Origin of the sequence: Nocardia sp. NRRL S-836 (genome assembly GCF_001279525.1) — a bacterium.
Taxonomy (GTDB): Bacteria; Actinomycetota; Actinomycetes; order Mycobacteriales; family Pseudonocardiaceae; genus Lentzea.
Genome location: NZ_LGDY01000100.1, coordinates 56,867 through 114,537, shown reverse-complemented (window position 1 = coordinate 114,537; position 57,671 = coordinate 56,867). Strand labels below are relative to the sequence as shown.

Genomic DNA, 57,671 nt, shown 5'->3' with positions numbered 1-57,671 from the left:
GCAGCGGCCGAGATGACTTCGACCGCGAAGCCTGTGGCGAGTGGGCGGCGCTGATCGGCCAGTTCCGAGACGGATCACTTGCGTGGCAACGGGAAACGCACCGCAATCCAGCGGGTTCCATGTCTGCTGACGCCTACGGGAGGGGTGCGCGGGCACTCGCGCGGCACCTGGCGGTCGCGACGGACGCCATCGGCGTGGTGGATGACCGGTGCGGCGGCCGGGTGCTGGAATCCGCGCTGCTGCTGGCCTTGCTGCGCAGCCGCGGGTCTCATCCGGACGAGCAGGAGCGGCTCGTCCGGTACCTGGGGCGACGGCGGTTCGATGCGGACCCGGTGGACGCGCTGCTGATCGATGCCTGCCTGGACCCCGCGGGTACGGCCGGCCGGGCGCTGGACCGGGCTGCCGCGTTGCCGGTGGTGGTGAGCGGTGGCACCAAGCTCGTGAAGATCAAGTCCTAACCGGATCAACCTGCCCAGAAACGGTACCTCGCTGACTGTCGAGGTCGGCTGCAAGGGCGCGCTGAGCGGCATCTGGTAGCAGTTTCCAGGCAGCACCGCGTGCTTGTCACGACGCGGCCGCTGGTTCTTCAGTGATGTGGGGTGGTCTCTTCTGTTCATCCAGGAGAGACCACCCCACATCGCGCTGTACTAAGCCCTCTGTTCCCCGGACTGCTCGGACATGCGGCGGCATGCTCGGCGTAGTGAGCGAAACGATCAATCCCCCAATTGCGTGCGTCATCTTCGTTCCCCAGAAGCGGCTCGATTCCAAGATCAATACGAATCTTGGGATCAAGCCGATAGATGAATAACATAATGACTATTGGTCAAGCATTGTGGGCCAATTGGCGGCTACCGAAGAGGGGCGTTGCGATGGGCGAGTTCCCATGTCAAGATCGAGGCACGGGGCGATAAAGAAGAACGAGGGGGCGCATGATGGACCGCAGGGTCGATTGACCGGGTCGGCCAGACGAGCCGACTAGGTGGCTCCTCGCGCCTTTCGAGTAATCACCGGACAGTCAGCCACGCCACCGCTGATCGGCAACGGCTCAGGTTCCCGCTCTTCAGGGAACTGCTGTTCACTCGGCGACCGCAATTGCGGATTCATGGGCGCAACGCAACATCAAGGGGATTCATGCTGCGCGGAGTCAGCCCTGCGACACAGGAAGCGAATCTGTACACGTGGTTCGAAAAAACCATGGTGCGGCACAACGAGCGGGTCGCCGTATCAGATGAGCGTGGTGAGCTCGACTACGCGTCATTGGGCCGCAGGGTCAGCGAGATAGCGAGCGCCCTGTGCGCACTCGGGTGTGTGCCGGGCACCAGGGTGTGTCTCGCGATAGGACACGGCATCGACCTGGTCGCGTCAGTACTCGCTGTGCTGAAGCTGGGAGCAACTTACATTCCACTCGACACGAGGAATCCGATCGACCGGATCGGTCTCATCGTGTCGGACAGCGGCGCCACGATGATTGTCCACTCAAGAGAGAACGCGGAACTGGCGAGCCGGTTCGGACTGGCCGAACTAGCCGTGGACGGGCTGAGCAGGGCGGGCGACGCGGTACCGACGGCACCCGTTTCGCCGTCGGACCTGGCCTACGTCCTCTACACCTCCGGGACGACGGGAAAGCCCAAGGGCGTCGGCATCACCCACGCCAACCTGGCGAACTACGTCGCGTGGGCCCGGGACCGCTACATCGACTCGCCGGACGACAGGGTCGCGCTGTACACGACACTGGCGTTCGACTTCACCGTCACATGCCTGTTCCCGCCGTTGACCGCAGGTGCCTCGATCGGCGTGTACGACGGTGTCCGCGACCCCATGGTGATCCAGCGCATTCTGGCGGACCGGCGCATCACCATCGTCAAGATCACTCCGTCCTACCTGTACCTGTTGTCCCGCATGCACATCGGCGAGCGGCACATCCGGCGGCTGATCGTCGGTGGGGAGGACCTGTCCTCCGAACTCGCCGCACGTGTGCACAGCGGGCTGGGCGGCGTGGAGATCATCAACGAGTACGGCCCCACCGAGGCCACCGTCGGTTGCGTCACGCACACCTTCGACCCGGAGACAGACCGGTACGGGTCCGTTCCGATCGGTGTACCGATTCCTGGAATGCGCGTTCACCTGGTGGCGGACGACGGAACTCCCGCGCGTGACGAAGGCGAACTCTGCCTCGCCGGGAAAGGCATCGCCCCCGGATATCTCGACGGCGACTCGCCGGCGTTCACCGCCAATCCGTTCCAGGTGGGAACGGTGTTGTACCGGACCGGCGACATCGCCCGACGCACCCAGGCGGGAAATCTCGTCTTCGTCGGCCGCAAAGACGACCAGGTGAAGATCCGCGGCAACCGGGTCGAGCTCGGCGAGGTGTCTGCGGCGATCCTCAATCACCCCATGGTGGTCGCGGCGTACGTGACGACCGTCCGCGAGCACGGATCCCACGCGCTGGTGGCTGTGGCCACCAGCGGCCACGACCTCACAGAGGCGTTGCTGCGCAAGCACCTCGAACAACAGCTACCGGCCTACGCGGTGCCCAGCAGTCTCAAGATCATCGACGCCCTGCCGCTGACACCGAACCAGAAAGTCGACAGAGCCGCCGTGCTCACCGTCCTCGGGAAGGCTCAACGATGACCACATCGACCACGAACGCGCACCAGCGCGCCGCCGACGCCATCGCCCCGATGTGGGCCAAGCTGCTCAACACCGACGTCAGCCGGATCACTGGTTCCACCGACTTCTTCACCGAGGGCGGCCACTCGCTCTCGGCAATGCTGCTGGTCACCCAGGTGGCACAGGAGTTGGGCAAGTCCGTGCCGCTGTTCGCGCTGGTCGAGAACCCCACCCTGACCGCGTTCGTCGACTGCGTGCTGCGGGCCGAGGACGTCACCGAGGTCGTGGAGGAGCGGGCGCCGGACGGGTCGACGACCCAGACCGAGCGGCTGCTGGGCTACAACGAGCCCGAGCGCAGGAAGACCCGCAATCAACGCTTCGAGCACTACTACGCCAAAGCCATCGGCAGCGCCGCCCACGCGGAGTTCTGCGAACAGGTCTACGGCCGCAACCTCGGCCAGCACGGCATGGCTGACGTCGGTCAGATCGACCGGATGCTGGGCCTGCTCGACCCGAAGGAGGGCGACACGATCCTGGACATGGGCTGCGGGTACGGGCTGATCTCGAAGTACATCGCCGAGCAGACCGGCGCCAGGGTCATCGGCGTGGACCTGTCGGCCAGCGGCATCGCCTACGCACAGCGGCTGGCCGAATCCGACAGCAGGTTGAGCTTCGAGGTCCAGGACGCCAACGACCTCACCTTCCCACCCGGCACGTTCACCCACATCATCTCGATCGACACCGTGTACTACGCGGCATCGCTCAAGTCGCTGCTGCGCCGCTTCCAGGAGATCGGCACCGAGGACCTGCGGGTCGGCATCGTGCGGACGTTCCCGATCCGCACGTTCACGCCGGAGACGTGGAGCCCCGAGCGCACGGAACTCGCGACGCTACTTCGTGAGCTGTTCGGCAGTCACCAGTGCGTCGACCTCTCCCGCGAGGAGAACGCGCACTGGAAGAAGAAGGTCGAGGTGCTCGAGTCGTTGCGGGAGCGGTTCGCCGCCGAGGGCAGCCAGGACCTGTTCGAGTTCCGCTACGCCGAGGCGGCCTACGAGGCGGGCATCGAGCAGTACCGCTACCTGTTCGTGGCGAGGAAGGCGTGACCGCCGGCCAGGCCGGGGTGCGGCGGCGGATCTCCGACCACGAGCCTGCGCCCGGCGTGTCCTACAACCAGGAACAGATCTGCCTGCTGAGCGCGTTCTACCCGGGTAATCAGGCCTACAACGCCCAAGCGGAGATCCGCGTCCGCGGCAAGTGGGTCCCGGCCGTTCTGGAACGGGCTGTCTCGCACGTGATCGAGCGGCACGAGATGCTGCGTACGACGATCCACCTGGCCCACGACGGCTACCGGGCAACCGTCCACCCTCCGTTCGCGTTCACCATTCCGGTCCACGACTTGTCCGCCCTGCCGGAGCCCGAGCGGCAACGCGAGCTGGCGGCGCTGCGACTGCGACTGCAGGACACGGTCTTCGACACCGCCCGGCTGCCCCTGCTCAGCATTGACGCGGTCCGGCTCGGCGCCGACGAGTGGGTGCTGCTGCAGGTCGAGCATCACGTGGTGCACGACGGCTGGTCGTTCGGCAGGCTCTGGGACGAGGTCCAGCGCGCCTACAACGCCGTGCTGGACGGCACATGTCCCCATCTACCCCCGCTGCCGGGGCAGTACCAGCAGTTCGTCAGTTGGCAGCGCAGCCGGATGGAGGGTGAGTACGGCCGGCGGGCGGTCGACTTCTGGACCGGCTATCTCGCCGGCGCCGGGGAGGCGACGCCGGGCAGGGTGTCCACGGGGACGGGCCGCCTCGACGGCCACAACCTGGAGATCACGCTGCCGGAGGAGACCTTCGCCCGCATCCGGGACCGGGCTCGCGACCTGGCGGTGTCGCCGTTCGTGCTGATGTTCAGCACCTACGCCCGGCTGCTGGCCGACCTCAGCGGCGAGACCGACTTCTGTGTCGGCACCGCCGTCAACGCACGGACCGAAACCGAGCTGGAACCGCTCATCGGCATGGTGGTCAACACCATTCCGGTGCGGATCGCGGTCGGGCGAGCGGACCCGTTCCCCAGCGTGGTCCGCAGCGTCCAGTCCTCACTGTTCCGGGCGCTGCGCTACAACGACGTGCCGCTGTCGCTCGTCGTGCGCAGGCTCCGCCTGAGGCAGAAACGCGGTCGCAACCCGGTCTTCCAGCACTGTTTCAGTTTCCACGACTCGGAAGTGCCACGGCTGCGGTTCGGCGCGGCGACCGCTGAGATCCGAGAGGCCCAGAACCAGTCCGCGAAGTTCGACATGAACGTCGTGGTGATCCCGCCGAGCGCGACCCGTGATGCCGGGAGCGCGCGGATGTTCTGGCAGTTCTCCCAGAACGTGTTCACTCGCGATGAAGCCGTGGAGCTGGTGAGCGAGTACGAGCGCCTGCTGACAAGAGTTCTCCATGAGTCATAACCCCACCGCCATCGGAGCGCGGCCCCTCGGGGCGGCGAAGTACGTGCCTGCCGTGGTCATGGGTCTCGGTGGCTTCATCGCCACCTTCGACGTGACCGCGGTGTCGCTCGTGCTCGCCGACATCGGCACGCAGTTCACGGTGGACATCGCCGGTTCGGTCTGGGTCATGAACGGCTACAGCCTCGCGCTGACCGTCATGCTCATCGTCGCGGGCGGTCTCGCCGACCGGTACGGCCACCAGCTCTCCGTCATCGCCGGCGCCGCGCTGTTCGGGATCGCGTCGGTGGCGTGCGCGTTCGCCCCGCACTTCGGCGTGCTTGTCGGCGGCCGCGTGCTGCAGGGAATCGGCGGGGCGTTCATCGTCTGCGGCGGCCTCGCGCTGGTCGGTACGCACTACACCGAGAAGGCCGATCGCGTGCGTGCGTTCGCTCTCATCGGGACCATCCAGGGTTCCGCGCTGGTGCTCGGCCCCGGTCTCGGCGGAATCATCGCGGGCACCCTCGGCTGGGAGTGGATCTTCGTGATCAACGTCCCGGTCTGCGTGTTCATCATCGCGGGCTGTCTCGTGGCGCGAAAGCAGCGGGGGGCCCGCAAGGACAATCCGCTGGACGTGCTGGGCCTGGCCGTCTTCAGCGCCTTGCTCTTCCTGACGACGTGGCTGTTGCTCTACGGCCCGGTCGTCGGCTCGGCGAGGCTGAGCTGGCCGATCGTCGCGGCCGTCCTGCTGGCCCTCTTCGCCGGATTCGTGTTCGTCGAACGCAGGGTCCGCCACCCGGCCGTCGACCTCGGCCTGTTCCGGGTGCGCGGTTTCGTCGGATTGGCGCTGGTGCCGCTGTGCCTGGCGGTCAGCTACTGGTCGCTGATGGTGTACCTGCCGCTGTTCCTGGAGTCATCCCTGCGGTTGGGCATCAACACCATCTCGTACCTGATGCTCTTCTTCACCGTGCCCTTGTTCGCTGTGCCTTATCTGGTCACGCGGTTGGCCACACGGGCGAGGCAGAGCGTCTTCTACGGCAGCGGCTTGGCTGCGGTCGCTGCGGGGTGCCTGACCATCGCCCTGGGCGCCCAGTTCCGCTCGCTGGGCGCGGTGATCGCCGGGATGATCATCGCCGCGATCGGCGCGGCGTCGGTGCAGAACCAAGTGACCGGCGCGCTCATCGCGACCGCGCCACCGGACCGCGCGGGGTCCGTCGCGGCGATCATGACGATTCTGCGCCAGGGCGGGTTTGCCGTCGGCAGCGCCCTTCTGAGCAACGCCACCGGGGGATTTCCCCTGCTGTTCGGGGTCTGCGTGCTGGTGGCCGGGGTGGGTGCGGTCAGCGCGTTCCTCCTCATTCGTTCGGACGAGACGAGATCTGACCGAGAGGTGACCGGTGGACTGGAATCCGGGTGACAGCCGGCCCGCCGTCGCGCGGACGGTGGACGAGCTCTGGCGGGAGATCCTCGATCGGGAGGCAGTCGGTCCTACCGACGACTTCTTCGTCATCGGGGGCAACTCGCTTGGCGCGGTGAAGTTCCTCGCCGAGTTGGAGAACGCGTTCGGCGTCGACGTCCTGACGCCGGAGGAGCTGTACCGGGCGCCGACGTTCGCGGCGATCGTGGCGGCGATCGAGGCCAACGTGCGGCGGGACGGGGGCTTTCCGGACCGGCCGGTCGGCGAGCTGGTCGCACGGTGTGCGGCGGCGGTGCCGGAGGCGGTGGCGTTGCGGTTCCGCGGGCGTGCTGTGACATACCGGGAACTCGACCGTGCCGCCAACGCTTTCGCCTGGCGCCTGCAGGAGGAGCGGGTCAGGCCCGGCACGGTCATCGGCGTGGCGATGGCGCGCACACCCGAGTTCGTCGTGGCGCTGCTGGGAATTCTCAAAGCGGGTGGCGCTTACCTGCCGATCGACCCAGCGTGGCCCGCGGCTCGGCTGGCCAGGATGGTCGAGCTGGCTTCAGCACCGATCGTGGTGAAGGACGCGGTGACCCAGCCGGCGTTGCCCGGGCACGTCACCGACCTGCGCTTCGACGAGATCGACGCCGCGGGGCGCGACGACGCACCTCACGTTGACGTGGACCCGAGGGGGCCCGCGGTCGTGAACTTCACGTCCGGGTCGACCGGGGAACCGAAGGGCGTGCTTATCCCCCACCGCGGCATCACCAGCCTCCTCCATTCCGCTGACTTCCTGAGCCTGTCAGCCGACGTCGTGCTGCTGCAGCACATGTCGCCGAGCTTCGACGGGATGACTGTGGAGCTGTGGGGTCCGCTGCTGCACGGCGGCACCTGCGTGTTGTTCGACGGCACGTTCCCCAGCACGGGCAGGCTCCGCGCGGCCATCAACGACAACGGGGTCAACACGCTGACCCTGACCACCGCCCTGTTCAACGTGATCGTCGACAGCGCACCGGACCTGCTGGAGCCGTTGTCGGCGCTGGTCATCGCCGGTGAGCCGCAGTCGCCGCGGCATGTCCGCGCGGCGCGCGAGCGGCTGCCGCGACTGTCGATCACCAACGCTTACGGGCCCACGGAGACAACCGTCGTCGCAACCGCGTTCCCGATCGCCCACCTGGCTCCGGACGCGACCTCCGTGCCGATCGGCCGGGCGATCACGCACCGCGAGGTGGCCATCCTCGGCCCGGACCTCGCCTCGGTGGCACCGGGCGAGCCGGGCGAGATCTGCGTGTCCGGCCCAGGACTCGCGATCGGCTACGCCGGCCGCCCCGACCTGACCGCCGACCGGTTCGTCACGGTCGAGCTCGACGGAGAGCCCAGGCGGGTCTACCGCACCGGCGACCTCGGCAGGCTCACCCCGTCCGGCGACATCGAGTTCCTGGGCCGCGCCGACCGCCAGGTGAAGATCAACGGTCACCGTGTCGAACTCGCCGAGGTTGAACACGCCCTGCTCGCGCACCCCGGCATACACCAAGCCGTCGCCATCGTGCACGGTGAAAGCGTCGCCCGGTCGCTGAAGGCCGCGGTGATCGCACCCGGCGGTGTTCCCGACGACCTGCGTGACACCCTGGCCGCGACACTGCCCGACTACATGATCCCGGCCGACGTGCGCGCGGTGGACGCGTTTCCTCTCACCACGAACGGCAAAGTCGACCGGGTCACCTTGACCGAGCTGTTCGACCAGTCCTGACCGAACCGATCGTGAGAAGAGGATCAGGTGCCTGCCAAGTCCTTGCAAACGCTGGTCGACTACGCACGACGCAACTCCCCGTTCTACGCAGAGCTCTACCGCGACTTGCCTGAGACCGTCACCGATCTGCGGCAGCTCCCGGTCGTGGACCAGGAGGCGTTCTGGGCCGCGAACACGTTCCCGGACAACCGATTGCTCACCAGGCCGCTGACGAACGGGATTGTGTACAAGTCCGGCGGGACCACCGGCGCGCCGAAGTTCTCGCCCTGGGACGAGGAGGAGAACACCGACGCGGCCGTCGCGTTCGGCACCGGCTTGATCAAGGCCGGACTGCGCGCGGGCCACCGGGTGGCCAACCTGTTCGTCGCGGGTGAGCTCTACAGCGGCTTCTTGTTCACCAACGACGTGCTGGCCAAGGCATCGGTGGAGAACCTGCGACTGCCGATCGCGGGCACCGCCCCGGTCGACTTGATCGCCGCCACGATCAAGGAGTTCGACGTCAACGTCACCTGCGGCATGGCCACCACCCTGGTCAAGGTCGCCGACCTCCTCCTGGAACGCGGCGAGGCGGCCGACTCCATCGAGCTGCTCCTCTTCGCGGGCGAACCCCTCTTCGACGATGTCCGCACGGTGCTCGCCAAGGCCTTTCCGAACGCGCGCATCGGCTCCCTCGGCTACGCCGCCGTCGACGGTGGCCCTCTCGGTGCCCCGGTCGCCGGCGACGACGTGCGCGTGCACGAGTCGCTCGCCCCTTACAGCCTCATCGAACTGCTGGACGAGGACACCGGCGAGCCGATCACCACCGCGGGTGTGCCGGGCAGGCTGGTCGCCACCAACATGTCGCGCACCCTCATGCCCGTCATCCGCTATCCCGTCGGCGACCGAGCGGAATGGGTCGACCCCGAGCACCTGCGGTTCCGTCTGCTGGGCCGCTCCGAGGACTCCATCAAGGTCGGCCTCGACGTCCTGCGCCCCGGCGAGATCCGCACGGTCATCGCCCGCGCTGACCGGGATGGGGTCATCACCGGTACCCAGATGATCGCCCGCCGATGGGACGGCAAGGACGGCCTGATCCTCCGCTTGGCCGCGAACGGCGCCCCGGACGACCTGAACCAGACGATCATCGACGCGGTCTACGCCGCCAGCCCGGCCTATTCCACCGCGGTCCAGCGAGGCGTCATCCACCCCATCACGGCGGAATGGGTCCGCCCCGCCGACCTGACGACCAACCAGCGCACCGGAAAGCTGATCGACGTCGTCGACGAACGCCCCATCTCCTGACGGCAGGCGGACGACCCCTGACCGAGGTCTCGCCGCTTCGGTCAGGGGCACCGCCGCTTCGGGCTGCACAACACGTTCGGCTCTGGCTCGTAGTCGGTGGCGACGACCAGTAGCTGCTCGCGATCATGATCTTGCGAACGGTGTTCGGCTCCACGCTCTCGGCGGCGCTCGCCGGATGGGTGTAGGTCCGCCACGCCCACCGGGACAAGGTTGTCGAACCCGGCGCGACCTGGATTCCGTTGTGCATCTAGAGGATGCCGCGGCTGAAGCGCCGGTCATCCGGTTCGAGGCCTCGAACGAGTCGGTTCTGTGGGCTGGAGTCGCCCACAAGCCCGTAGTGCGGTGGAGTCCTCACACCGGCATGCCGGGGAGTACGGGTTCACCTGCCGCCGAGGATTTGAGCGGTGAACGTCCACGCGTCGCCGCCCGAACCGCATCCGATCAGGCCGTGCTGGCGTGGCGGCTGACACCGCGCGACAAGTGGATCGCCCGGATGCTCTGGGAACACAAGGTCCTCACCGCCCACCAGATCACCGCCCTGACCTTCCCCAGCTTCCGATCCGGCCGGATGCGGCTGCGCGAGCTCTACCCGTGGGGCGTCGTCGACCGCTTCCAGCCCTTCGTCACACTCGGCACCGCACCCATGCACTACGACGTCCTGGCACCCGCCGGCGCGGCCGTGCTCGCCGCCGAAGACGGCCTCGACATCAAGCAACTCGGCTACCGCCACGACCGGGTCTTCGACGTCGCCCACAGCCTGCGCCTCGCGCACACACCGTCGGCGTCAACGAGTGGCTCACCGTCCTGGTCGACCGCGCCTGCGCCCGCGACCCCAGGCCTATCGAAGATCAGGGGTCTCGCCAAGACGTCGCCCGGCACATCACCGCGACATGAGGTGGTGGCGGTCAGCGTCCACTCCGAGGGGCGGGCGGGACGGCCCGCCGGGGACCTGCGCGTTGGTGAGCGAGGTCGCTGTCCAGTTCGAGGGCTATCGGTCTTCGGGAGACCATCGACATCGTCGATCTGCTCCTGAACGTCAACGACCACACGCGACCAGATTGCGCTCGGACCGAGTTGGCCAGGTTGTGAAAGCAGCGGACCTTCAATCCTGCTCGATTGCGCGGCAGCGGAGGTCACCTCGGCCACACAGAAGGGCAGCTATTCCACGCAGCGCCTGCGCAAGCCCCTCTGACCGGCATGGCCGAACGCAGCGCGGGATGGTTCTCCATGGGGGATGAAGCGTGCTCCAGCGGAGTGCGCACTGACGGCCGGGAACATCCACTGAAGGACGTCAGGGTGGTGAAGGTTCGTGCGCAGAGTTGTTGCGTGACGCCGGGGACCGCAAGAGCATTCCTGGGGTCCCCGGCCACACTTGCACCGTTCACGCACCGATGTGAACGCGTCCATCACCACGCTCGGTGAGCGGTGCCATCCAGCGCGACGTCAGGCTCCATCTGACGGTACCGCGAAGAGTTCGATCACCCATTAATCCCAAGCCTCGCGGCGAGGAGGTCGAGGAGGCGGTCAAGATCGGAACTGCTCGAAGCAACGGTCCCGTCGACCATGATCATTATGACGTTGTTGTTGTTGTTGTCCTGGACCTGGACCTTGCAGTCGACGCTGGCGAGGCCGTTCAGGTTGACACTGGGGCAGTTGACTGTCTGGGCCGAGGCGGTGCCGGCCATGCCCAGCCCGATCAGCAGGGCGGCTGGCAGACAGGCTGCTGCGGTGAGGATACGGCGGGTACGGTTCATCACTAGCTCCATTTCCGCCCCCTGGGTGCGGTCCCGTGGCTGTCCTGCCAGGGAACTTCACCACGACCCCACAGGGGGCTTCCTTGTTGTCGTTCCAGCGGTTCCCGCCGATCCCGACCGCCCGCACGAAGCGCGTCATGGCCCGACCGGGCGACGGATCGAAGGAACCCCCTGCCGAGTGATGCGGATCACTTGCTGGAGTGATCGCGTGATCCCCACAGCAGCGTCATCGGCCATTCGGGTGAATCAGAAAGAACCATTCGCAGTATGTGAGGCCCCAGGGGTGGGGGCGCCTAGTGCGTTGGCCACTCAGGTTCGCCGGGTTGGCCAGGCCGCCTGGGATCGTGGTCGGCCCCGTCGTCGGTGGCGTTCGCTGCGGACGCGTGCTTGTTCGCGGCGTTGTGCGTCGAGGATGTCGGGGTGGCGTGCGTTGGCGTTGCGCCAGCGCAGGTGTTCCCGGAGCGTCCCGGCCAGAACGGTGTGGTCGGGGTGGTCCGAGTTGACGATGACGAAGGTGCGCAGTGGCCGAGCTGCGGCTCGATGGCATCCCCGACGGTTTGTGGAGCGCCATTAGCCATGGTCGGTGAAAATCACCCAAGCCGCGACACGTAGTCCTTGTGGTGGCAGCCGTTCCCGATCATGAGACTTGGTCGGCCCGGCCGCCACCACGCGCCCTCGGAGTCCTCACCGGTCTTGACGTCGTCGATGATGGTCTTCTCATTAGGCGCGCCCCCAAAGGTGCGCGCGGCTGAGGTTCGTGCCGACGAGGTTCGCGCCGGTTGCGCAGGATCCTGGCCCGCTAGACCCGCACGTGCACCCCGCGCCTACATCACCCGTGGTTCAACCCGACCACGCGCTGTGCCGGCCCCGGTCCGATACCAGGCGGGCCGCCTGCGTCCTGGGCGCCGCCGCGCTCTGCTCCACCAGTGGCAGCGGTCGGCGGTCTGGTGGTCGCCCGCACTCGCGCCGTGGACAATGCCCCCGACCTCTGCCGACAACGACGTCGTTGTCCGCTTCTCGCGACAAGCTGACCAACCGCCATGTTGTAGGGCGAGCGTCCCAGTCCAGGATCGTGTCGGGAACCACACCAGCGCGTACAGGGGGTGGTCCACTCCGGACGAGTGGCTGATCAGTTCTTGGCGCAGCCCATGGTTCGCTCCTGTGCTCCTCAGCCCCGCCTGACGTCGCACCACGCGTTCACGTACGCATACCTGATGGTGTCCTCCGCGTTATGGAAGGAAAGAACGACCTGCTGTTCACCCAAGCTTCGGGCACTGAGAGTGTTCAATTTGGCGATCCCTTCGTAGTTGTGCCTCTTTTCGTATGTGATCTTGTAGGATCCCCTGGCTTCCGAGTACCCGATCTGATGGATTTTCACACCGGCCGCGATGGCGGTTGGTGACAGTGTTTTGTCTTTCTGAAATGTTCCCTGCTGGCTTCCTTCTCCCGGGAAGGAGACAGTTCCGCTGATGTCTACGTTATCTATGAACTTCAGAACCTCGACGGTGAGCGCATTTTTTTCCCACACCGTACGGTTGTACTTGGCGGTCTCGCTCTGCTTGGCGATCTGGTCGGTGAAGGTCTTCAACTGGTACCCCACCACGCCGTACTTGGCCGGTTTGTTGTCCAAGCTGTCGAGGTAGCTCTTCAGGCCGTCGGCTCCCTTCAGGAGATCGCCGATGTTGCCCGGACAGCCCTTGCCGAGCGCGACGATGTCGGTCTTGGTGTGCTTGAGCAGCGCCTGGAGCTTCGTCTTCATCTCGCCGCTGATCTTCCAGCCGTCGAACGACGCCCTGATGGCCGCCTTGATGTCGGTGGTCGACCCCATCGCGGTGACCGCGAAGAAGAGGATGCGACCGTAGACGACCGCGGAAACGTAGAGTGGCGGATTGCAATCACCGACGACCTGGTCTGTCTGCAGTTGTTTCAGGTCACCTTCGGTGAACGTGTCGGCGAAGAAGTCGTTGAGGTCCGTGACGGAGGGCATGGCGGTGAAGGCGGTCTCACGGATGTACGCGACGACGGTGTTGCAGTACTTCTCCGTGGAGGCCCTGAAGTTGAGGCTTCCTTCGAACTTGAGATACTTCGCCGAAACGCCGAGCTCCAGGCAGAGCTGTTGGGCGGAGTGCCCTTCGGCGAAGTAGATGTAGAAGTCGCGGCCGCCCGGTTCCGCGTCCTTGACGGCGTCCTTGATCGCACCGAGCGTGTCGTCGTACGTAGGTTTGACCGAGGCCGTCGTCTTGTTCGTCGTCAGGCCCGACACGCCAATCTTGATCTTCTTGCGCTTGGTCTCCGATATGCCCACCGTGACGAGCTTCCCGGCGACCGCTTCCTTGCCCTGCACGATGGAACCAGGCCACAGCGTGTTGTTGGCCGCGGCGTCGAAGGTGACCAGCGCTCCCGGGGTCTTCGTCATGGTCATGGGGGTGATCGTTTTAACGTGATCACCGTCGATCTCCGTCTTGGGCGTTCCCGGTATGATCTCGTCGGGCTTCGCCGGGGCAATGGCGCCCCAACCTTTGTTATTCGCCTCCAGCGACCGGGCGAATCCCCGGAAGTCGGCTTTCTTCTGGGGGTCGCCGATGCTCAGCGCCGATGTCGCGAGAACTTCGTCGCCGCGCAGCGCCCTGACCTTGCAAAACACCCCCCAGTCGGCGGGGAAGGGCGCATAGGGCAACTCCGACGCCCGGCCGGCCTCTCCGATGACATGGGGAACGTCGGGCTCGTCCACGACGAGCAGCTGGTACCTGTCCGCCTCGGGCACCTTCCACTGGATCACGGGCACCTCATCCTCCCCTCGCGGCTGCACCCAAGCCATCCCGAGTCCGTCATGCCCGTTCCCCGAAGGCTCGGCACCCCGGTTCTCCCTGATCTGCCTCGCCGCACGCGTGTCTTGTGTGTCTGTCATCGTTTTCGCCTTTCGGAAGGTCCGTCATCGCCGTGACAACTGGGTAGCGGAATAGTGTCTGCGTTCTCAGCGTGGCGGTGCGGCGAACAGGCCGTCCTTGTTCGCCGTCCACCCGATGTTCGTGCGGTAGTCGGTGGGGTTCTTCGGGCAGGTCGACTTCCCGTCGGGGTCGGCAGGCCCGGAGAGCAACAAGCCAGCCAGGGCGAGTTCTTCCTGTTGGGTTCCCGGTTTGATGCGGCGCACCATCAAGGGGCCACCGGAGTCGCCGGCGCAGGCGTGCGCGTTGTTCGGATCGCCTTTGTGGACAGCGGCGAAGGTGTGCACGTTCACGGGATTCCACTCGTACGTCGTCACCGCCACACGAAGGATCTTCTTGGCGTAACCGCCGGGGACTTGACCCGTGCCATACATGTAGCCGCTTTTGCCGATGACGTCCTTCTTGCTGTTGGAGCGGATGGCCGGGACAGGGCTCGACCCGTCGAACGCCTTGGGCAGGTAGAGCCGTCCGAGGTCGGATGCCTGCGGGAGGGAGACGATCGTGGGGTCCGTGGCGACCTGGTTGACGCCCTTACCGGGGATGTCGCGATAGACGGTGTAGGTGGCCTTGGTGCCGTGACTCAGGCAGTGGGCAGCGGTCGCCACGGTTCGGGACGTGGTCAGCACGCCGCTGCAGATCGCCTTCGGCTGGGAAGGCCGGGTAATGAGGATGGAGACGTACCAGGGAGCCTTGTCCGGTGTTCCCGTCTTGTAGTCACCCGTGAAGGCTGCCGCTGATGGCGGCAGCCCGATCGTGGCGCACAGTGCTACCGCGTACAAGGCGACAGGCGCGCCTGCCCGGTGCCGACGTAGTCGGCCGGCTGTCTTGCCGAACGTTCGCATCGCTGGCCTTCCTGCAGTAAAGAAGGAAATGTGGAAGTGCGCGCTTCTTCACGAAGTGGAAGAGCGGCGTGCGGCTCAGGACTGAGGGGTGGCTGCCACGAAGAGGTCGTTGAACTTGGCAGTCCACGCCACGACGGTGGTTGTTCCCGTGGGCTGAAGCGGACACGTCCCGGCACCGGTGATGATTAGACCCGCCAGGACCAGTTCCCGGCCTCCGCCGGTCTTGTCCCTCCAGATCATCAACGGTCCGCCGGAATCGCCCGGGCACGCGTGTTGAGGCGGTGTGGTGTGATTGGCGGCAATTTTCGCGCGGACCGGTGTCTTCAACTCCGCGGTGGTGACCGGGAGCCGGTTGATCGACGTCGCAGGTCCGCTTGGGGTGAGACCCGTGCCATACAAGTATCCCGACTTGCCGGTAACCTTGGTCTTGATCGGAGAGCGTTCCGACGTGGCGGCCGTGGCGTTGTCGAATCCCTTGGGTAGGAACAGCCGGCCAAGGTCGCTTTCTGTGGAGGGCGAGATGATCGTCGGCTTGGTTGCAGCCTGGGACGGCGTGGTGCCGACCGTGCCGCGGTACACGGTGAACACCGTGCCCGAACCCACGCCCTCGCCGCCACCAGTCAGGCAATGGGCTGCGGTGGCTACGGTGGTTGCCGTGGTGAGTACACCGCTGCAACTCCAGGAAGCACCCTTTGTCGGCTTGCCGTGGACGGAGACGTACCAAGGTGCCTGCACGGCTGTTTGCGGCTCATAGCCGCCGGTGAACGCCGCTGCTGGGGCTGCACACCACATCATCGTCACACCTGTGACCATGGCCGCAGCCGTCAGCGATCGACGTCGGAGTCTCTTCGCCATGGGTTTCTTCCTCTGGTCGCCCCTTTAAGCGCTGTCCTGAATCGAACAGGATGATCGACTGCGCTACTGGCCACTACATCGTCACGCGGAAACTCTTCGCGTTCCAGTGGACGATTGCTGTTCGCGGCGTCGCCTCGGCGCTGCCGGTCGCGCTACCTCCCTCGTCGCGTCCGCTTCGAGCACGCGACGTTTCTCATACTGGTGCCGTGGGCGGCTGACGCAATACCGGCACCGCCGATCCGCACGAACGAGTGTCCCGGGCGACACGTTAGGCGCGCCGGTGGCAGCGTGGTAGAGCACCGGTTGTCACGGAGAACCCCGTTCGATGCACACGGCCACGTCGGACTTGCCGGTTGGGGAGAACGGCCCCCTGCACGGTACAGAATTGGCCGAATCCAACCACTGCTCAGTTGCGTGCCGCGGCAGGCGATCGTTCAACTCATCTCGGTGCCGTTGAGATAGTAGATTTTCACGATGACCTTCCCATGCTTGTATTCCTCGATCACTGCTTTCGTCCGGTTGTCTGGCATGACCTGGAAATGCTGACCGGCCGATCCAGGAACACGCTGCACGACGATCCTGCGGGCCGCCCTTGACCATGCAGCCGTATGCATCGTGCTGCGGGCGTGTGTGGCCACAACACCAGGCTGGGCGGCATCGTCCGCCGGTGGTCAGACTGTCGCGGTGTACTCCGCGTCCGACGCCAGGCTCGTCAGGCGATTCCCAAGGACGCCGCGAGCTGCCCGCGAACCGAGACTGTCGGTGCTGCGCGCCGCGATCCCGGCCGGTGTTCGGGAAGGCAGCCAGGGTGATGTCCGGATTCGGCGAAGTAGCGGCAGGTCTGGACAATGTTGAGAGCAAGGCCGAGCAGGTCAAGGCGATGCTGCACGAGGCCGAGGAACTGGCCGGCGACGCCGCCCCGGAGAAGTCATGGGCTGAGCAGCAGCGCGAGAAGCTGCCCTCGTACATCACCAGGGACATCTACGTGGACGAGGACGGCAACACCGAACTCGTCCAGAGCGGTCAGGAACCAGATGGCGAGCACATCGCCCTCGGAACACACCTTCGTGCGCAGGGATACCCCGAAGGCCGATACGGGCGGGTAACCGCGAGCGAGCACGTCGAGACCAAGGTCGCGTGGCGACAGCGCAATGCCCGCGTCGCACACGTCGAGGTGGTCGTCAACAGCGTGATGTGCAGGGACAATATTCGTGCCCGGAGGTCATTCCCGACGTCCTGCTACCAGGGCAAACGCTGACCATGCACGATCCCGTAGGGTCGGAGACATTCACCGGGAGGAGCCAGCCGTGAACGCGGTTGACATGTATTACTCCACCGTCAGCAACCCTTGCGGCCGGACGCCCGTCACGGTGCAGACGGAGTCCGAGATGCTGCGCGCACTGCACGAAATCCTGACCAACCGGCAGCCGCAGCCGACGGTGATGTACGCGAAAGACCGCCCGACCATAGGGCGGCGCAACCGACCTGATCATCAGATCAAATTCGACGTCGACGCCGAGTCGGGGATCGGGGCACTCCACGCGGCCGGAATGCCGAACTTCATCCCGCCGCGTGCACGGCACGGCAAACGCGAAGATGCAGAAGAGCAGGCTTCGGACGAGATGCGCGACTGGGCGTCGAAGGCCGACATCATCGCGGTAGACGACGACGGCACCCTCATGGTCTGCGAGGTGAAGAGGCCGCTCTACATCGACTTCGACACGCGGACGGAGTTCCCCGCGGACGCGGTGCTCCCGCTGGACAAGGTACGCGAGGCGCTGCTGGAGTTCATGGCGACGGAGCAGCGTCCAACCTGCGTGGCCTGGCAAGACTCCGAAATCATCGTTTGACTGCATCGACATACTGCGTCTTACGGTGTCGCGGTTCTGGCGGCACGGCTTCACGTTCCATTTCTTCCTTGCCCAGGTGATTGGACTGCGTCGACCGTCCGCCAGCCGAACTACTGGTTCGGTGAGGCGCGCGGAGCGCCGGTCGAAGTCGCATCGCAGACGACGGCAGTCGGCAGCAATCCGCTGGCCCTGTCATCGCGGCCGGTGAAGAAGTACACGTGAACGCGATTGAAGCGAGTGAGTACAGGCGATCCAGGTCTTCCACTGCTTCGCGTAAGTGACGTGCAGCCCGCCGTCGCCGGGCGCGAGCGCGCCCGGCGGTTGTCTCGCTGTGCGAGTCTCGAACAAAACTGCGAGCACAGAAGACTGCGGTGCCAAAAGGAAACTTCTGCGCCAGGCGCGGAAGTGATCGGGGAGAGTGCATCTAGCTGCGCTGCGCAAAGCTGCTGTGATGTCAGTATCCATCGGCAGAACACGGACTGCAGCGGCCGGTAGCGGCATCGGTAAGTCCCGCCGCCTCTGTGTTGTTGCACCGGAACGCCATACGATCTTGCTAAAGTCATCACTAAGTCATCACTCGAACCCGAAACCGCATAGCAAACGGAGCAACTCGTGGCACAGAAGGTTTTTGTTCAGCTCATCGACGACCTCGACGGCACCGCATCCGCAGATGTCGAAGCCGTCAGCTTCGGTCTCGACGGCGTCGCCTACGACATCGATCTCAATCCGGACAACGCGTCGCGACTGCGGGACTGCCTCGCGGACTTCGTCGCCAGTGCGCGGCGCACCAAAGCTCGCCCGAAGAAGGCAGGCGCCATCACACGCACCGTGGTAGCCGAGTCCCGTAGCAAAGAACAGACTCAGGCAATCCGTGCGTGGGCCCGCTCCAACGGCCACGAGCTCTCCGACCGCGGTCGCATCCCCACGCATGTCATCGAGGAGTTCGAGAAGGCCCATCGGTGACGCTGTCACCCGCTGGCGCAACGCGAACGCGGCAGGTCGTGTCCACCGACTACCTACCCAGGGATGCGGTCGAGTCTGGCGGCTTCATCCCCACCATCACGTTCCGTGAGCGTCGTGACCGAGCAGGCCGACGTCTTGGACCTGCGCGCCGCTATCGAGGTCGCCGCCGTCCTATGACCGCACGCCGGCGTGCGGTCATAGGACGGCGGCGCTGGCGCTGGCCGAATTGCACGCGGACTTCGACGACTAAGAGCACCTCGTCCCCAGGCGCGGTGCGGGTGAGCGCGAAAGCGCTCACGACAGACGCAAAGGCAATTACACCTGAGAAACCGGTGCCTCCCATCGCGCCGCCGCCATAGCCCGTTCTTGAAGCAGATCCACGAAAGCCCCGCTGGCCTGCGAGCGGCACGTCCACCGACCTATCACGATCTTGGCGACAGCTCCAGCGTGAATGCGGCGTCGAGGAAGCCTGCCGGTGATATGCGCGACCAGAGCGCCTTTCGTGTCATCGACCGGTCGATCTGAGCGCCTGGGGTCGCTGCCGCCAAAGGTAGGCGGCCAGTGCCGCACCAAGGAGTATTCGCCGCTTTCTGGCGGCGGGTGAAAGGCGGCCAAGCTGGGTGACGCGGAGCTGGAGTCGGCCGCTGCTGAGGTCGCGAAGAACGTTCTGCATCTGTACGAGTGCCGTGCCGGCACCCGAAACGAGTTCCAATGTCGTGCGGGCGAGCTGTGGTTCGGAGACGGTGTCCTCGATCAGGTCGAGCATGATTTCGGGCAGCTGGGTGCGGAAGGTGTCGGTGATGCTGAGTTCCGGGGCCAGGTACCGGATGGAACCTTCGACGTTGGCGAAGGACTTGCCGAGCACCGCGACGGCGGGGTTGGTGCGGATTCGCCGCTTGGTGGCGCTCTTGAGGACGGCGGTGAGCGTGACGCCGAAGTTCAGGTCTTGCAGTGACGCGCTTGCCACATGCGGGACGAGTGCTTCCATGTCGTTCTGGAAGGCCGGGATGTCGGCGCCGTCGGTGGCGCGGCCCAGGTCGGTCCACGCTTGGGCGAGTCCCTGCCCGTCGTTCATGGCGACGTTGATCAGGACGAGCAGAAGAGCCTGGCTGGTGCGGCGGTCGATTCGCCCGACCATGCCCCAGTCGATGAGTGAGGCTTTCTCACCGGGGTGGACGAAGATGTTGCCAGGGTGCGGGTCGGCGTGGAACACCTTGGTGGTGAAGTAGCTGCGGTACATGTAGGCGAGCAGGTCCCGGCCGATGGCGAGCCGCTCGGCAGTCGGGAACTCCGCCGGGTCGGCGTCGCGGATCGACCTGCCCGGCGCCCGGCTCTGGATCATCACCCGCGGGGTGGCCAGTAGCACCTCGGGCACGTCGAGGTGTTTGAACCCGGCGACATCGGCGCGCCCCCGGTCCATCTGCCGCGCTTCCAGGGTGAAGTCGAGTTCCGAGCGCATGGCGTCGAACAGCAGGCCCAGCATGGCTTCAATGTCGATGACCTCAGCGAAGCTGGAGGACGCCTTGGTCACCAGCTTCGCGGCCCGGCGCAGTAGCGCCATGTCCTGGGTGACCAGCGGAACGATGCCGGGGCGTTGCACTTTGACCACGACCGGCCGCCCGTCGAGCTCGGTGGCCGCGTAGACCTGTGCCAGGGATGCCGCGCCCAGGGGCTGACTAGTGTCGAACGTGCGGAATCGGCGCCGCCACCGGTGTCCCATCTCGGCGGCCAGCACCGGCTCGAATCGGGAGAACGGCTGCACCGACACGGTGTCGTGCAGGGTCCGGAACTCGGCGATCATCTCCTCGGAGACGAAATCCGGCCGAGTCGAAAGCATTTGGCCGACCTTGATGTAGAACGGTCCGAGCCGTTCGAAGGCCAGCCTGACTTCGCGGGCCCGGCGCTGAGCCCGGCTCAGGTCGCCCGCGGCGCTGTGGCCGAAGCGGCCGCCGTGGTGCAGTTCGGAGTGCACCACGGGGCCCAGCGCGGCCAGCAGGGCGCGCAGACGGTGTTCGCGCACAGTCGTTGCTCTCCTCGCTCCTCGCTCGAGACGGGCAGATGTGGGATGGCGACCGGGGCCTGCGCGCCCACATCGGTACGGGGTCAGGGCTTCGCCGGCTCGCCGTCCTCCGAACCGCGGTGGGCGTGTCCTTGGTCGATGGCCAGCTGATCGACCTTGGCACTCAGCTCAGCCAATGCGGCCTGCAGGGACGAGAAATCCACCTCTGGCACATCGTCGTCGCCTTCGTCGGTGTCCAACGCCCGGCGGACGGTGGATCGCAGGTCTCGCTCGACGTCGTGGGCACGGTCGAGCAGATCGTCGACCATGTTCTTGCTCTCGTCGACGATGTTGCCGAGGAACTTGATGATTCCCTGACGCTGCCGGGTGTCTCGAGCCATGGTTGTCCTCCGTTGCTGCCGTAGGGGCGCCGCTCAGGTGAGACAAATTTTCCGAGGATGGGATCAAAATTCTATGCAGATGATCGACGACCTTGGATAGTGTCTCGGATCGAGACCACCCCAGTCGCGCAAGGCGCACCTGAAATGGCGCAAGATCGTCCATCTTTCGATTACGGTGAGCTATCTTCGCGCTCGGCTCGCATAATTGGGAATCTATCGAATGTGACTTTCGACTGAGATTCGCCCGATCGGACCTATGCGCCGGCTGCACCTCGTCGGCTACCGTAGATAACCGGACCTGGCGTCGGGTGAAAATTGGTCCGCAGTCACATATTAATCAGTGCTGTTTCATGGCACACCTATCGCCGTTCAGCGAGAGTGGAATTGTGCGGGGCGTGCGTGATCACAGTCGATCATCCCGAATCGTATTCGCGTTCGCGCGCGGATGAACTATGCGATCGGCGTTTCGGTGCACGCAGACCGCGCACACCGGGAGCACGGAAGATACGAGAATCGGGCGGCTTTCGCGGGTGACCGCTTATCGCGGCCTATTCGAGTGGAAGGTCTGGTGACACCCCCGTTGACGCAGCGATCGGAGCACACCTTGGGTTGGGCGCGCGACCTCGTGGATCCCGCGTTGCGGAAAGCCGTGGAACGGTTGCCCGTACCGATGGCGAAAGCCGTCGGTTACCAGTTCGGCTGGGTTGACAAGCAGGGCCGTCCGGTGAGCGGGTCGACTGGCAAGGGTTTGCGCCAGGCGCTGGTCCTGCTCTCGGCCGAGGCGGTCGGTGGCCGTGCGGAGTCGGCGGTGCACGCCGCTGCCGCGGTGGAGCTGGTGCACAACTTCTCGCTGGCGCACGACGACATCATCGACGAGGACGAAACACGGCGGCACCGGCCGACGGCGTGGGCGGCCTTCGGGGTGCCGGCGGCCACTCTCGCCGGCGACGCGATGCTGGCGCTGGCGTTCGACGCGCTGGTGTCCGTCGCCTCGCCTCGCACCCTGCCGGTTGCCCGGATGCTCGCGGGAGCGTTGCTCGCGCTGGTACGCGGGCAAAGTGACGACGTCGAGTTCGAGTCACGGCTGCGGGTCGGACAGGAGGAGTACGTGCGGATGGCGGCCGGAAAGACTGCCGCGTTGTTCAGCAGTGCGTGCGCGATGGGCGCCACGCTCGGCGGGGCACCCGCAGGCGTCGTGGGCCACCTGCGGCAGTTTGGTCACCATCTCGGGCTGGCCTTCCAGCTGATCGACGACTTCCTCGGCATCTGGGGTGACCCGGCCGTGACGGGCAAGCCCGCTCGCTCGGACCTGCGGTCGCGGAAGAAGACGTTCCCGGTGATTCTCGCGCTGGACTCGGCGTCGGCGGAGGGCCGGGCGTTCGCTGCGCTGTACCGCCGGGCCGAGCCCCTGAACGAAGAGCACCTGGAGACCGCGGCCGCGCTGATCGAACAGGCCGGCGCCCGGGACCGCACGCAGGCCGAGGCCCGCCGACACCTCGATCAAGCGCTGGAATACCTGCACGCAGCCGACCCGGCGCCGGGGCCCGCCGGCGAGCTGACGGCTCTCGCGAACCTGGTGACCGCCCGTGAACACTGAGTCGGCCATCGCGACGGACTCCGGCACGCACGCGCTGAAAGCACTGCAAGCCTGGGCTGCCGTCCTGGTGATCCCGCCGGGACGAAGCTGCGAGGTGATGGCGGTCTGTCGGTTCTGCGTTCGCTGAACCTGCGGGCCGCGCAGGCTGAAGACCGTGGTCTGACCGTGATGCACGGCGAACACAGCCGGACGCGGACACATTAGCCGAGCAGGTCACTGTGGTCCGGAGGCGTGAAGATCTCCCGTTCCGGCAGCGGTGATGGGCTGGGTCGCGAACGGTCCGGGCGAGGTGCGTGAGGTCAACCTGGGGTCGGCTCGGACAACAGCGAGGACCAACCCTTGGTCGAAGGCGAGATCGTCGAGTTCATTCCGGAGTGCGCGGTTGTCACGACGTTCAGCAAAGAAGCCTCGCGTATCACTGAACAAGCCGGCGGGAACAAGGATTCCACGTAACACCCTGAACGGAGGTCGGCAACATCACCGCGGAAGCATGGGAACCCGCGTGATCGATAATCGGATCCAATGAGAAAAACCCTTTCGGAACATCCATCGAAGAAGGCGGCATTGAATTCCTCTCGGTTCATTCCAATTGACCTTCCCTTTCAGTTCCGAGTGCACCCTGGCTATCTGGAGGTTGAGGAGCATGTTCGCGACTGGGCAATCCGGTCTCGACTCGTCGCCAACGAGAGAGCGGCTGATGGACTGGCCTGCACTCGATCAGGAGAGTTCTGCGCATACACTCATCCCGATGCCCCCATGAGAGAAGTGAAGCTGGCCGCAGAGGTATACGCTTGGTTTTACGTTGTCGATGACGAAAGCGAAGGGGTTCGACACAGCGGGGTTCGATACAGCGATGAGCAATCGTGGCGCGTTTTCGTCGACGGGGTCCGCGAGGTGCTCCGCCACGGAAGAACACCCGAAGCGCCAGCGAACACGACAACAGCCGAAATTTTGGCAAGCACATTGGATCAGATGTCGATGTCGGTTTCGTCGCACTGGCGAAATCGCTTCATCGAACACATTGTGGATACTCTCGACTCGGCCGGGCAGGAGCTTCACCTGAAGCACGAAGGCATCCCGCCTTCATTGGAAGACTATGTTCTTCTGCGCCGCAACACATCGGCAATCCTGCCATCTCTCGACCTTATCGAATTTTGTAACGGAGTAGAGCTTTCCCCTGAAACCTATTATTCCGACACTTATCAAGAAATCCTGTTGACAGCGGTGGACATGATCGCATGGACGAATGATCTCTACTCCTTGAACAAGGAGGAAGCCGGCGGGATGGTGACAAATCTGATCTTGGTGGTGGAGCACGAACACAAGCTCGACCGAAGTCGCGCGATCGACGAAGTGCGAGCCCTTATCGACAGCAAAGTAAAGAGGTTCCTGGAACTGCGGGAAAGTCTGTCCAGCAAGCAAGATACGCATGCATTCGAGCTGACCACGCAGGTGAGTGGACTGTGTGACTGGATCGCCGGATGCCAACAATGGCACCACAACGTCACCCATCGCTACCTTCCTCCTCCTGCCAGCGACTAATACTGCAACGGCACTTGCGTGCCCCGTGGTAGATCAAGTTGTGCGTGATAATCGATGTTGCTGTGGCGGAGCGTGCATGATCGGGCTGGTGGCCGGTTCGTCAGGTCGGAGCCGCGGTCTCGGGTGCGGGAGCATGTGCCGGGTCTGACTGCAGGGTTGGAGCGCAAGAACGGCTGGATGTTGGCCGCGCGGGCCGGTGAAGTGTCGTCGGACGGGATGCAGCGGTTGTTGCGGCGGCGGACTGGGATGTCGAGGGCGTCCGTGACGATCTGCGGGACTACGTCGCGGAAAATCTGGGCGCCCCGGACGGCTGCTGATCGTCGACGGCCGTCAGATCCTCACGCCGCTCAGCGGCCACGAGCAGGAAGGCCTGCTCGACGCCTGCACCGCGGGCCGCACAGACCTGCCCGCCGCGCAGGTGGCCGCGCTGCGCCGCGAACTGCACGACCTCGACCAACTGTCCCAACGCCTCGACGGACTCAGCGCCGCCGGCGGCCAACGCGTTCCCGGCACGCGCCTGGCCCCCGCCGGCCCCCCTCGGCGACCTCACCGTCACCGGCGTCGACAACACCCCCGATCCCGGCCCCCAGCCCGTCTTCGGATGGAACCCTGGGAACCCTCGGACTTCGAGAACTGCGCTCCGGACAGCTGCTGTTCGCCCGCCTCGCGCCGGTGACCCGCAGGCACAGCCCGGACACCGTGCTGATCGTGGTCGGCACACTGGTGCCCACCCACGACCGGAGCATCTCCGCCTCCAGCAAGAACTACCGCTATTCGGTGAACATGCAGGTCGTCATCGACGCCAACACCCGCCTGGTCGTCGCGGTCGGTTGCCCGGCGCCGGGCAACCGCAACGACTGCCGCGCCTACACCGACTCGCGCGTCGATCAGCAGTGCCGGGGCGCGAAGATGATGGCCGACGGCGGCTACCAGGGCAATCCCGAGGTGATCATGCCCTACCGCAAACCGCGCAAGGGACAACCGCCACTGCCGCAATGGAAAGAAGAACTCAACACCGTCCACAAGAGCGTCCGCGCACGAGTCGAGCACGCCCTGGCACACATGAAGTCCTGGAACATCCTGCGCAACTGCCGCCGCAAACGCGACGGCGTCTGGCACGCCACCCGCGGCGTCGCCCAGATGCGCAACCTGGCAATGACGGCCTGAGCGGTCACCGGCCGCAGGCAACACTGCTGTCGCCCGTCCCGCCAACACTCTTGATCATTACGGGACAACCTTTAGATGACTCGCCCTGCCCGACCATTCAATCCGCCGGGCCAGCCCCCGGTTCAAACGGCGAACACGTCATCGGCCAGAGCGACTCTCGGGCGGACTTCGCCACCGATGCGGAGGCAAACTGTCGGTGGCCCATGAGACGCTGCATACCGTGAAGCAAGCTGACCTCCTTGTAGGGAACGAGTACGCCTATCCGACGTACAAACCGTACGACGACGCGCCTGTAGCGGCACGTGTCCGCGTAGTCTCCGTGGACGGGCGCGGCAAGGTGACCGTGCAGGTAGTAGATCCAGGCGCGAAGCCTCCCAAGAACGCGTGGGGAGCCCGTCTGGTCAAGCGCAACGAGCAGCAACAGGTCGCCACGCGTGACATTGCATGCCCGTGGGAGGAATGGGCTGAGCGCGCCGCCTCCATCGGTGCTGAGCTGAAAACGCGGGTCGCGAAGCAACGATCGTGGTTCGACGAACTTGAGCAGAGCCGTGCCGATCGCGTGATCGTTGATGCCGGGCGTGTCTTGCCCGAGGAGTACGACGACGAGTTCACGAGAGCGGACACCGAAGAACGTGGCACGCTCACCACGGCCTACATCAAGGCACGCGGACTCGGCGAATTCGTCACTCTCGACGAGCTGCGGCCGCTGCTGGTGGATCTCCCGGTACCCGTGCTACGCGACATCCTCGCTTCCGACACACGCCGACAGTCCGGGACACCAGGCACCGTCGCGTCGGTATTCATACGGTCGGCAGAGCTCCTCGAAGTTGCTCGTATCGCGTCAATGGATCGGCACCGCAACGCAGGCACTGAGATCCCTCAACCCGGCGACCTGCTCGGGGAACACGAAGTGGCGTTCGTCAACACGATCCTCGAGGGCATCACCGCCTCTGGCGGTGAACTTCTACTACCCCCGGTGCCGACCTTGCCAGACTGGGTTGACGAAGACATGCGCACCATCGCGTCCTTGTTCGGCTGGCTGCGAGTGGCCGTGGCAGACACCAGCGGCGAAATGCTGCACTCACCAGGCTGCACTGTGGTGCGATCGCGCCCCGTTCTTCTCGTCGATCACGTGCCGTGGTGGCTGGTGATGCTCGAGAGCCCACGACGGCTGTGCAGCAAATGCGACGGCCCCGCAGTGCGCGACCTTGTTCCGATGGCCGGCTTCGTCGCCGCCGTAGACGTGTGGCATGCCCGCGGATGCGACCGGATCGAACAATGGCAGCAGGCTGCCTTTCAACGTCTGATCGCGGCGACCATGACCGCCCGCACTCAAGCACTGGAACCGGACATCACTCTCGCCTGGCGGATCACCGCGACCCTGGCGGAAGACCCACCTGGCCACGATGGCTGGGCAGCCTACGCTCTGATGACCGTCACGGCCTGGAACCGGCTCGACGAGGCGATCGATCGGCTGACACCCGTCCAGCAGGAAGCGGCGCGTGTGCTCGCTCGTGAGCGGCTGACCACGCTCGAGGCGGCGCTGCCGTCGTCGCAGCGGTTGTTGCCGTTGCCTCGGGCGGTCGACATCCAGGTGCTGCGTGAGCGGTACAGGGATCTCAAGCGACGTCACGAAAACACAGTGCCGCAACTGGATCGGCTCTTGTTCACCCTTCCAGGCGCGGACAGCTAGATTCCCGACGTTAACGAGCCGCCCGCCGCAGCATGGCGGACTCGGCTACCGGGTCGACATGTGGATCATCGACTACGTCAAGCTCGCTATCTGGATGCTAATGGTCGCGCGATCGCTGTAGCCGTGCAGGCGAACGGTGGGAGTAACAAAATTAAGTCCGACTAACGACGTTCTGTCCCAGAGGAGCTCCCTGGCGAGAGCGGGCAACGTGTCGACGTCACTCGTCGAACTTCAGGGTCATGCATCGACGGTGACCATTGCCGTACGCGTCATTCGATGCGCGGTCCGACTTGTGGAGGATGTGGAATGGCGTTGCGCGATGTCGTCGCGGTGGTTGGAGGCGCGGACCCGGACGGTCCACGAAACCCTGGGCATCGCGGGCGGCATCTCGCGGTCGGCGCCTTGATGATCGCGCGCCGGATGGGCCATCTACCTTGATCGCCGCAAGGCCGTGCCCCTTGGACAACGCCACCACACACGCCCATCACGGCCAGGAGGAACACCCGAACGGAGGACACGATTCGCTTTAGCCAACGCGACCCCATTTCACCCCGCGAAAACCGATTCTCCCAAAATCCTCCCAAACGCCGGGTTACCGTCCAGTACAGACCACTGTGGACAGTCTTGCCAAGATCGAAAAAAGTGCACGAAAAAGCCCGCCGACCTGGGCTTTCACCCAGAATCAGCGGGCTGATTCAGACCGTCGGGACGACAGGATTTGAACCTGCGACCCCTTGACCCCCAGTCAAGTGCGCTACCAAACTGCGCCACGTCCCGGCCACACTCCCGGTTCCCCGGCGTGCAGGAAGAATCCTACAACACCCTGAACAGAGATCAAAAACGGGCCCCCGCACCACCGGCTACCTGCGGAGATGTGGCGGGGACCCGAAGTTCGGGTCCCCGCGTCCCTCGGTCCGACCGATCCCCCGATCCTCGACCGACAGGAGAACTATGCGGTGGCGGGGTCGCGGGCGCCACCTCCGAAAGTCGAGTCTTGGTCTTCGACCTTCGGCGTACCGGGCGGTAGGACCGCGGTGACGCTGAAGCCGCCGTCTGCGCGGTAGGTGGTGGTGAGGGTGCCGCCGGCCAGGCGGACGCGTTCGGAGAGGCCGTGGAGGCCCGCGCCGCCGCCTTCGGGGTGAGCGGTGGGGAGGGGGCTGGGGCCGTTCACCACCGAGACGCGGACCGGGGAGGTGCGGTCGACGGTCACGGTCACGGGGGCGCCCGGGGCGTGTTTCGTCACGTTGGTCAGGGATTCCTGGACCACTCGGAACAAGGCTCGGGAGACGGCGGGGGTCATGGGGGCGTCGCCGGTTTCGGAGAGGGTGACGGAGATGCCGGCCACTCGGGCGCGGTCGACCAGCTCTTGCAGGGTGGGGTAGGTGGTGTCGGAGTTCAGCAGGCCCAGGGCGGTGCGCATTTCGGAGAGGGACTCTGTTGCCAGGGCGCGGAGGCGTAGTGCGGTTTCGCGGACGGACTCGGTGGGGGCGGTGGCGGCCAGGGCGGCGGATTCCACGGCTATCAGGGTGGCGTGGTGGCCTACGGCGTCGTGGATTTCGCGGGCGATGCGGGCGCGTTCTGCGGCTCGGGCGGAGGTTTCCTGGGCTTCCAGTTCTGCGTTGCGGGCGCGGCGGGCTTCGTGGAGGGAGCGGGTGAGGTCCTTGCGGGTGGTCACGAGGGCGCCTAGGGCGGTGGGGGCCGCGGAGAGGCCGAAGGCGAAGGCGGTGGCCAGGAGGAGGGGGCCGGGCGGGATGGTTTCGGTGAGCACGGTCGGGGTGATGGACGCGGCGGTCAGCAGGAGGACCCACAGGACCTGGACCGGGACGGACTTCTCCGTGCGGCCCAGGCGGTATTGAGCGACGAGTGCGGGGGCCCAGCCCAGGCTGCCGGCGACCGCGGGGACGCAGAGCAGGGAGGCCAGCCACGGCCAGCGCAGGCGCAGGGGTAACAGCAGGCAGGCGGCCACGGCGGTCCACAGCGACCACGGGAACGGGCGGTCCTGGGTGAGCAGGACGACGCCGGTGGTGAGGCCGACGGTCAGGAGCTCGCGCAGGAGCTGTTTCACCAGACACCGACCTGGTGGGCGACGAGGGCCGCCTGCACCCGGTTCTCGACGCCCAGTTTCGTCAGGACGGTGGAGACGTAGCTCTTCACCGTGGCCTCGGACAGGGAGAGCTCTGTGGCGATGGCGTGGTTCGAGCGGCCGCCGGCGAGCAGTTCGAGGACCTGGCGTTCGCGGGCGGAGAGGGAGTCGAGCTGGCGGTTCGCTCTGAAGCCGCGCAGGCGTGGGAGCAGGCGGGCGGTGATGCGCGGGTCCAGGACGGCGCCGCCGGCCGCCAGGTCGACGACGGCGCGGGCCAGGGCCTCGGGTTCGGCGTCCTTCAGCAGGAAGCCCTGGGCGCCCAGGTCCAGGGCCGTGGCCACGTAGTCGTCGAGGTCGAACGTCGTCAGCACGGCGATCGCGGGCGGGGTGGCCCACGAGCGCAGGCGGCGGACCGCCTCCAGGCCGTCGACGCCGGGCATCTGCACGTCGACCAGCACCACGTCGGGCAGGCACGCCAGCACCACGTCGACCAGTTCGGCGCCGTCGGCGGCCTCGCCGACCACCTCGATCCGCCCGTCGGCCTCCAGGAGGACTTTCAGGCCCCGCCGCAGCAGGGCCTCGTCGTCGGCAAGCACCACTCGTACGGCCACGAACCCAACCAACCGCACCCCATGCCAAAGAGCAACCGTCGTGTCACGGGGTGCAGCCGGTCACTTCTTGCCGGCGCCGGCCTTCTTCTTCTCGCGCACCCGCACGGAGATGCGGATCGGGCTGCCCTCGAAGCCGAACTCCTCACGCAGCCTGCGCTCGATGAACCGGCGGTAGCCGGCCTCGAGGAAACCGGTGGTGAACAGCACGAACGTCGGCGGGCGGGTCGAGGCCTGGGTCGCGAACAACACCTTGGGCTGCTTGCCGCCGCGGACCGGCGGCGGGGTCGCGGCGATCAGCTCGGTCAGCCACTGGTTGAGGCGGCCGGTCGGGACGCGGGTGTCCCACGAGTTGAGAGCGGTGCGCAGCGACGGCGCCAGCTTGTGCACGGCGCGGCCGGTCAGCGCGGAGATGTTGACGCGGTCCGCCCACGGGACGCGCACCAGGCCGCGTTCGAGCTCGCGGACCATCTCGTTGCGGCGGTCCTCGTCGACGAGGTCCCACTTGTTGAACGCCAGCACGCACGCGCGGCCGGACTCGACGACCATCGTCAGCACGCGGAGATCCTGTTCGGACAACGGTTCGTGCGCGTCCAGCAGCACGATCGCGACCTCGGCGGTCTCGATCGCGGACTTGGTGCGCAGCGAGGCGTAGTACTCGGCGCCGCTCTCGAACTTCACCCGCTTGCGCAGGCCGGCGGTGTCGACGAACCGCCAGATCTCGCCGTCGAGCTCCACCAGCGAGTCGACCGGGTCGACGGTGGTGCCGGCGACGGAGTCGACGACCGAGCGCTGTTCGCCGGTCAGGCGGTTGAGCAGCGACGACTTGCCGACGTTGGGCTTGCCGACCAGTGCGACGCGGCGCGGGCCGCCGCTGCGGGCGCCGAAGTCGTCACGCGGCGTCTCCGGCAGCTTCTGCAGGATGATGTCGAGCAGGTCGCCGGAGCCGCGGCCGTGCAGGCCCGACACCGGGAACGGCTCGCCCAGGCCCAGCGACCACAGCGAGGCGACGTCGGCCATCAGCCGGTCGTCGTCCACCTTGGACGCGCACAGGATCACCGGCTTCTTGGAGCGCCGCAGCACGCGCGCGACGGCCTCTTCCGTCGTCGTCGCGCCCACCGTCGCGTCCACGACCACGAGGATCACGTCCGCGGTCGCCATGGCGAGCTCGGCCTGCGCGGCGACGGAGGCCTGCAGGCCCACCGCGTCCGGCTCCCAGCCGCCCGTGTCGACCACGGTGAACTTGCGGCCGTTCCACAGCGCGTCGTAGGCGACCCGGTCGCGGGTCACGCCCGGCACGTCCTGCACCACGGCCTCCCGGCGGCCGATGATGCGGTTGACCAGCGTGGACTTGCCGACGTTCGGCCGTCCGACCACCGCGAGCACGGGCTGCGGCGGAGCGGCGTCCTCCTCACCGGAGCCGTCGAGGTCGTCGAAGGCTGACCAGTCGGCCTCGTCCTCCCAGGTGCCGTCCAGGTCCGTCATCGTCTTCCCTCACTCGCACGTTGTCCATCAAGTTCGGCGACCAGTGTCGCCAGGCGGTCGCGCACCTGCTCGGTGGCAACGCCCAAGGCCGCTCGCCCCTTCCCCTCGGGGAGGTGGAACGGCTCACCGATCAGCACGTCGACCCGCGGGCGCCAGCCCTTGGCCCGGTAGGTCCCCCGGCAGGCGACCGGCAGCACCACCGCGCCGGACGTCTTGGCCAGCCACGCCGCACCGTTCTGCGCGCTGGAGACGTCGCCCTCCCCGCGCGTGCCCTCGGGGAAGATCCCCACCACGCCACCCGCCTTGAGGACGGACAACGCGCTGGTCAACGCCGTGCGGTCGGCTCCGCTGCGGTTGACCGGGATCTGCCCGATCTTGCGCAGCAGGGTGCCGACGACGCCGGCGAACATCTCCTGCTTGATCAGGAACGTCACGCGCCGGGGCAGCACGCCGAACAGGATCGGCCCGTCGGACATCGAGCTGTGGTTGGCGACGACGACCACGCCGCCGCTCAAGGGTACGCGGTCGCGGCCGCGCACTCGAAGCCGGAACTGCCACGCGAAGGGCACGCGCCCGATCCAGCGGCCGAGGTCGAACAGCCAGGGCACCGTGCCCTCGGGGTGGGTCACCCGGTCACCCTCAGCCCGCGCCGCTCCACCAGGTCCAGCAACGCGCCCACGGTGCCCGCGAGGTCGAGGTCGGTGTTGTCGACCTCGACGGCGTCGTCGGCCTGCCTCAACGGCGAGACGGCGCGCGAGGAGTCGTAGTCGTCCCTGCGCCGCACGTCCTTCAGCACGGCGTCCACAGTGGACTGGCGGCCGGCCGCGTTGTCCTGCTTGGTCCGCCGCTGCGCCCGCGCGTCCGCCGACGCCGTCAGGTACACCTTGAGCGGCGCGTCCGGTGACACGACCGTGCCGATGTCACGGCCCTCGACGACGATGCCGCCGACGTTGTCCACGGCGTCCGCGATGATCGCCCGCTGCTGGGCGACGAGCAGCTCGCGCACGTGCCTGGCCGCCGACACCGGCGACACGGCCAGCGTCACCTCGGGCCCGCGGATCTCGGCCGACACGTCGTCGCCGTCGAGCGTGATGCCCGGCTGCCGCGGGTCGGTGCCGACGACGAGCCGCGCGCCGTCCGCGACCCCGGCGACCGCGGCCTCGTCGGCCGGGTCCACGCCGGCGCGCAGCACGGCCACCGTGACCGCCCGGTACATCGAGCCGGTGTCGAGGTAGCGCGCGTCCAGCGCCATCGCGAGGCGCTTCGCGACGGTGGACTTGCCGGTGCCCGACGGTCCGTCGAGTGCCACCACGCCGCGCAACTGACCCTGGCCCACCACAGCTCCCTCCGAGACACCCACGGCCATCATTGTGCCTGGTGCGAAGGCTCACACCGGCAGCGGGACGGTCCAGGCCCGTGATCAGCCCGGGGCGCCCGCGGCCCAGCGGGTCCGGGCAGGCGGCCCGGCTACCTGCCCTCCAGCTGCCGGCGCAGCTCCGGGTGCCCGGACAGCAGGTCGCGGACCACGCCGCGCGGGGCGGGGTCGGACGGACGGGCCTTCATCTCGTGCAACGCCAGCATGACGCGGAAGTACGTCGACTCGTCGAGCAGGCCGGCCTTGGCCGCGGCGGTGAGGGCGGTGTCCAGGTCGGGCTCGGCGGGCGCGGCGGCGCCGTGGTTGTGCACGCCGCCGTGGATGCTGCCAGCCTGGATGACGACGCCGTGGCTGTCGCCGTGGTGGACGTTGTGGACCACGGTGCGCTCCTTCTGCGGGCGGCTGCCGGGTTCCGCGGGCAGTTCCGCGACCAGGGCGGCCACGAAGGCGGCGGCCGGGGCGGGGGTGCCGATGGAACGGACGGTCAGGACGGGGGTGGCGTCGTTGAGGTGGGCGGCACCGGCGGCGCCGGCGCTCTCGGTGTCGACGGCCGCGGCGTCGTTGTAGTTGGCGTCCAGCACGGCGGCGGTGGAGGAGCCGGGGCCGAGCAGGAGCTCGCCCGCGGCGATCGGGGCGAAGTGGACCTGCGCCGAGAACGAGCGCGCGACCCGGCGGGCCTGCTGCTCCAGGCGGTACGGGGCCGGCCAGGCGTCGGGGCGGGCCTTGAACCCCTCGGCGTCCTCGCGGCCGCCGTGGTAGCCGTAGACCTTGGTGGCCACGACGACGTCGCCGGGTTCGACCCACGAGTGCAACGCGCCCGCCTCGCCGACGAAGAACGCCGAGGACGGGGAGAACTCGCCGATCGCGCGTTCGGTCAGGGTGGCCGCCGAGCTGTTCCCCTTGCCCACCAGCGCGAGCGCGACCGGGCGGCCGGCCACCTCGCCCACGTCGTACAGGGTGCCGGCCGGGCCCTCGTGCACTCGTGGACCGGACAACAGGGCACGGACCGATCCGTGCGCGGCCTCGGTGGCCGTCAGGACGACGATCATGCGGTCACCTCCAGGGACCCTCGGGAACGCAGCAGCGCCGGGTGCAGCAACGCGGCGGGGCCGCGGCGGTAGAGCAGGGCGGGTCGGCCGCCGTTGCGGATCGTCTTCTCGCCCGTGGGCACGAGGAACCCGTCCGCTCCGGTGACCTTGCGGTGGAAGTTGCGGGGTTCGAGCTGCTCGCCCCACACGATCTCGTAGACCCGCCGCAGCTCGGTGACGGTGAACTCGGCCGGGCAGAACGCGGTGGCCAGGGTCGTGTACTCCAGCTTCGACCGGGTGCGTTCGAGCGCGTCGGAGATGATCCGGGCGTGGTCGAACGCCAGCGGGCCGGACAGCGCCGCCCGCACCGGCACCCACCGCGCCACGTCGGCGTCTCCCCCGGCGACCGGGACCGGCAGGTTCGGCAGCACCGCGAGGTAGCACACGGTGATGACGCGCCGCCGGGGGTCGCGGTCGGGGGTGCCGTAGGTCCGCAGCTGCTCCAGGTGCAGCTCGTCGGCGGCTAAACCGGTCTCCTCCGCGAGCTCTCTCCTGGCCGCCTTCTCGATGTCCTCCCCCGCGGACGCGAGGAAGCCGCCCGGCAGCGCCAGCGCGCCCCGGAACGGCTCAATCCCCCGCTCCACCAGCAGGATCTGCAGCTGCTCCGCGCGGACGGTGAGCACTGCGAGGTCGACGGCCACCGCGACATCCGGGATCGTCCACTCCTCCTCGGTCATCCCACGAGACTAACCCACTATCCGTCATGTTGACGGAAACTCCTCCCGTCGGTTACGGTCTGGGACTCGGCCCAAACGATCCGGAGCCACACAATGATCGTGATGCTCACCGCGCTCGAAGTGGAGTACGCCGCGGTGCGCGCGCACCTGTCCGGCATCGCACCCCACCACCACCCGTCCGGCACGCTGTTCGAGGTCGGCACCGCGTGTGGGCAGGAGATCGCCCTCGCCCTGACCGGCATGGGCAACTCCGGCGCCGCCACCATGACCGAGCGCGCGATCACCGAGTTCGCCCCGGACGTCGTGATGTTCGTCGGCGTCGCCGGTGGCCTGCGCGACTGGCTGGAGCTGGGCGAGGTCGTGGTGGCGAGCCGCGTCTACGGCTACCACGGCGGCCGCGAGACGGAGCACGGGTTCCTCGCCCGGCCGCGCGCCTGGGACATACCCCACCACGTGGAGCAGATCGCCCGTGCGCTCGCCCGCGGCGGGGACTGGTGCCCGGACCCGCCGGAGGTCCACTTCGAACCGATCGCGGCCGGCGAGGTGGTGCTCAACTCCACCCGCTCACCGCTGGCCAAGCAGATCCACCGCAACTACAACGACGCCGTCGCGGTCGAGATGGAGAGCGCCGGGGTGGCGAACGCCGCCCACCTGCACATGGCCACCCCGTCGGTGACCGTGCGCGGCATCAGCGACCTCGTCGACGACAAGGACCTCACCGACCGGCAGGGCTGGCAGCCCAGGGCCGCCGCCAACGCCGCCGCGTTCGCCGTCGCCCTCGCCGGCGCACTCACGCACCCCCGCCGCTCCCAGCGAAAGGCCCCGCCCGTGGGCGACTCCTTCACCTTCCACAACAACGGCGCCACCATCGGCACCCAGATCGGCAAGAACGAGGGCACGGTGCACTCCGTGCAGCACACCGCACCGCGCGACCGCCTCGACGCCATCACCGCCGCCGTGGTGCACGCCCACGACACCGGCCAGATCGACACCGACCTGTTCACCACGGCCATGGTCGCGCTCGACAACACCCGCAACTCGTCCGGACCGCCCGACCTGCGCCGGCTCAAGGCCCTGCTCGGCGGCGTGCCCGCACTGCGCCCCGCACTCGACTCCATTGTGGACGACTAGATGACCGCCACCGCCACGAACCACGAGTACCGCAACAACGGCGACGTCGAGACCCAGGTCGGCGTCAACAACGGCGTCATCCACCGGACGTCGATCTACAACAACAACGTCGGCGAGCCGCCGGAGACGAAGTTCGAGAACGCGCTGACGTACTTACGCGGCGGCCAGCCGCGGATGGCCGAGCGGTTGCTCGAACAGGTGCGGCAGGCCGGTCCGGTCACCATCCGGTTCCATTACTACTACGTGCTCACGATCCTGAGCGACCGGACGCTCAACGAGCTGCCGCCCAGCGAGTTCCGCAAGATCGTCTTCGAGCTGACCGGCGCGAAGACCTCGCCGGAGACGCCGGGTGAGTACCACCGGGCGCTGTGGGTGGTCGAGCGCCTGATCGCCCACATCGAACGGCAGGACCGCGCGGCCGCCCCGAGCGGCGGCGAGCTGCACGAGGTGACCACGGCGTTCCGCGAGCTGCCGGCCGCGCGGCAGCAGGAGATCGCCCGGCACCTGGACATGATCCTCGACGGCGCGGTGCAGGACTCGCTCGACGCCTCGATCGCGGCGCTGGCCGAGCAACGCCGGATGGACGACCGGCGTGAGCACCGTGCGTGGCTCTACTTCCAGCCCGAACCCGCGCCGCCGCTGCTCGCCGAACCCGTGAAGGCGCCGGTCGACGTCAAGAGCTGGGCCATGCTCGTGCTGGGCGGGCTCGCCGCGCTGTGGGGCCTGGTGGGAATGGCCGGCTTCCTCACCGGCCCGTCGGCGATCGCGGGGTGGCTCGCGCTCGTGGCGGTGCTCGGCGGTGCGTTTCTGGTGGTGTGGTTCCGCGTCCAGGCCAAGGTGATGGACCGCCGCCGCGGCGTGCGGGAGGCACGGCTGCAGGGCCGGCACGACGGTCCGCCGCCCGAGGTGCCGCACTGGAAGATCGAGGAGATCTCCTGGCGGGTGCACGCGGCGTTCGACGCGGAACGCCCGCCCAAGCGCACCGTCCGCCACCACGTCAACCCGAAGAACCCCGAACCGCGGAAGGACTGGGACGCCGACACCGCGGGACTGCGGATGTCGCTGATCGACTGGTTCGTGCGGATCTACGGCGCCACCGAGACCGAGCCGTCCGGGCTGATGTGGCTGATCCGCTGGCACACCCGGCAGATCAAGGACAGGTGGCAGGCCGACCGGCTGCACGCCTTCCGCACGGAGCTGAAGACCCCCTGGTACGCCAAAGTCCTGCCGGTGCTCGGCATCGTGCTGCTGGTGCTGTTCGGGTTGTCGCTGATCGGCATGCGGCCGGGTCCTGGCGCGGTGCTCGCCGCCGGGCTGGGCCTGGGCGCGTTCGGCGCGAGCGCGGTGCTGGCGACGTTCCGGGTGCGCGCGGCGTTGCGGGCCGACTACGCCGAGCAGCTGCGGGAGGAGCAGGAGGCCTACCGCGGCTGGCTGGAGCTGTTGCGGGACCGGCCCTCCGACGACGAGATCGCGTACTGGCTGCGGTTCGACGTGCTGCACCTGAAGTCCCGGGCGATGCGGCGCAGCCAGTTGTCCAGCAAGGACATCATCTGCCACGTCGAGCTGACCGAGGGCGCGCCGGGAGCGTTGCGGGCCCGCGACCGGATGGCGCCGGTGCGGTACTCGGAGTACTGGGTCAAGGTGTTCCTGCTGACCGACGGCGGCGTGCACGAGACCGAGTACTGGCTGGACTTCTTCAACGGCAACGTGCACGACCCGCACGACATGTCGTTCCGCTACGACGCGGTGGCCTCGGCGACGCTGAACGAGGTCGGCGTGCAGTTCGCGGGCAAGCGCAGGCACATCGTGCGGATGGGCGACAACGTGCAGGTGGGCGACCAGTTCACGTTCCAGCAGGCGATGCAGCTGTCGCTGGTGAACAGCCAGGACATCTACGTGCTGGTGGACGACTTCCGCGGGATGACCGACGAGAGCGAGGACCAGGCCAAGCTGCGGGAGATCGCGCAGCAGTCCTCCGGCGTGCAGAGCGCGCTGCACATCCTGCAGGCCGTCGCCCGCGAGGGCCGCGAGTGGATCTCCCGGCAGCGCCACCGCCGCGAACGCCGCTGGCAGGACTTCGCTGAGCAACAGCAGTTCCAGGAGCTGTGCAGCGGCTGGGAGCAGCGCGAGGAGATCGAGTGATGGACCCGCGCAGGTTCGTGAAACGGCTGCCGGTCGCCGACGCGCTGCTCGACCGCAAGGCCTACCTCGGTGCGCGCGGCGACCGGCGGGCGGCGCTGCTGAACGCCCTGCTGCCGCCGGGTTCGCTGGCGCACTCGCTCACGTTCGCGGTGGCACCGTCGGCAGCGGCGGCGCTGTCGTGGCCGGCTCGCCTGCCGCCGCTGGCCGCGTTGCTGGCGCCCGGCACGCCGCTGACGGGCGCGCAGGTCGTCGTGCACACCCGGCCACCGGCGCCCGACGCCTACCGCGAGCTGATCCAGCACAGCAGCCCGGCGCACCGGTGGACCTACGTCGCGGTCTCCTCCGCCGACCCGGCGCAGACGGCGGACTGGACGACGAACGTGCTGGCGCAGCACGGTTTCACGGCCACGCGGCTGGACGACGACGAGGTGCTGGACGTCGTCGCGTTCCTCGGCGGGCTCGACGGCGCGGCGGCGTCGGCGAAGCTGATCGAACGCGGCTTCGAGGCGTGCACGATGGGCGCGGACCTGCACGCCTGCTACACCTGGTCCGAGGCGCCGATGCTGGAGCTGCTGAGCCGGTTCCCCGCGGTGCCGGCCACGGTCGGGGTGCGGCTGGCCCGCGCGGGCGGTGAGTTCGTGGCGGAACGGGTGCTGCGGCTCAGCGGTCCGGACGCGAAGGCGTTGCTCAGCTCGGAGACGTGGCTCGCGAGCGGCATCCGGCACGCCGGCCGGTTGCAGCGGCTGAACGGGCACCACGCCTCGGCGGCCGCGGTGACGGTGCCGGTGTGCGTGCCACCCTCGTTGCCGTCCAGGCAGTCCTGGACGCACGTCGAACCCGCGCACGTCGCCGGGCAGGCCGCGGCGTGGACCGGTGGCGCGGGTGTGGTGCTGGGCTGGGACGTCGTGCGGCAGGCGCACGCGCCGTTGCGGCTCTTCCACGAACGGCCGGTGGTCGGCGTGGTGACCAGCGCACGGCTGGCGCACCTGATCGCCGCGCGTTCGGTGAGCTGCGGTGCGGCCGTGACCGTGCAGTCGGCCGCGCCGTGGCACGGCCCGTTCGGCCACGCGCAACCCGGTCCACCGGCCGTGGCGCTGGGCAGTCCGCGGCTGCCGCACCTGCTGGTGCTGGACCGGCCGGCCGAGGTGCCGCGGCTCGCGGACCTGCCGGGCTCGCACCACGCGGTGCTCGTGGTCGCCGACCTCGGGCCGGAGCACGTGCCGTTGCTCGACGACGCGGACTTCGCGGTGGCCGGCGACCTCACCGCACCGCAGCAGGCGTTGCTGCGTGGCGTGTTCGGCACGTGGCTCGACGACCTGCCCCCCGTGCCGGGGCAGGTGACGGTGATCGGTCACGGCGTGGCGGCCCGCGTCGGCATCACGCTGACCGGGCCGGAACACCACCTGCTGGGCTGAGCGCATGCCGACCGTCTTCGTCAACTACCGCGTGCTGGAGCAACCCGGCTACGCGACGCTGCTGCACCGCGAGCTCGCGCAGGCGTTCGGGTCCGACCGGGTGTTCCTGGCGTCCCGGTCGCTGCGCGCGGGCGACGACTTCGTGCGGGAGGTGTTCGCCCACCTGCGCCGCTCGCAGGTGCTGCTCGCGGTGATCGGGCCGCGCTGGCTCGACTACACCGGCGACCCGGACGAGGACTGGGTGCTGCGCGAGATCACCGAGGCGTTCGCGCTCGGCATCCGGGTCGTGCCGGTGCTGGTGGAGGACGCCGACCTGCCCGCCGGCCTGCCCGCGGGCGTCGAGGCGCTGCGCCGCTGCCAGTACGTGCGGCTGCGGCACTACTCGATCGACAGCGACATCGCCGCGCTCGTCACGCACCTGCGCGGCATCTCCGGCGACCGCCCGTCGCCGTCGGTGTTCCGGGTGGGCGGCGCGGAGTGCCGGATCGGCATCCACGCCGGGTCGATCCGGCGGGTGCACGACTGCGACGTGTGGGTCAACAGCGAGAACACCGACATGCGGATGGCCAGGCACACGGACTTCTCGGTGTCGGCGATCATCCGGTACTGGGGGTCGCTGCGCGACGAGGCAGGGCGGATCACGCGGGACCTGGTGGCCGACGAGCTGGAGGAGCTGGCGGCGCCACGCCGACCGGTCGCCCCCGGCACCGCGCTGGTGACCGGGTCGGGGGCGCTGGAGGGCACCAACAACGTCCGCTACGTCGTGCACGTCGCGGCGGTGCAGGGCGAGCCGGGCGCGGGGTACCGGCAGGTGTCGGACATCGGCGGGTGCGTCACGACGGCGTTGGCGCGCGTCGAGCCGTTGGGGGTGCGGACGATCCTCTTCCCGTTGCTGGGCACGGGGGTCGCGGGTGCGAATGTCACGCACACGGCGCGGATGGTGGTGCAGGCGGCGGTGTACCACGTCGAACGGCACCCGGAGACGTCGTTGCGGCGCATCTCGTTCCTGGCCTACGACGACCACGAGCGGCTGGCGCTGGAGGAGGCGGTGCGGATGTCGCCGCTGGTGCCCGACCTCAGTGGTTGAGGTCCGTGCGCAACGCCGCCGCCCCGCGCAGGTAGACGTGCTTGACCGCCGGCCTCGGCAGGTCCGTCTCCACGTGCGCGAGCAGCCGGATCACCCGCGGCATCGCCCCCGGCACCGCGATCTCGGTGGCGGACAGCAGCGGCACGTCCGAGAGCCCGGCCTGGCGCGCGGCGTAGGCGGGGAACTCGGAGGTGAGGTCCGGGGTGGCGGTCAGCACGACGCTGATCAGGTCGTCCGTGGAGAGGGCGTTGCGCTCCAGCACCTCGCGCACCAGCTCGGCCGTGGCCTCCAGCACCAGGTCGCGGGAGTCCGCGTCGATCTGCGTGGCACCCCTGATCGCTCGAACCGCCATGCCGCCGACAGTAGCGCCGGGCACGTGCGCGCGCTCAGCCGTCCACGACGATGTTCGGGTAGCGCGCCGGGAGGCCGAGCAGGTTCACCACGTACGCCGCCCACCCGCCGCCGAGCAGCACCAGCCGCCGCTCCCCCAGGCCTGCCGCCACCTCGATCAGCACGTGCAGCCCGCTGGAGCCGATGAACGTCAGCTCGGAGAAGTCGACCACCACGTCCCCCGCCGCGTCGCCGGACGCGCAGGCCAGCGCGAGCTCGGCGCGCAGCAGGCCGCTCGTGGACAGGTCGACCTCGCCCGCGACCGCCACCACCGCACCGCGGCGACGCACCTCCAGCAGGCTCGGCTCGGGTTCCATCGGTGCCTCAAGGATCGGCTCGGCGGCAGACCGTTCCTCCGAGTCTCACCCTCGCGGCAGACCGTTCGACAGGGGCCTAAGGAACCGCCGGACAGGGCACTACGGGGTCAGGTCCGCGAGCAGCAGCCCGCTGCGCGGTTTGGGCGTGAAGTAGGTGCTCTTGCGCGGCATCTTCGCCCCGGCCAGCACCTCGTTCAACGGTACCGGTGCGATCAGCAGCACCGCCTCCGCCTCGGCCCGCGGGTCCACGACGGGTTTGACGCACAGGCTCTCCGGGTCCAGGCCCAGTGCCTCGTCCAGCAGCAGCGACTCCACGACGGCGTGGTCGATCCCCCGCCCGGCGGGCAGTTCCACCCGCAGCACGGTGTCGGGGGTGCGCACCACGACCACACCGGGTTCCGGGTCGATGACGAACGGCAGCTCGCTGACCCGCAGCCCGACCCGTTCCCACGCCGTGACCAGGTCGGCCGTGACCAGCCCGGTGCCCACGACCGCGCGGTGGATCGGCCCCACCCGCAGACCGGGCCCGGCCGTGACGAGCGCCAGCAACCCGGCCAGCCCCGCCTGTCTGGCCGCGGCGACCCGGTGGTTGCCGTCCGCCACGAGCAACCGGTGCGCTCCCGCGGCGTGCAGGAGGGCGTCCTGCCGTTCGCCGGGACCGACCAGCCACACCCAGTGCCTGCGGCCGCCGGAGTCCACGAGCGACACCTCCGGTTCCCCGTCCATGCCGAGCACCAGCTCCGTGAGGCCGTCGTGCGGCGTCATCGGGACGAGCATCGCCGCGCTCGTGGCGATGCCGAGCGAGGCGAGCACCTCGGCCCGTTCGGCGACCACGTCCGGGTAGACGTCCTCGGTGTGGGCGATGGCGTCCGGGTCGACCAGGCACAGCAGCCCGCACGCCGTGCCGTCCGGCCCGTCCACCCGGTACGGCGCGACGACGTCGGTCACCTCGCGGTAGGACCGCCGGATCAGGACGGCGAGCTCGGCGCGGGCGGCCGGCAGCGCCTGGATCAGCCCGGTGCCGGCGGCGAGCGCCTGCGGGGTGCGGTGCGGGTGCTGGACGGCCAGCAGCGTGCCGTGCGGGGCGCGGGCCAGCGCGCCGATGACCTGACCCGGCTCGGCGAACTCGTCGACGTCGGGGCCGGGCACGCGGTCGCGCACCACCCACCCGCGTCGCACCGGGCGTACTGGAAGAGACATCCACGTATCATGATCTGTGTGAACGTAGAGATCACGCCCCTGCCGGGCATCGGGACGCGTCAGGACTTCACGATCCGCGCCGGGCGCCGCGTCGGTGTGATCACCTACCGCGACGGGCGCTTCGAGCTCATCCTGTCCAAAGCGACCGATCCCGACTCGTGCGCGGCGTCGATACCGCTGTCACCGGAGGAGGCGAACACGCTCGCGGGCCTGCTCGGAGCGCCGCAGCTGGTCGCCCACCTGCGCGAGGAGCACCGCGACATCACGGGCATCACGACCCGTCAGCTGCCGGTGACCGCGTTCGCGAACCGCACGCTGGGCGAGACCGCCCTGCGCACCAGGACCGGTGCGTCCGTCGTGGCCGTGGTGCGGTCCGGCAACGCGCACCCGTCACCGGGACCCGACTTCCTGTTCGAGAACGGCGACCTGGCCGTCGTCGTCGGCACCGCGGACGGCCTCGACGCCGCCGCCGAGATCCTCCACGGCGGTTAAGCACAGTGCATGAGACAACCATCGCCATCATCCAGCTCGGCGCGGTGTTCTTCGGTCTGGGTCTGCTCGGCCGGGTCGCCTGGAAGATGGGCATCTCGCCGATCCCGCTCTACCTCGTCGGCGGTCTCGCCTTCGGTGTCGGCGGCTTCGTGCCGTTACACGGCATCAGCGAGTTCACGCACCTGGCCAGCGAGATCGGCGTGGTGCTGCTCCTGCTGCTGCTCGGGCTGGAGTACTCGGCCGCCGAGCTCACCACCGGCCTGAAGCGCTCGTGGATGGCGGGCGTGCTCGACCTCGTGCTGAACGCCGCACCGGGCGCGATAGCGGCGTTGCTGCTGGGCTGGGGCCCGGTGGCGGCGCTCGCGATGGCGGGCGTCACCTACATCTCGTCCTCCGGCATCGTCGCGAAGGTGCTCGGCGACCTGGGCCGCCTGGGCAACCGCGAGACACCGGTCGTGCTGTCGGTGCTGGTGTTCGAGGACCTCGCCATGGCCGTGTACCTGCCGGTCCTCACGGCCGTGCTGTCCGGCGTGAGCTTCCTCGGCGGCCTCACCTCGGTCGGCATCTCGCTGCTCGCGATCACCGTCGTGCTCGTGGTGGCGCTCAAGTACGGGCGCTTCATCTCGGCCATCGTCGACAGCCCCGACCACGAGGTGTTCCTGCTCAAGCTGCTCGGCTCGGCGCTGCTGGTGGCCGGTGTCGCCTCGCAGCTGCAGGTGTCGGCGGCGGTCGGCGCGTTCCTGCTCGGCATCGCCATCTCCGGGTCGACCGCGGAGAACGCCACCCGGCTGCTGGAGCCGCTGCGCGACCTGTTCGCCGCGATGTTCTTCGTCGTGTTCGGCCTGAACACCGACCCGAAGTCGATCCCGCCGGTGCTCGGGATCGCGGTGGCGCTGGCCGCGGTCACGACCGCGACGAAGATCGTCACCGGCTGGTGGGCGGCGCGCCGGCAGGGCATCGGCAAGATGGGCCGCATGCGTGCGGGGGTGGCGCTGGTCGCGCGTGGCGAGTTCTCCATCGTGATCGCCGGGCTGGCCGTGGCGTCCGGGCAGGTGAACGGCGAACTGGCCGCGCTCGCGACCGCCTACGTGCTGCTGATGGCGATCCTGGGGCCGATCGCGGCCAAGTACGTTGAGCCGATCGGGGAATTCTTCCAACGTCGTCGGCAAATGGCCTGAAACAGAAGCCGCCGGGTGACGACTCTCTTGAGTAGGGCTACAGGAGAGTAGGGGCGAGAAGTCATGACCGAACCAGCGGAAGTGGAGACCACCGGCCGATTCCTGGTGCTGCTGCAGGAGGACGCCATCGACGAGGGGGTGGCCGAGCTCGGCGCGATCGCCGGGTTCGACCCCAACAGCGGAGACCTCGACCCGGAGACCGTGCAGGTGTTCCCGGAGCTGGGCGTCGCCGTGGTGACCGCCGACCCGAACCTGCTGGCCGAGCTGAACGGCGCCGCCGAGCGTCCCGGCCCGGTCCAGATCGTCGAACCGGAACGCGTCGTGCACGCGTTCGCCGCACCCGTGCCGCAGGACGAGCCGCAGCCCGCGGCCGACGAGTCGGTGCTGACGTGGGGCCTGCAGGCCGTGGGCGCGGACGTCAGCACCGCCACCGGCAAGGGCGTCAAGCTCGCCGTCCTCGACACCGGCTTCGAGCAGAACCACCCGGACTTCGCCGGCCGTTCCGTCACGACGAAGTCGTTCATCACCGGCGAGGACGTGCAGGACGGCCACGGTCACGGCACGCACTGCATCGGCACCTCCGCGGGCCCGCGCAAGCCCGCGACGCTGCCCGGCTACGGCTTGGCGTTCGAGGCCGAGATCTTCGCGGGCAAGGTCCTGTCGAACGCGGGCTCCGGCGCCGACGGCGGCATCCTCGCGGGCATCGACTGGGCCGTGGCCAACGGCTGCGCGGTCATCTCGATGTCGCTGGGCGCCGACGTCCCCGCGGGCACCCCGTACTCGCAGATCTACGAGACCGTGGCCCAGCGCGCCATGGCCAAGGGCACGCTGATCATCGCCGCGGCGGGCAACGCCTCCATGCGCCCCGGCCGCATCGCACCGGTGGGCCACCCGGCCCGTTGCCCGTCCATCATCGCGGTGGCCGCGATCGACGTGAACCGCGCCATCGCGCAGTTCTCCTCCGGCTCGGTGGACAAGATCGGCCAGATCGACGTGTGCGCGCCCGGCGTGGACGTCTACTCGTCGTTCAAGCTGCCGGAGAAGTACCGGCGCCTGCGCGGCACCTCGATGGCCACCCCGCACGTGGCCGGCGTGGCGGTCCTGATCGCCGAACGCACCGGCGCCCGCGGCTTCGAGCTCTGGGCCCGCCTGGCCGGCACCGCCCTGCGCCTGCCGCTGCCCTCCACCGACATCGGCAGCGGCCTCGTCCAGGCCCCATGACGGGCGCGGTCGACCAGGTGATGGTCTCCGTGGCCGAAGGCAGCCTCCCGCAGGTCCTCGACGACCTGCGGGAGGCCGGCCTGGTCGTCGACACGGTCCTGGACGCGCTGGGAGTCGTCACCGGCACCGTCGAGGTGCGCGCCATCCCCACGCTGCTCGCCGTGCGCGGTGTCATCGACGTGGAACGGCAGTGGCGCGTGCAGCTCCCGCCGTACTGACTAGGCTCTGCGCTGACCCCCCGCTCGCTTGATCGAACATGTGTTCTACGATTGTGCGCGGGGTCACGTCGTTGCGCAGAGAGGAAACCTGATCGTGTCGGACACGCTCACCGAGGTGAAGGCAGTCGAGGAGACCGTCGTGGGAACGACGACCCCCGAGGCCGACGCCCCGAAGCTCGTCGAGGCGCCCACGCCCGCAGAGGCGCCCAAGCCCGCAGAGGCTCCGAAGGTCGAGGCTCCGAAGGCTGAGGCGCCGAAGGTCGAGGCTCCGAAGGCTGAGGCCCCCAAGGCTGAGAAGCCGAAGGCCGGCCGTCCCAAGAGCACGGCGAAGAAGACGCGCACCGTGGAGCTGACGCTCACGGTGACCGGCACTGCCGAGGGCGAGTGGCAGGCCGACCTGGTCCACGGCACGCAGCGCGTCGTGTCGGGCCTCGTCATCCCCGCCATCGCGGTCGCCAAGGCGGCCAAGGAGCTGCACACGGACATCGCCGAGGGCATCGAGTCGGTGCTCGAAGCGGCGCGTGACCAGCACCGCACCCGCATGGAGGAGCTCGAGGCGGAGCTCGCTCGGGTGAAGGCCCAGCTGGCCGAGCTCTCCGAGTAGAGCCGCAGCACGGTCGAGGGGCGGTCCGCCTGGCGCGGGCCGCCCCTTCGGCGTTTTCGCCCGCGGATCCGGCCTCGGGCTGGACCGCGGGACCCGTATAGGTATCACCACGGACTGGCCGGGCACGGCGCTCGACCACCGCGACGGCTGCGCCGCCTTGCCGGATCGGGCAGTCCGCCGCCAGGCGCCGGGCGACGGCCAGGCCGCCGACATCCAGGTCCTCAACAAGTCAGGCCGCGCGAACGGGCAGATTCGTCAGGGTGTCGTGTCACTCTGGCGGCATGTCCTACGACCTCGCCGTGTGGGAGGGCGCTCGTCCCGCGGACGACACAGCCGCCCGAACGATGCTCGATGACTTGTACGAGCGCTACGCCGACTCCGACGCCAAAAACGCTCCGACGCCGCTGATCACAAAGTACGTCGCTGCGCTGCTGGATCGTTGGCCAGACCTGAGCGAGGACGACGACGACACCTCACCCTGGTCGACAAGCCCACTCATCGGGGAGGCAAGAGGCCCGCTGATCTACTTCCCGATGCGCTACAGCATGGCGGACGAGGCTTCGGCGTTCGCGGCGCAGCTCGCCACATCGATGGGGCTCGTTTGCTTCGATCCTCAGATCAACGGACTCAGAAGCGTGTAGGCCAGAACCACCCCACACTCAACCCTCACAAAATGCCGATAGACGTCGAGAGGCGACTGTCCAGGATCCGACAGACTGCGAGGCCGGCGACCGAGGCCCGCGAGGGTGCCTCGCCGCGTACCGGGTCGATGGTCCACGCAGCTCGCGGGCCGCAGGTCACGCGCCCGTTGCGAGAGGCCGCGTCACCCGGACAGGTGAACCTTGTCCGGATCCGCGTCCGGCCGCGTCTCCTTCACGTCCGGTTGCCACGGTCTCCCGCGCCCGCAATCAGGAAACGCGGGGGGCAGCGGCCGACGTCGGTGACCGGACAGCACCATCCCGCTGGGGACCAGTGCTCACCGTGCCGATCGAGGAGCCAGACCAGGAGCCGAACCGAGAGCCGGACAGGAAGGCGAACCTGCCGCACCCACCCCACCAACGAAAGAAGGAGCAGCCCGCCCAAGCGAACCGCTCCCTCCTCACAACCAGCCGACGCCTCACGACCAGCCAGCGCCCAACGACCAGCCAGCGCCCAACGACCAGCCGGCGTCTACCGCGACGGGTCCAGCAGCAGCTTGCCCGCCGTCCGCCGGGAGCGGAGGTCCTCGTGGGCCTGCCGGACCTCCCCCAGCCCGTACTCGCCACCGGGAACGGCCTTCAGCTTGCCGTCGACGACGAGCTGGAACAGCTCCGCCATCGCCCGGTGTGCCAGCGTGCCGTGTTCCGCATCGAGCACCTTCAGCGCGTGAGGCAGCCACATACCCGCAACGGTCGTGGAGTGCACGAGCAGGGCTCCGAGGTCGACCGGCTTCGGCCTTTCGCGCGAGGCCATGCCGTAGAACGCAAGACGGCCGAACGGAGCCAGCGCCACCAGCGACTGGTCAGTGGTCGCACCACCCGTCATGTCCAGGACGACGTCGACGCGCCGGCCGTTGTTCGCCTCGATCAGTGCGGCCGTCATGTCCGCGGAGCGGGAGTCGATGGCCACGTCGGCGCCGAGGTCGAGGGCCAGGTTGCGCTTGTCGTCCGAGGAGGCGGTGGCGATCACGCGGCCGGCGCCCCAGAGTTTGGCCAGCTGCACCGCGATCGTGCCCACGCCGCCCGCGGCGGCGTGCACGACGACGGACTCGCCGGGTTCCATGTGGGTGGACTTGCGCAGCAGCAGCCACGCGGTGGCGCCCTGCACGATCAGCGAGAGGGCGGTCAGGTCGTCGACGCCGTCGGGCACGTCGAACGTCGTCAGCGCGGGCGCGACGGCTTTTTCGGCGTAGCCGCCGGAGTTCTTCGTCAGCGCCACGACCCTGCGACCGTCCGGAGTGGTCCCGACGACCTCGCCGCCGGGGACCAGCGGCAGGGACATCTTCGCCAGGTAGGAGTTCTCGGCCTGGTGCGTGTCGGCGTAGTTCAGGCCCGCGCGTGAGACGGTGATCAGCACCTCGCCCTCACCCGCAACAGGGTCGGGGAGCTCCACCTGCTGGAGCACCTCGGGCCCGCCGAACTCGGTGATCTGGATGGCACGCACGATCAGTTCTCCTTGAGCGCGAGGGAAACGGGGTCCTTGCGGGCGGCTTCGAGGCGGGAGCCGTCGGCGTTGCGCGGGCCGGGCGGGTTGCGGAAGCCGAACGGCTCGGAGGGCCGGCCGGACTGCACGAACCACGCCTCGCCGGTGCCTGAACCCTCCACAATGGACATGAAGGTGTCCACCACGGCCGACACCGGCAGGATCGGCATGCCGATGTCCTCCAGCGTCGAGCGCAGCGGCGTGATGATGTTGGTGTCGGCAAACGCGGGGCACAGGGCGTTCACGCGCACGTCGGGGTACGCGCCCGCCAGCGAACGCACGAGACCGACTACGGCGGCCTTGTTCGCGCCGTAGACGGGGTCGCCCGGCATCGGCATGAGACCGGCCATCGACGCGGTGGCGATGATCTGGCCGCCCGACGCGCGCACGGACGGCAACGCGGCGTGCACGCCGTAGACGACGCCGTCGAGGTTGATGGCCATCGCGCGCCGGTACACGTCGACGTCGAAGTCGTCGCCCAGCGAGCAACCGGTGCCGATCCCGGCGTTCAGGAACGCGATGTCGAGGCCGCCGAACGACGACACGGCCGCGGCGACGGCGTCGGCGGAGTCGGAGGGCTGGGTGACGTCGCAGCGCACGAACACGCCGCCGATCTCGTCGGCGACGAGCTTGCCCTGGTCGACGTCCACGTCGGCGACGACGACGCGGACGTCGAGCGAAGCCAACCGGCGGGCCGACGCGGCGCCGATGCCGTTGGATCCGCCGGTGATGAGCGCGACCTTGCCGGTGAGTGCCACGGCACCTGCCTCCTCGAATTGCCACATTCCGACCAGTCGGTATGGTCGTCCGGACAGCGCTGGACGTCAAGCTGACTGATGGGTACGTTACTAAGCGCTTGCTTAGCCCACAATTCAAGGAGGACCCGTGGCCGACAGGGTTGCCATCGTCACCGGCGCGGCGCGTGGCATCGGTGCCGCCGTCGCGCAGCGTCTCGCCGCGGACGGCCTGGCCGTCGCGTTGCTCGACCTCGACGAGCAGGGTGTGCTCGACGGCGCCGACAAGATCGTCGCGAGCGGTGGGCGCGCCATCGGCCTCAAGGTCGACGTCTCCGACGAGGAGCAGGTCAACGCCGCGGTCGCCAAGGTCGCCGAGGCGCTCGGCGCGCCGACCGTGCTCATCAACAACGCCGGCGTGCTGCGGGACAACCTGCTGTTCAAGATGTCCGCGAGCGACTGGGACACGGTCATGAACGTGCACCTGCGCGGCGCGTTCCTGATGAGCAAGGCCGTGCAGGCGCACCAGACGAAGGAAGGCTTCGGCCGCATCGTCAACCTCAGCTCCACCAGCGCGCTGGGCAACCGCGGCCAGGCCAACTACTCCGCCGCCAAGGCCGGTCTGCAGGGCTTCACCAAGACGCTCGCGATCGAGCTCGGCAAGTTCGGCGTCACGGTCAACGCGATCGCGCCCGGTTTCATCGCCACCGAGATGACCAAGGCGACCGCCGAGCGCATGAAGATCTCGTTCGAGGACCTCGTCAACGGTGCGGCGCAGGCGATCCCGGTCGCGCGCGTCGGGCAGCCGGAGGACATCGCGCACACCGCGTCGTTCCTCGTCAGCGAGGGCGCCGGCTTCGTGTCCGGCCAGGTCATCTACGTCGCCGGCGGACCGAAGGACTGAGGGCAGCCACCATGCGCACGTTCGAGGACATCGACGAGCTGATCGCCGCCAAGGGCGAGCACCTCGGGTTCGGCGAGTGGCACGAGGTCACCCAGGAGCAGGTCAACCTGTTCGCCGACGCGACGCTGGACCACCAGTGGATCCACATCGACGTCGAGAAGGCGCAGCAGGGCCCGTTCGGCGGACCGGTCGCGCACGGCTACCTGACGTTGTCGCTGGTGCCGTACCTGGTGCGCGACATCTACACCGTCAAGAACATCAAGATGGGCGTGAACTACGGCAGCAACAAGGTCCGGTTCCCGCAGCCCGTGCTCGTGGGCGCGCGGGTGCGCGCGGGCGTGGAGCTGCTGGACGTCTCCGACATCGCACTGGGCAAGCAGCTCGTCACGAAGGTCGTCGTCGAGATCGAGGGCGGCGACAAGCCCGCGTGCGTCGCGGAGATCGTCAGCGTCATCGTGCCGTGATCGAGTGGATCAGCAGATCGGCGTAGTGCTCCGCCAGCCGCCCGGCCGGGATGTCCCCGTCCGGGCGGTACCACGTGCCCAGCTGGTGCAGCGACCCGAAGAAGTAGTAGGTGGCGACGTCGGCCGGCACGTCCGCGCGGAACGACCCGTCGCGCTGCCCCTCCTCGATCAGGCCGCGGAACCGCTCGTGGTAGTGGCGCCGCTGCGCCCGCACCTCCTTCTGCTTCTCGGCAGGGAGGTGGTTCATCGAGCGGAAGAACACCTTGGCGGCGTCGAAGTCCTCGATGCTCGTGACGATGACGTCGACCGCGGCCTCGCGCAGCCGCGTGGTGACCGGCCCGTCGGCCGCGGCGATCTTCTCCAGGTGTTCGGTCTGCAAGCGCAGCAACCGCCCGTAGATCTCGTGCAGCAGGTCGTCCTTCGACCCGAAGTAGTGGTACATGGCGCCTTTGGTGACACCGGCGCGTTCCACGATCTCCTGCACGGCGACCCGCTCGTACCCCTTGTCCGCGAACAGGCGGGTAGCGGCGTCGATCAGTCTTTCAGGCACGGTCACGACCGGAGCGTACCTCCCGACCAAGGAGAAACCAGGCAATGATCAGTCGCTGGACCGTCGTCGTCGACCGCGACGACCTCGGCAAAACCGAAGTGCTGCACGACGAGCTGCCCGCCTCGACCGACCTGTCCGACTGCGAGGTGCTGCTGCGCGTGGACCGCGTCGGCCTCACCGCCAACAACGTCACCTACGGCGTGATCGGTGACCGAATCGGCTACTGGCGCTTCTTCCCCACCGCCGCGGAAAACCGCGGTGTCATCCCCCTGTGGGGTTTCGCGGACGTCGTTGATTCCACTTTGGACTCACTGCCGGTCGGCACGCGGGTCTACGGCTACCTGCCGATGGCGAGCCACCTCGTCATGCGCGCCAGGCTGACGCCGGCGGGTTTCGCCGACGCGAGCGAGCACCGCGCCGAACTGCCGGCCGTGTACAACAGCTACCTGGTCACGACCAGCGACCCGGCGTACGACCCGCGGCTGGAGGACCTGCAGGTGCTGTACCGGCCGCTGTTCTTCACGTCGTTCCTGCTGGCCGACCAGCTCGTGGACAACGACTTCCACGGCGCGCGCACGGTCGTGATCTCCTCCGCCTCCAGCAAGACCGCGTTCGGCACCGCACAGTGCCTGCGGGGCCGCGGGGTCCGGCTGGTGGGCCTCACCTCGCCGCGCAACGTGGAGTTCACCGGGGGACTGGGCCTCTACGACGCGGTGCTCCCGTACGGCGCCGACGTGGACGTGGAACCGAGCGCGTACCTGGATTTCAGCGGCTCGGCGGAGCTCCGTTCCGCGCTGCACGACCGGCTGGGAGATCAGCTGGTCAAGGACATCTCGATCGGCCTCACCCACCAGGCCGCCTCGGCGGACCCGCGTTCCGAGTTCTTCTTCGCACCGGAGCAGCTGCGCAAGCGCACGGCCGACTGGGGCCAGGACGGCCTGGCCGAACGCTTCGGCACGGCGTGGCGCGGTTTCACCGCCCGGGCGGGCGAGTGGGTCGCCGTGGCACCGCACAGCGGGCCGGACGCGCTGGTCGAGGTGTGGCAGGCCGTGCTGCGGGGCGAGACCAGCCCCGACACGGCCGACGTGATCACCTTCTGAGCAGTCCGGCCAGCAAGCCCGCGATGTTGTGGGCGTCGTCGTGGCCGCGGTGGTGCGTGCCGTCGAGCTTCCGCCCGGCGATCCGCAGCGCCTCGGCCATCCCGACCTCCCCGGGCAGCGCGTGCGTCAACGCGAACAGCGTCTTGACGTTGATGTGCCGCTGCCCGAACGGGTACCTCACCCCGAAATCGGCGCACTGCCGTTCGAACATCTTGCGGTCGTACTCGCCGTAGGAGGCCCAGACGCGGTCGGCGGACCGGTACTCCTCGCGCAGCAGCGCGCACGCCTCGGCGAACGAGACACCGGCCGCCACCTGCGCGGCGGTCAGCGTCGTCAGCCGGGTGCAGAACTGGCTCACCGCCGATCTCGTGGGCCGCACCAGGACGCTGCGCCGCTCACCCCGTTTTCCCGTGCTCACCTCCAGCGGGCACACCCCGATCTCGATGATCTCCGACACCTGACCGCCCGGCGGCGATCCTTCCCAGCAGGTCGACTCGATGTCGACGACCAGCACGTGGTCCAGTGCGATCACAGGTTGATCGTCCCTGCCCTGTCTACTGGAAAACGGCCACCGGCAGCACGACGATCTCGCCGGCCTCGGCGTTCCACGACTGCACCTTGCCCAGGCAGCGGGCGTTGAACTGGCCCGGCGGCATCGTGTCGCGCAGGCTCGCCCGGTCGCACTCCACCCGCACCCGGTGCTCGCCGACCGGCGCGAACAGCACCGCCCGGTCACCGCCGTCCTCGCCGAGCTCGAACCGGCCGTGCAGCGACACGTAGTCGCGGATGTCGTTGAGCCGGGTGGCTTTTCCGCGCCGCCACGCCTCGTCGGCGGTGATGGTGCGGGTGGTCAGGTCGACGTCCACCACGCCGTGCGCGGCCCTCAGTCCCGCCAGCACCACGCCGATGACGTCGATCTCGGTGGCCGGTTTCTCGTAGGTGTCGGTGTTCTGCTGCACCACCGACCCGTCCACGCCGATGCCGAACTCGCTCGGGCCGACCTGGAGCTTGCCGCCCCTGGTGACGGTGATCTGCTTGACGAACTGCCGGGTGACCGCGTCGTCGTAGCGGCCGACCTTGCACAGGTTGATCATCCGCCGGCCGTCCACGTAGAACAGCAGGCCCGGCACCTCCGGCCGCGGGTCGCGCCGGCGGCGCACCCACCGCACTGCGAGCGCGACGACCACGGCGAACGCGGCCAGCGTCACGGCCCACAGCAGGAGCCAGCCCCACGAGACCGACCACCACAGCGCTCTATCGACACCCACGGATCTCCCTCACCGCCTCCGGCAACGACTTCCCGCCGGCCTCCACGAGCCGGCCGCCGCTGGCCCGTGCCACGCGGTCCAGCTCGGCGCCGTCCGCCTCGCCGAACCGGATCGGGTACACCGGCACCTCGCCGCGCCCGACCCGCAGGAACTCGTCGACCGACGGCCCCGCGTTGTTCTCCCCGTCGGTCATCAGCACGACCGTCGTCTCGCCGCGGGCCAGGCGCAGCGCGTGGTCGAGGGCGGCCCAGATCGCGGTGCCGTCCCGCAAGTCGTCGGACGCGACGACGGCCAGCAACGCGTCGAGGTCCGCCCGCGCGCGCACGGTGACGGAACGCTCCTCCAGCACGGCACCCGCGAACCGGACGATCGTGACCGTCTCGCCGGTGTGGAAGCGGTCGAACCCGTTGAGCGACGCGAACGCCGCGCGCAGCCCGGCCATCCGCTCGCCCCGCATGGACGTCGAGTAGTCCAGCACGAACACCACCTGGCGGCCGTCGCCCGCCCGGTCGTGGAACTCCAGCAGCCGGTCGAGCACCTGCTGGCTGTCCGGGAAGTACAGGGCGGTGCCGATGTCGGCGGTGAGTGCCGCGGCGCGCGGCGTGGCCGGGTCGACGGGCCGCCGCCAGGTGCGCTCGGTGATCATCCGCTGGGCGTCCGGCGAGCGCAGCCACTCCACGACCCGGTCGTAGGCGGCCCGGTGCGCGGGATCGACCAGCATCAGCGGGTAGTCCGACAGGACGATCCCGTCCCGCGGGTACACGATGGCCAGCGGTTCGGTGAGCCGCCCGGACGCGTTGAGCGCCAGCAGTTCCGACTCGTGCGCGATGACACCGTCCACATCGGACCGTCTCGTGAACTCGCCGACGGGGTCCGGCACGTCGAACGCCCGCCCGGCGAGGAAGCCCTGCAGGCGGTCGCAGCTCACGTCCTCCGGCCGCAGCGCGGCACCGGTGCCCGCGGCCGCCGTGGCCACGCCGATCAACGCCGCCATCCCGCCGCCGGACACCCGCGGGTCGGCCATGCCGTAGCGGAACTCCCCCACCGCCGCCCGGTCGGCGACGTCGGCCCACGTCGGCCGCTCGCCCAGCACGGCCCGTCGGCCCGGCCGCACCCCCAGCACCACCGGGGAGGTCATCACGCTCGCCGACAACGCGGGCTCGGTGCCGCGCAGCCGCAGGAACCGGTTGCTGGACAGCCACGCCAGGTCGAACCCGGCGAGCGACCGGCTGGCCTCGACCGTGCCGCGGTGCTCCACCACCAGCTCGACGCCGGTGGCACGCTTCAGCTCGGCCAGCACGGGAGCGAGGTCGGCCAGCTCCGGGCTCGCCAGCACCTTCAGGCGGACCGGTTCGGGTGTGCCGGGCGTGCACGCCGCCAGCACGAGCAGCGCCACGGCGACGAGGACCCTCATCGGCAGTCGCCGACGACGTCGAGCATGCGCTCGAAGTACTCCGCCTTGGGCAACGCGGTGCGGCCCGCCTCACCGGCCGGTGGCGCCGGCAGGCCCCGCGCGGTGATGACACCGGCGAAGTCCTGGTCGGTCTCCCCGCTCCAGCCCAGCGGGTGGAACCCGAGCTCGACGGCGCGGCGGCGCAGGTCCGGGTCGTTCATCACCAGCTCGCCGATCCGGTCGCCCTCGGGCGTGAACGAGATGAGCTCGGGCGTGCTCTGGTGCTGCGCTGTCGGGTAGAGCAGCACGCGTTCGGTGTCGACCTGAGCTCGCCGCAGCTGATATGCGATGTACTGGTGCTCGTAGATGACCGCGATGACCGCGTGCGACCGCCCCTCCGGCACGAAGAACTTCGGGGACATGTCCTCGCCCGGCTGCCCCTGCGCGTCGACGTACGGTTTGACCCGCAGCGCCAGCTCCTCCGCGGCCTGCATGCTCTGCGGCGGCCGGTCGTCGATGGCGGCCGCGAGGAACCCGACGAGCGCGGCGCCGGAGTAGGCCTTGCACGGGTCCGGCGACTGCGCGATGACGCGGTTGCCGTTGTTGACCCCGTGGTCGCTCCAGCGCTCCTGCTTGCGGACCACGTCCATGAACCGGCCGAGGTCGAGGTCGTAGTAGAGCGGCGCGGCCCCCTGGTCGTGCGGTGTCGCGGCACCGGCGCGCACGAGCGCCTCGGCGTACTCGCGGAAGGTGGCGAGCACGACCGGGGTGAAGAACGGCCGGAACGGCACCGCGTACTTGCCCGTCCTGCGCGCCTTGACCTGTTCGTTCGCGACGTGCCCCGACGGGAACACGAAGTGGTAGGAGTCGAGGTCGGGCGCGTTGGCGAGGTCGCGGGAACCGATCGGCGTGACGTGCACCTGGTAGCCGCGTTCCATCAGCAGCCGCTTGACCTGCTCGTCCTGGAAGAACTCCCGCTTGGACGCGAGCATCGCGCGCACCACGGTGATGCCGCGGAACGGGCCGGTGACGTGCCCGGTGACCAGCAGGACCACCAGCCCGGTCACGAACACCGCCAACGGCGGCACGAACCACAGCAGGAAACGTCTTCGCGGGTCGACGGCCTTGAACTCCGGCTCCTGCACGGCTCCCCCTCATGCCACAAGCCCCCTGACGAGGATTAGACGCGTCGAGGGGGCTCTTGGCACTAGGCCGATCAGGGATCAAACGATGACCGCACCGCCGTCGACGACGAGCGTCGCGCCCGTGACGTACCCGCCGGCGGCGGAGGCCAGGAACACGACGGCCGCGGCCAGCTCCTCCGGGTCGCCGACGCGCCCGGCGGGCAGTGCCGCCTGCATCTTCTCCAGGTACCCCGGCGGGTACTGGTCGGTCATCTCCGAGGTGAAGAACCCGGGGCAGATCGCGTTGACCCGGATGCCCTTGCGGCCGGTCCACTGCTGCGCCAGGTCCCGCGTCAGGCCGAGCAGGCCGGCCTTCGACGCCGAGTAGGCGGCCTGCGGGATGCCGCCGGTCACGAGGCCCAGCACGCTGGAGATGTTGATGATCGACCCGCCGTTCGCCATCACCGCGCCCGCGGCCTGCGCCATCCAGTACGCGCCGTTGAGGTTCACGTCGATCACGCCGAGGAACTGCTCGGGCGTCTCGCGCGAGGCCGGTACCGCGGACGCCACGCCCGCGTTGTTGACCAGCACGTGCACCGGGCCGAACTCGGCGGCGGCACGGGCCACCTCGCGGCAGTCGTCGGGCTGCGAGACGTCCGCCTGCACGACCAGGGCCCGCCGGCCGGTGGACTCCACCAGCGCGGCGGTGTCCTTCAGCCGGTCCGCGCGGCGGGCCGCGAGGACGACGTCCGCACCCGCCTCCGCGAGCCCCTTGGCGAACGCGACGCCGAGGCCGGACGAGGCGCCGGTGACGATGGCGACCTTCCCGTCGAGGCGGAACTTGTCGAGGATGCCCACTTGGCCAGAACCCTTCAGCTCAGTCGTTCCAGGACGATCGCCATGCCCTGACCGCCGCCGACGCACATCGTCTCCAGCCCGAACTGGGCGTCGCGGGCCTGCATGCCGTTGATCAGCGTGGTCATGATCCGGGCGCCGGTCGAGCCGAACGGGTGGCCCAGCGCGATCGCGCCGCCGTGCACGTTCAGCCGGTCGATGTCGATGCCGAGCGCGCGCTGGCTGCCGAGCACCTGCACGGCGAACGCCTCGTTGATCTCCACCAGGTCGATGTCCGAAATGGACATACCAGCGTGCGCAAGCGCTTGCTGCGTCGCCTCCACCGGTCCGAGGCCCATGATCTCCGGCGACAGCCCGGACACGCCCGTGGACACGATGCGCGCCAACGGCGTGAGCCCGAGTTGGCGGGCCCGCACGTCGCTCATGATCACGACGGCGGCGGCGCCGTCGTTGAGCGGGCAGCAGTTGCCGGGCGTGACCGTGCCCCCGGGCCGGAACGACGGCTTCAGCGCCGAGACGGCCTCGTAGGTCACACCGGCGCGCGGACCGTCGTCAGTGGACACCACGGACCCGTCGGGCAGCGTCACCGGCGTGATCTCGCGGGCGAAGAACCCGTCCGCGATGGCCTTCTCGGCGAGGTTCTGCGACCGCACCGCGAACTCGTCCTGCTCGTGCCGGGAGATGCCGAGCTGGGTGGCCACGTTCTCCGCGGTCTGGCCCATCGCGATGTAGTAGTCGGGCAGCTTGCCGTCGAGCCGCGGGTCGGTCCACGCCGCGTTGGTCGCCGCCGTGTGCTCGGTCCGCTGCCGGGCCTCGTCGAAGAGCGGGTTGAACGACGGCACACCCGAGTGCAGGTACCGGGAGACGCACTCGACGCCGGCCGAGACGAACGCGTGCCCCTCCCCCGCCTTGATCGCGTGGAACGCCATGCGCGCGGTCTGCACCGAGGAGGCGCAGAACCGGTTGACCGTCGTGCCCGGCAGGCTGTCGTGGCCGAGCTGCACGGCCACGCGGCGCGCGATGTTCTGGCCGTGCTCGTCCTGCGGCTCGGCGCACCCGAGGTGCAGGTCGGTGAGCTCGGCGGCCGGGACGTCCGCCAGCGCGGCGGAGATCACCTGCGCGGCCAGGTCGTCCGGCCGCATCGACACGAGGGAACCCTTGCGCGCGCGGCCGATCGGCGAACGGGCGGTGGAGACGATGACTACTTCAGCCACAGAACACCCCTTACAGGCCGAGGTCGCGGCCGATGAGTTCCTTCATGATCTCGTTGGAGCCCGCCCAGATCTTCGTGACGCGGGCGTCCATCCACGCGCGTGCGACGCG

55 protein-coding genes, 1 tRNA gene and 2 pseudogenes (2 of these 58 running past the window's edge) are annotated in these 57,671 nt (G+C 68.5%); 29 read left to right on the top strand and 29 right to left on the bottom strand.

Annotation, left to right across the window (positions count from 1 at the left end; translation table 11 throughout):
- From ADL03_RS20410 to ADL03_RS48505, 8 genes are all read left to right on the top strand, one after another.
- Positions 1-458 carry the 3' portion of a hypothetical protein gene (locus tag ADL03_RS20410; RefSeq protein WP_157528986.1) on the top strand. It extends 175 nt beyond the left edge of the window, so 458 of the gene's 633 nt are visible here — the last part of the coding sequence; the start codon falls outside the window, past its left edge; its stop codon occupies positions 456-458.
- A gap of 673 nt (positions 459-1,131) precedes the next feature.
- Complete coding sequence (locus ADL03_RS20405) at positions 1,132-2,631, top strand: amino acid adenylation domain-containing protein (protein WP_082373307.1); 1,500 nt, start codon at positions 1,132-1,134, stop codon at positions 2,629-2,631.
- Positions 2,628-3,713, top strand: a complete 1,086-nt coding sequence (locus ADL03_RS20400) for a methyltransferase domain-containing protein (protein WP_053735092.1) — start codon at positions 2,628-2,630, stop codon at positions 3,711-3,713. The genes ADL03_RS20405 and ADL03_RS20400 overlap by 4 nt, the downstream gene beginning before the upstream one ends.
- Positions 3,710-5,050 (top strand): condensation domain-containing protein, encoded by a 1,341-nt coding sequence (locus ADL03_RS20395; RefSeq protein WP_053735091.1) that lies wholly within the window; start codon positions 3,710-3,712, stop codon positions 5,048-5,050. Before ADL03_RS20400 ends, ADL03_RS20395 begins: the two co-directional genes overlap by 4 nt.
- Positions 5,040-6,443, top strand: a complete 1,404-nt coding sequence (locus tag ADL03_RS20390) for an MFS transporter (protein ID WP_082373305.1) — start codon at positions 5,040-5,042, stop codon at positions 6,441-6,443. Before ADL03_RS20395 ends, ADL03_RS20390 begins: the two co-directional genes overlap by 11 nt.
- On the top strand, positions 6,424-8,175 hold the full coding sequence (locus ADL03_RS20385; RefSeq protein WP_053735089.1) for an amino acid adenylation domain-containing protein: 1,752 nt from the start codon (positions 6,424-6,426) through the stop codon (positions 8,173-8,175). The genes ADL03_RS20390 and ADL03_RS20385 overlap by 20 nt, the downstream gene beginning before the upstream one ends.
- A 27-nt stretch (positions 8,176-8,202) precedes the next feature.
- Positions 8,203-9,456, top strand: a complete 1,254-nt coding sequence (locus ADL03_RS20380) for a phenylacetate--CoA ligase family protein (RefSeq protein ID WP_053735088.1) — start codon at positions 8,203-8,205, stop codon at positions 9,454-9,456.
- 448 nt (positions 9,457-9,904) lie between these two features.
- On the top strand, positions 9,905-10,489 hold the full coding sequence (locus ADL03_RS48505; RefSeq protein WP_197288491.1) for a replication-relaxation family protein: 585 nt from the start codon (positions 9,905-9,907) through the stop codon (positions 10,487-10,489).
- Between the two features lie 445 nt (positions 10,490-10,934).
- Here the strand turns inward: ADL03_RS48505 and ADL03_RS20370 are convergent, their stop codons facing one another.
- The 5 genes from ADL03_RS20370 to ADL03_RS47220 all read right to left on the bottom strand — a co-directional run bounded on the left by ADL03_RS20370 (position 10,935) and on the right by ADL03_RS47220 (position 16,490).
- A complete protein-coding gene (locus tag ADL03_RS20370) occupies positions 10,935-11,210 on the bottom strand; it encodes a hypothetical protein (protein WP_157528984.1) in 276 nt (91 codons plus the stop codon).
- Between the two features lie 1,168 nt (positions 11,211-12,378).
- Positions 12,379-14,118 (bottom strand): thiol-activated cytolysin family protein, encoded by a 1,740-nt coding sequence (locus ADL03_RS20365; protein WP_082373304.1) that lies wholly within the window; start codon positions 14,116-14,118, stop codon positions 12,379-12,381.
- Positions 14,119-14,184: 66 nt separating this feature from the next.
- Complete coding sequence (locus ADL03_RS20360) at positions 14,185-14,997, bottom strand: trypsin-like serine protease (protein WP_082373303.1); 813 nt, start codon at positions 14,995-14,997, stop codon at positions 14,185-14,187.
- A gap of 75 nt (positions 14,998-15,072) precedes the next feature.
- On the bottom strand, positions 15,073-15,852 hold the full coding sequence (locus ADL03_RS45585; RefSeq protein ID WP_082373302.1) for a trypsin-like serine protease: 780 nt from the start codon (positions 15,850-15,852) through the stop codon (positions 15,073-15,075).
- 434 nt (positions 15,853-16,286) lie between these two features.
- A complete protein-coding gene (locus tag ADL03_RS47220; RefSeq protein WP_197288489.1) occupies positions 16,287-16,490 on the bottom strand; it encodes a hypothetical protein in 204 nt (67 codons plus the stop codon).
- Between the two features lie 173 nt (positions 16,491-16,663).
- On the opposite strand from ADL03_RS47220, the gene ADL03_RS20355 reads away from it, so the two are divergent.
- The 3 genes from ADL03_RS20355 (at position 16,664) to ADL03_RS20345 (ending at position 18,665) form a co-directional block, all read left to right on the top strand.
- Positions 16,664-17,110: a DddA-like double-stranded DNA deaminase toxin gene (locus tag ADL03_RS20355; RefSeq protein ID WP_197288488.1), complete on the top strand. Its 447-nt coding sequence runs from the start codon at positions 16,664-16,666 to the stop codon at positions 17,108-17,110.
- Positions 17,111-17,159: 49 nt separating this feature from the next.
- Positions 17,160-17,702 (top strand): Imm1 family immunity protein, encoded by a 543-nt coding sequence (locus ADL03_RS20350; protein ID WP_053735083.1) that lies wholly within the window; start codon positions 17,160-17,162, stop codon positions 17,700-17,702.
- A gap of 612 nt (positions 17,703-18,314) precedes the next feature.
- Positions 18,315-18,665, top strand: a complete 351-nt coding sequence (locus tag ADL03_RS20345; protein ID WP_053735082.1) for an Lsr2 family protein — start codon at positions 18,315-18,317, stop codon at positions 18,663-18,665.
- A gap of 505 nt (positions 18,666-19,170) precedes the next feature.
- Here the strand turns inward: ADL03_RS20345 and ADL03_RS20340 are convergent.
- Both ADL03_RS20340 and ADL03_RS20335 read right to left on the bottom strand, forming a co-directional pair.
- Positions 19,171-20,685: an AarF/ABC1/UbiB kinase family protein gene (locus ADL03_RS20340; protein WP_197288487.1), complete on the bottom strand. Its 1,515-nt coding sequence runs from the start codon at positions 20,683-20,685 to the stop codon at positions 19,171-19,173.
- An 83-nt stretch (positions 20,686-20,768) separates the two neighbouring features.
- Entirely contained in the window at positions 20,769-21,065 is a 297-nt protein-coding gene (locus ADL03_RS20335; RefSeq protein WP_053735081.1) for a hypothetical protein, read from the bottom strand.
- A 445-nt stretch (positions 21,066-21,510) separates the two neighbouring features.
- Between ADL03_RS20335 and ADL03_RS20330 the strand changes: the two genes are divergently transcribed.
- The 3 genes and pseudogenes from ADL03_RS20330 to ADL03_RS45580 all read left to right on the top strand — a co-directional run.
- Entirely contained in the window at positions 21,511-22,662 is a 1,152-nt protein-coding gene (locus ADL03_RS20330; RefSeq protein WP_082373301.1) for a polyprenyl synthetase family protein, read from the top strand.
- Positions 22,663-23,184: 522 nt separating this feature from the next.
- Positions 23,185-24,204 (top strand): hypothetical protein, encoded by a 1,020-nt coding sequence (locus ADL03_RS47215; protein WP_157528978.1) that lies wholly within the window; start codon positions 23,185-23,187, stop codon positions 24,202-24,204.
- Between the two features lie 54 nt (positions 24,205-24,258).
- Positions 24,259-24,515: pseudogene (locus tag ADL03_RS45580) on the top strand (IS701 family transposase); the annotation flags it as partial.
- Here ADL03_RS45580 and ADL03_RS48500 read toward each other — a convergent pair.
- Positions 24,482-24,661, bottom strand: a complete 180-nt coding sequence (locus ADL03_RS48500) for a hypothetical protein (protein ID WP_197288503.1) — start codon at positions 24,659-24,661, stop codon at positions 24,482-24,484. The pseudogene ADL03_RS45580 and the gene ADL03_RS48500 overlap by 34 nt on opposite strands.
- Positions 24,662-24,882: 221 nt before the next feature.
- Between ADL03_RS48500 and ADL03_RS48495 the strand changes: the two are divergent.
- A pseudogene (locus tag ADL03_RS48495) lies at positions 24,883-25,371 on the top strand (transposase); the annotation flags it as partial.
- Positions 25,372-25,591: 220 nt separating this feature from the next.
- A complete protein-coding gene (locus ADL03_RS20310) occupies positions 25,592-27,064 on the top strand; it encodes a hypothetical protein (RefSeq protein ID WP_157528976.1) in 1,473 nt (490 codons plus the stop codon).
- Between the two features lie 703 nt (positions 27,065-27,767).
- Here the strand turns inward: ADL03_RS20310 and ADL03_RS20305 are convergent.
- From ADL03_RS20305 to ADL03_RS20270, 8 genes are all read right to left on the bottom strand, one after another.
- A tRNA-Pro gene (locus ADL03_RS20305) sits at positions 27,768-27,841 on the bottom strand.
- A 172-nt stretch (positions 27,842-28,013) separates the two neighbouring features.
- The gene (locus ADL03_RS20300) at positions 28,014-29,129 is read right to left on the bottom strand and encodes a sensor histidine kinase (RefSeq protein ID WP_053735075.1); all 1,116 of its coding nucleotides are present in this window, start codon (positions 29,127-29,129) and stop codon (positions 28,014-28,016) included.
- Entirely contained in the window at positions 29,126-29,758 is a 633-nt protein-coding gene (locus ADL03_RS20295) for a response regulator transcription factor (RefSeq protein WP_053735115.1), read from the bottom strand. Before ADL03_RS20295 ends, ADL03_RS20300 begins: the two co-directional genes overlap by 4 nt.
- 60 nt (positions 29,759-29,818) lie before the next feature.
- Entirely contained in the window at positions 29,819-31,240 is a 1,422-nt protein-coding gene (der, locus tag ADL03_RS20290; protein ID WP_053735074.1) for a ribosome biogenesis GTPase Der, read from the bottom strand.
- A complete protein-coding gene (locus tag ADL03_RS20285) occupies positions 31,237-31,869 on the bottom strand; it encodes a 1-acyl-sn-glycerol-3-phosphate acyltransferase (RefSeq protein ID WP_053735073.1) in 633 nt (210 codons plus the stop codon). Before ADL03_RS20285 ends, der begins: the two co-directional genes overlap by 4 nt.
- Positions 31,866-32,606 (bottom strand): (d)CMP kinase, encoded by a 741-nt coding sequence (gene cmk, locus ADL03_RS20280; RefSeq protein ID WP_157528996.1) that lies wholly within the window; start codon positions 32,604-32,606, stop codon positions 31,866-31,868. The genes ADL03_RS20285 and cmk overlap by 4 nt, the downstream gene beginning before the upstream one ends.
- 101 nt (positions 32,607-32,707) lie before the next feature.
- On the bottom strand, positions 32,708-33,664 hold the full coding sequence (locus tag ADL03_RS20275; RefSeq protein WP_053735072.1) for a 5'-methylthioadenosine/S-adenosylhomocysteine nucleosidase: 957 nt from the start codon (positions 33,662-33,664) through the stop codon (positions 32,708-32,710).
- Positions 33,661-34,380 carry an NUDIX domain-containing protein gene (locus ADL03_RS20270; RefSeq protein WP_053735071.1) on the bottom strand — a complete coding sequence of 240 codons (720 nt, stop codon included), beginning with the start codon at positions 34,378-34,380 and terminating at the stop codon, positions 33,661-33,663. Before ADL03_RS20270 ends, ADL03_RS20275 begins: the two co-directional genes overlap by 4 nt.
- Positions 34,381-34,482: 102 nt before the next feature.
- Here ADL03_RS20270 and ADL03_RS20265 point away from each other — a divergent pair, with 102 nt between their 5' ends.
- The 4 genes from ADL03_RS20265 to ADL03_RS20250 are packed head-to-tail and all read left to right on the top strand — an operon-like array spanning position 34,483 to position 40,155.
- Positions 34,483-35,511, top strand: a complete 1,029-nt coding sequence (locus ADL03_RS20265; RefSeq protein WP_197288485.1) for a 5'-methylthioadenosine/S-adenosylhomocysteine nucleosidase — start codon at positions 34,483-34,485, stop codon at positions 35,509-35,511.
- Positions 35,512-37,653: a hypothetical protein gene (locus tag ADL03_RS20260; protein WP_053735070.1), complete on the top strand. Its 2,142-nt coding sequence runs from the start codon at positions 35,512-35,514 to the stop codon at positions 37,651-37,653.
- Positions 37,653-39,068 carry a hypothetical protein gene (locus ADL03_RS20255; RefSeq protein WP_053735069.1) on the top strand — a complete coding sequence of 472 codons (1,416 nt, stop codon included), beginning with the start codon at positions 37,653-37,655 and terminating at the stop codon, positions 39,066-39,068. The genes ADL03_RS20260 and ADL03_RS20255 overlap by 1 nt, the downstream gene beginning before the upstream one ends.
- A gap of 4 nt (positions 39,069-39,072) precedes the next feature.
- A complete protein-coding gene (locus ADL03_RS20250) occupies positions 39,073-40,155 on the top strand; it encodes a TIR domain-containing protein (RefSeq protein ID WP_053735068.1) in 1,083 nt (360 codons plus the stop codon).
- Here ADL03_RS20250 and aroH read toward each other — a convergent pair.
- From aroH to ADL03_RS20235, 3 genes are all read right to left on the bottom strand, one after another.
- Complete coding sequence (aroH, locus tag ADL03_RS20245; RefSeq protein WP_053735067.1) at positions 40,145-40,507, bottom strand: chorismate mutase; 363 nt, start codon at positions 40,505-40,507, stop codon at positions 40,145-40,147. The two genes, ADL03_RS20250 and aroH, sit on opposite strands and share 11 nt — an antisense overlap.
- 34 nt (positions 40,508-40,541) lie before the next feature.
- Positions 40,542-40,862 (bottom strand): STAS domain-containing protein, encoded by a 321-nt coding sequence (locus ADL03_RS20240; protein WP_053735066.1) that lies wholly within the window; start codon positions 40,860-40,862, stop codon positions 40,542-40,544.
- A 99-nt stretch (positions 40,863-40,961) separates the two neighbouring features.
- Positions 40,962-42,062, bottom strand: coding sequence for a DUF1015 family protein (locus ADL03_RS20235; protein ID WP_053735065.1), 1,101 nt, complete (start codon positions 42,060-42,062; stop codon positions 40,962-40,964).
- 18 nt (positions 42,063-42,080) lie between these two features.
- Here ADL03_RS20235 and ADL03_RS20230 point away from each other — a divergent pair, with 18 nt between their 5' ends.
- From ADL03_RS20230 to ADL03_RS20205, 6 genes are all read left to right on the top strand, one after another.
- Complete coding sequence (locus tag ADL03_RS20230; RefSeq protein WP_053735064.1) at positions 42,081-42,554, top strand: cation:proton antiporter regulatory subunit; 474 nt, start codon at positions 42,081-42,083, stop codon at positions 42,552-42,554.
- Between the two features lie 5 nt (positions 42,555-42,559).
- Positions 42,560-43,732 (top strand): cation:proton antiporter, encoded by a 1,173-nt coding sequence (locus ADL03_RS20225; protein WP_053735063.1) that lies wholly within the window; start codon positions 42,560-42,562, stop codon positions 43,730-43,732.
- 63 nt (positions 43,733-43,795) lie between these two features.
- Entirely contained in the window at positions 43,796-44,953 is a 1,158-nt protein-coding gene (locus ADL03_RS20220) for a S8 family serine peptidase (protein WP_053735062.1), read from the top strand.
- A complete protein-coding gene (locus ADL03_RS20215; RefSeq protein ID WP_053735061.1) occupies positions 44,950-45,171 on the top strand; it encodes a hypothetical protein in 222 nt (73 codons plus the stop codon). Before ADL03_RS20220 ends, ADL03_RS20215 begins: the two co-directional genes overlap by 4 nt.
- 94 nt (positions 45,172-45,265) lie before the next feature.
- Positions 45,266-45,775 carry a DUF6319 family protein gene (locus ADL03_RS20210; protein ID WP_197288484.1) on the top strand — a complete coding sequence of 170 codons (510 nt, stop codon included), beginning with the start codon at positions 45,266-45,268 and terminating at the stop codon, positions 45,773-45,775.
- Between the two features lie 281 nt (positions 45,776-46,056).
- Positions 46,057-46,416, top strand: a complete 360-nt coding sequence (locus ADL03_RS20205; RefSeq protein ID WP_053735060.1) for a hypothetical protein — start codon at positions 46,057-46,059, stop codon at positions 46,414-46,416.
- A 529-nt stretch (positions 46,417-46,945) separates the two neighbouring features.
- On the opposite strand, the gene ADL03_RS20200 is transcribed toward ADL03_RS20205, so the two are convergent.
- Positions 46,946-47,917: a zinc-binding dehydrogenase gene (locus ADL03_RS20200; RefSeq protein WP_053735059.1), complete on the bottom strand. Its 972-nt coding sequence runs from the start codon at positions 47,915-47,917 to the stop codon at positions 46,946-46,948.
- A 2-nt stretch (positions 47,918-47,919) separates the two neighbouring features.
- On the bottom strand, positions 47,920-48,714 hold the full coding sequence (locus ADL03_RS20195) for an SDR family NAD(P)-dependent oxidoreductase (RefSeq protein ID WP_197288483.1): 795 nt from the start codon (positions 48,712-48,714) through the stop codon (positions 47,920-47,922).
- 127 nt (positions 48,715-48,841) lie between these two features.
- Here ADL03_RS20195 and ADL03_RS20190 point away from each other — a divergent pair, with 127 nt between their 5' ends.
- The gene (locus ADL03_RS20190; RefSeq protein WP_053735057.1) at positions 48,842-49,594 is read left to right on the top strand and encodes an SDR family NAD(P)-dependent oxidoreductase; all 753 of its coding nucleotides are present in this window, start codon (positions 48,842-48,844) and stop codon (positions 49,592-49,594) included.
- A gap of 11 nt (positions 49,595-49,605) precedes the next feature.
- A complete protein-coding gene (locus ADL03_RS20185) occupies positions 49,606-50,058 on the top strand; it encodes a MaoC family dehydratase (protein WP_053735056.1) in 453 nt (150 codons plus the stop codon).
- Here the strand turns inward: ADL03_RS20185 and ADL03_RS20180 are convergent.
- A complete protein-coding gene (locus tag ADL03_RS20180; protein ID WP_231642050.1) occupies positions 50,045-50,614 on the bottom strand; it encodes a TetR/AcrR family transcriptional regulator in 570 nt (189 codons plus the stop codon). The two genes, ADL03_RS20185 and ADL03_RS20180, sit on opposite strands and share 14 nt — an antisense overlap.
- Positions 50,615-50,652: 38 nt before the next feature.
- On the opposite strand from ADL03_RS20180, the gene ADL03_RS20175 reads away from it, so the two are divergent.
- A complete protein-coding gene (locus ADL03_RS20175; protein WP_053735054.1) occupies positions 50,653-51,708 on the top strand; it encodes a DUF2855 family protein in 1,056 nt (351 codons plus the stop codon).
- Here the strand turns inward: ADL03_RS20175 and ADL03_RS20170 are convergent.
- The 7 genes from ADL03_RS20170 to ADL03_RS20140 form a co-directional block, all read right to left on the bottom strand.
- On the bottom strand, positions 51,698-52,240 hold the full coding sequence (locus ADL03_RS20170) for a 3'-5' exonuclease (protein ID WP_053735053.1): 543 nt from the start codon (positions 52,238-52,240) through the stop codon (positions 51,698-51,700). The two genes, ADL03_RS20175 and ADL03_RS20170, sit on opposite strands and share 11 nt — an antisense overlap.
- A gap of 22 nt (positions 52,241-52,262) precedes the next feature.
- Positions 52,263-52,976, bottom strand: a complete 714-nt coding sequence (locus tag ADL03_RS20165; RefSeq protein ID WP_053735052.1) for a hypothetical protein — start codon at positions 52,974-52,976, stop codon at positions 52,263-52,265.
- On the bottom strand, positions 52,963-54,390 hold the full coding sequence (locus tag ADL03_RS20160) for a substrate-binding domain-containing protein (protein WP_053735051.1): 1,428 nt from the start codon (positions 54,388-54,390) through the stop codon (positions 52,963-52,965). The genes ADL03_RS20165 and ADL03_RS20160 overlap by 14 nt, the downstream gene beginning before the upstream one ends.
- Positions 54,387-55,514, bottom strand: a complete 1,128-nt coding sequence (locus tag ADL03_RS20155) for a hypothetical protein (RefSeq protein ID WP_053735050.1) — start codon at positions 55,512-55,514, stop codon at positions 54,387-54,389. Before ADL03_RS20155 ends, ADL03_RS20160 begins: the two co-directional genes overlap by 4 nt.
- A 78-nt stretch (positions 55,515-55,592) precedes the next feature.
- Positions 55,593-56,351 carry an SDR family NAD(P)-dependent oxidoreductase gene (locus ADL03_RS20150; protein ID WP_053735049.1) on the bottom strand — a complete coding sequence of 253 codons (759 nt, stop codon included), beginning with the start codon at positions 56,349-56,351 and terminating at the stop codon, positions 55,593-55,595.
- Between the two features lie 14 nt (positions 56,352-56,365).
- Positions 56,366-57,562 carry an acetyl-CoA C-acetyltransferase gene (locus tag ADL03_RS20145; protein WP_053735048.1) on the bottom strand — a complete coding sequence of 399 codons (1,197 nt, stop codon included), beginning with the start codon at positions 57,560-57,562 and terminating at the stop codon, positions 56,366-56,368.
- 10 nt (positions 57,563-57,572) lie between these two features.
- Positions 57,573-57,671: the end of an acyl-CoA dehydrogenase family protein gene (locus tag ADL03_RS20140; protein ID WP_053735047.1), read on the bottom strand. 1,047 nt of this gene lie beyond the right edge of the window; only the last 99 of its 1,146 coding nucleotides appear in the window; its start codon lies beyond the right edge, outside the window; it ends in the stop codon at positions 57,573-57,575.

Bases quoted from the DNA above. Each gene is read 5' to 3' on its own strand.
- ADL03_RS20405 (WP_082373307.1), top strand. From the start codon at position 1,132: ATGCTGCGCGGAGTCAGCCCTGCGACACAGGAAGCGAATCTGTACACG.
- ADL03_RS20400 (WP_053735092.1), top strand. From the start codon at position 2,628: ATGACCACATCGACCACGAACGCGCACCAGCGCGCCGCCGACGCCATC.
- ADL03_RS20390 (WP_082373305.1), top strand. From the start codon at position 5,040: ATGAGTCATAACCCCACCGCCATCGGAGCGCGGCCCCTCGGGGCGGCG.
- ADL03_RS20370 (WP_157528984.1), bottom strand. From the start codon at position 11,210: ATGAACCGTACCCGCCGTATCCTCACCGCAGCAGCCTGTCTGCCAGCC.
- ADL03_RS20365 (WP_082373304.1), bottom strand. From the start codon at position 14,118: ATGACAGACACACAAGACACGCGTGCGGCGAGGCAGATCAGGGAGAAC.
- ADL03_RS20360 (WP_082373303.1), bottom strand. From the start codon at position 14,997: ATGCGAACGTTCGGCAAGACAGCCGGCCGACTACGTCGGCACCGGGCA.
- ADL03_RS45585 (WP_082373302.1), bottom strand. From the start codon at position 15,852: ATGGCGAAGAGACTCCGACGTCGATCGCTGACGGCTGCGGCCATGGTC.
- ADL03_RS20355 (WP_197288488.1), top strand. From the start codon at position 16,664: ATGTCCGGATTCGGCGAAGTAGCGGCAGGTCTGGACAATGTTGAGAGC.
- ADL03_RS20335 (WP_053735081.1), bottom strand. From the start codon at position 21,065: ATGGCTCGAGACACCCGGCAGCGTCAGGGAATCATCAAGTTCCTCGGC.
- ADL03_RS20330 (WP_082373301.1), top strand. From the start codon at position 21,511: ATGAACTATGCGATCGGCGTTTCGGTGCACGCAGACCGCGCACACCGG.
- ADL03_RS47215 (WP_157528978.1), top strand. From the start codon at position 23,185: ATGAGAAAAACCCTTTCGGAACATCCATCGAAGAAGGCGGCATTGAAT.
- der (WP_053735074.1), bottom strand. From the start codon at position 31,240: ATGACGGACCTGGACGGCACCTGGGAGGACGAGGCCGACTGGTCAGCC.
- cmk (WP_157528996.1), bottom strand. From the start codon at position 32,606: ATGGCCGTGGGTGTCTCGGAGGGAGCTGTGGTGGGCCAGGGTCAGTTG.
- ADL03_RS20275 (WP_053735072.1), bottom strand. From the start codon at position 33,664: ATGATCGTCGTCCTGACGGCCACCGAGGCCGCGCACGGATCGGTCCGT.
- ADL03_RS20270 (WP_053735071.1), bottom strand. From the start codon at position 34,380: ATGACCGAGGAGGAGTGGACGATCCCGGATGTCGCGGTGGCCGTCGAC.
- ADL03_RS20265 (WP_197288485.1), top strand. From the start codon at position 34,483: ATGCTCACCGCGCTCGAAGTGGAGTACGCCGCGGTGCGCGCGCACCTG.
- ADL03_RS20260 (WP_053735070.1), top strand. From the start codon at position 35,512: ATGACCGCCACCGCCACGAACCACGAGTACCGCAACAACGGCGACGTC.
- ADL03_RS20255 (WP_053735069.1), top strand. From the start codon at position 37,653: ATGGACCCGCGCAGGTTCGTGAAACGGCTGCCGGTCGCCGACGCGCTG.
- ADL03_RS20250 (WP_053735068.1), top strand. From the start codon at position 39,073: ATGCCGACCGTCTTCGTCAACTACCGCGTGCTGGAGCAACCCGGCTAC.
- aroH (WP_053735067.1), bottom strand. From the start codon at position 40,507: ATGGCGGTTCGAGCGATCAGGGGTGCCACGCAGATCGACGCGGACTCC.
- ADL03_RS20240 (WP_053735066.1), bottom strand. From the start codon at position 40,862: ATGGAACCCGAGCCGAGCCTGCTGGAGGTGCGTCGCCGCGGTGCGGTG.
- ADL03_RS20235 (WP_053735065.1), bottom strand. From the start codon at position 42,062: ATGTCTCTTCCAGTACGCCCGGTGCGACGCGGGTGGGTGGTGCGCGAC.
- ADL03_RS20220 (WP_053735062.1), top strand. From the start codon at position 43,796: ATGACCGAACCAGCGGAAGTGGAGACCACCGGCCGATTCCTGGTGCTG.
- ADL03_RS20215 (WP_053735061.1), top strand. From the start codon at position 44,950: ATGACGGGCGCGGTCGACCAGGTGATGGTCTCCGTGGCCGAAGGCAGC.
- ADL03_RS20205 (WP_053735060.1), top strand. From the start codon at position 46,057: ATGTCCTACGACCTCGCCGTGTGGGAGGGCGCTCGTCCCGCGGACGAC.
- ADL03_RS20185 (WP_053735056.1), top strand. From the start codon at position 49,606: ATGCGCACGTTCGAGGACATCGACGAGCTGATCGCCGCCAAGGGCGAG.
- ADL03_RS20175 (WP_053735054.1), top strand. From the start codon at position 50,653: ATGATCAGTCGCTGGACCGTCGTCGTCGACCGCGACGACCTCGGCAAA.
- ADL03_RS20160 (WP_053735051.1), bottom strand. From the start codon at position 54,390: ATGAGGGTCCTCGTCGCCGTGGCGCTGCTCGTGCTGGCGGCGTGCACG.